At 67.2% G+C, this 56150-nt stretch carries 54 protein-coding genes, 1 tRNA gene and 3 pseudogenes (2 of these 58 running past the window's edge); 35 read left to right on the top strand and 23 right to left on the bottom strand.

Going from position 1 to position 56150, the window contains the following annotated elements:
• Positions 1-513 carry the 5' portion of a LysR family transcriptional regulator gene (locus ACFPME_RS06015; protein WP_377303121.1) on the bottom strand. It extends 369 nt beyond the left edge of the window, so only the first 513 of its 882 coding nucleotides appear in the window; the start codon lies at positions 511-513; its stop codon lies beyond the left edge, outside the window.
• Between the two features lie 156 nt (positions 514-669).
• On the opposite strand from ACFPME_RS06015, the gene ACFPME_RS06020 reads away from it, so the two are divergent.
• The gene (locus ACFPME_RS06020; protein WP_377303123.1) at positions 670-981 is read left to right on the top strand and encodes a phytanoyl-CoA dioxygenase family protein; all 312 of its coding nucleotides are present in this window, start codon (positions 670-672) and stop codon (positions 979-981) included.
• A gap of 37 nt (positions 982-1018) precedes the next feature.
• On the opposite strand, the gene ACFPME_RS06025 is transcribed toward ACFPME_RS06020, so the two are convergent.
• The 6 genes from ACFPME_RS06025 to ACFPME_RS06050 all read right to left on the bottom strand — a co-directional run bounded on the left by ACFPME_RS06025 (position 1019) and on the right by ACFPME_RS06050 (position 7744).
• Positions 1019-3472: a sodium:solute symporter family transporter gene (locus ACFPME_RS06025; RefSeq protein ID WP_377303125.1), complete on the bottom strand. Its 2454-nt coding sequence runs from the start codon at positions 3470-3472 to the stop codon at positions 1019-1021.
• A complete protein-coding gene (locus tag ACFPME_RS06030) occupies positions 3472-4329 on the bottom strand; it encodes an HpcH/HpaI aldolase/citrate lyase family protein (RefSeq protein ID WP_377303127.1) in 858 nt (285 codons plus the stop codon). The genes ACFPME_RS06025 and ACFPME_RS06030 overlap by 1 nt, the downstream gene beginning before the upstream one ends.
• 138 nt (positions 4330-4467) lie before the next feature.
• Entirely contained in the window at positions 4468-5757 is a 1290-nt protein-coding gene (locus ACFPME_RS06035; RefSeq protein WP_377303129.1) for a S8 family serine peptidase, read from the bottom strand.
• Positions 5754-6404, bottom strand: coding sequence for an anti-sigma factor family protein (locus tag ACFPME_RS06040; RefSeq protein WP_377303131.1), 651 nt, complete (start codon positions 6402-6404; stop codon positions 5754-5756). Before ACFPME_RS06040 ends, ACFPME_RS06035 begins: the two co-directional genes overlap by 4 nt.
• Positions 6401-6985, bottom strand: a complete 585-nt coding sequence (locus ACFPME_RS06045; protein WP_377303133.1) for an RNA polymerase sigma factor — start codon at positions 6983-6985, stop codon at positions 6401-6403. The genes ACFPME_RS06040 and ACFPME_RS06045 overlap by 4 nt, the downstream gene beginning before the upstream one ends.
• A gap of 72 nt (positions 6986-7057) precedes the next feature.
• Complete coding sequence (locus ACFPME_RS06050) at positions 7058-7744, bottom strand: TorF family putative porin (protein ID WP_377303135.1); 687 nt, start codon at positions 7742-7744, stop codon at positions 7058-7060.
• A 586-nt stretch (positions 7745-8330) separates the two neighbouring features.
• On the opposite strand from ACFPME_RS06050, the gene ACFPME_RS06055 reads away from it, so the two are divergent.
• The 16 genes from ACFPME_RS06055 (at position 8331) to ACFPME_RS06130 (ending at position 24284) form a co-directional block, all read left to right on the top strand.
• Positions 8331-8768, top strand: a complete 438-nt coding sequence (locus ACFPME_RS06055; protein ID WP_377303137.1) for a sugar 3,4-ketoisomerase — start codon at positions 8331-8333, stop codon at positions 8766-8768.
• On the top strand, positions 8753-9418 hold the full coding sequence (locus ACFPME_RS06060; RefSeq protein WP_377303139.1) for an acetyltransferase: 666 nt from the start codon (positions 8753-8755) through the stop codon (positions 9416-9418). The genes ACFPME_RS06055 and ACFPME_RS06060 overlap by 16 nt, the downstream gene beginning before the upstream one ends.
• 7 nt (positions 9419-9425) lie before the next feature.
• On the top strand, positions 9426-10379 hold the full coding sequence (locus tag ACFPME_RS06065; protein WP_377303141.1) for a glycoside hydrolase family protein: 954 nt from the start codon (positions 9426-9428) through the stop codon (positions 10377-10379).
• Positions 10366-11301 carry a GNAT family N-acetyltransferase gene (locus ACFPME_RS06070; RefSeq protein ID WP_377303143.1) on the top strand — a complete coding sequence of 312 codons (936 nt, stop codon included), beginning with the start codon at positions 10366-10368 and terminating at the stop codon, positions 11299-11301. Before ACFPME_RS06065 ends, ACFPME_RS06070 begins: the two co-directional genes overlap by 14 nt.
• The gene (locus ACFPME_RS06075; RefSeq protein WP_377303145.1) at positions 11298-12440 is read left to right on the top strand and encodes a DegT/DnrJ/EryC1/StrS family aminotransferase; all 1143 of its coding nucleotides are present in this window, start codon (positions 11298-11300) and stop codon (positions 12438-12440) included. Before ACFPME_RS06070 ends, ACFPME_RS06075 begins: the two co-directional genes overlap by 4 nt.
• Entirely contained in the window at positions 12437-13687 is a 1251-nt protein-coding gene (locus ACFPME_RS06080) for an O-antigen translocase (protein ID WP_377303651.1), read from the top strand. The genes ACFPME_RS06075 and ACFPME_RS06080 overlap by 4 nt, the downstream gene beginning before the upstream one ends.
• 2 nt (positions 13688-13689) lie before the next feature.
• Positions 13690-14631 carry a glycosyltransferase family 2 protein gene (locus ACFPME_RS06085; protein WP_377303147.1) on the top strand — a complete coding sequence of 314 codons (942 nt, stop codon included), beginning with the start codon at positions 13690-13692 and terminating at the stop codon, positions 14629-14631.
• Positions 14628-15800 carry a hypothetical protein gene (locus ACFPME_RS06090; RefSeq protein ID WP_377303149.1) on the top strand — a complete coding sequence of 391 codons (1173 nt, stop codon included), beginning with the start codon at positions 14628-14630 and terminating at the stop codon, positions 15798-15800. The genes ACFPME_RS06085 and ACFPME_RS06090 overlap by 4 nt, the downstream gene beginning before the upstream one ends.
• A gap of 10 nt (positions 15801-15810) precedes the next feature.
• Complete coding sequence (locus tag ACFPME_RS06095) at positions 15811-16656, top strand: Wzz/FepE/Etk N-terminal domain-containing protein (protein WP_377303151.1); 846 nt, start codon at positions 15811-15813, stop codon at positions 16654-16656.
• 175 nt (positions 16657-16831) lie between these two features.
• Complete coding sequence (locus ACFPME_RS06100) at positions 16832-17716, top strand: class I SAM-dependent methyltransferase (RefSeq protein ID WP_377303153.1); 885 nt, start codon at positions 16832-16834, stop codon at positions 17714-17716.
• Between the two features lie 25 nt (positions 17717-17741).
• Positions 17742-18944 carry an amidohydrolase family protein gene (locus ACFPME_RS06105; protein ID WP_377303653.1) on the top strand — a complete coding sequence of 401 codons (1203 nt, stop codon included), beginning with the start codon at positions 17742-17744 and terminating at the stop codon, positions 18942-18944.
• Positions 18944-19636: a class I SAM-dependent methyltransferase gene (locus tag ACFPME_RS06110; protein ID WP_377303155.1), complete on the top strand. Its 693-nt coding sequence runs from the start codon at positions 18944-18946 to the stop codon at positions 19634-19636. The genes ACFPME_RS06105 and ACFPME_RS06110 overlap by 1 nt, the downstream gene beginning before the upstream one ends.
• Positions 19637-19661: 25 nt before the next feature.
• Positions 19662-21182 (top strand): B12-binding domain-containing radical SAM protein, encoded by a 1521-nt coding sequence (locus ACFPME_RS06115; protein ID WP_377303157.1) that lies wholly within the window; start codon positions 19662-19664, stop codon positions 21180-21182.
• 11 nt (positions 21183-21193) lie between these two features.
• Positions 21194-22336, top strand: a complete 1143-nt coding sequence (locus ACFPME_RS06120) for a glycosyltransferase family 4 protein (protein ID WP_377303160.1) — start codon at positions 21194-21196, stop codon at positions 22334-22336.
• Positions 22333-23433: a glycosyltransferase family 4 protein gene (locus tag ACFPME_RS06125; RefSeq protein WP_377303162.1), complete on the top strand. Its 1101-nt coding sequence runs from the start codon at positions 22333-22335 to the stop codon at positions 23431-23433. The genes ACFPME_RS06120 and ACFPME_RS06125 overlap by 4 nt, the downstream gene beginning before the upstream one ends.
• Positions 23424-24284, top strand: a complete 861-nt coding sequence (locus ACFPME_RS06130; RefSeq protein ID WP_377303164.1) for a class I SAM-dependent methyltransferase — start codon at positions 23424-23426, stop codon at positions 24282-24284. The genes ACFPME_RS06125 and ACFPME_RS06130 overlap by 10 nt, the downstream gene beginning before the upstream one ends.
• 48 nt (positions 24285-24332) lie before the next feature.
• Here the strand turns inward: ACFPME_RS06130 and ACFPME_RS06135 are convergent, their stop codons facing one another.
• The 4 genes from ACFPME_RS06135 to ACFPME_RS06150 are packed head-to-tail and all read right to left on the bottom strand — an operon-like array spanning position 24333 to position 28662.
• A complete protein-coding gene (locus ACFPME_RS06135) occupies positions 24333-25229 on the bottom strand; it encodes a flavin reductase (protein ID WP_377303655.1) in 897 nt (298 codons plus the stop codon).
• A gap of 28 nt (positions 25230-25257) precedes the next feature.
• Positions 25258-25887, bottom strand: a complete 630-nt coding sequence (locus tag ACFPME_RS06140; RefSeq protein ID WP_377303166.1) for a class I SAM-dependent methyltransferase — start codon at positions 25885-25887, stop codon at positions 25258-25260.
• Between the two features lie 5 nt (positions 25888-25892).
• The gene (locus ACFPME_RS06145) at positions 25893-27167 is read right to left on the bottom strand and encodes a nucleotidyltransferase family protein (RefSeq protein WP_377303168.1); all 1275 of its coding nucleotides are present in this window, start codon (positions 27165-27167) and stop codon (positions 25893-25895) included.
• Positions 27168-27174: 7 nt separating this feature from the next.
• On the bottom strand, positions 27175-28662 hold the full coding sequence (locus ACFPME_RS06150; protein ID WP_377303170.1) for a B12-binding domain-containing radical SAM protein: 1488 nt from the start codon (positions 28660-28662) through the stop codon (positions 27175-27177).
• Between the two features lie 289 nt (positions 28663-28951).
• Between ACFPME_RS06150 and ACFPME_RS06155 the strand changes: the two genes are divergently transcribed.
• The 5 genes from ACFPME_RS06155 to ACFPME_RS06175 all read left to right on the top strand — a co-directional run bounded on the left by ACFPME_RS06155 (position 28952) and on the right by ACFPME_RS06175 (position 34202).
• A complete protein-coding gene (locus ACFPME_RS06155) occupies positions 28952-29968 on the top strand; it encodes a phosphoenolpyruvate carboxykinase (ATP) (protein WP_377303172.1) in 1017 nt (338 codons plus the stop codon).
• Entirely contained in the window at positions 29965-31704 is a 1740-nt protein-coding gene (locus ACFPME_RS06160; RefSeq protein WP_377303174.1) for an ATP-binding cassette domain-containing protein, read from the top strand. Before ACFPME_RS06155 ends, ACFPME_RS06160 begins: the two co-directional genes overlap by 4 nt.
• A 644-nt stretch (positions 31705-32348) precedes the next feature.
• Positions 32349-32747 (top strand): ArsR/SmtB family transcription factor, encoded by a 399-nt coding sequence (locus ACFPME_RS06165; protein ID WP_377303176.1) that lies wholly within the window; start codon positions 32349-32351, stop codon positions 32745-32747.
• A complete protein-coding gene (locus ACFPME_RS06170; RefSeq protein WP_377303178.1) occupies positions 32725-33225 on the top strand; it encodes an SRPBCC family protein in 501 nt (166 codons plus the stop codon). The genes ACFPME_RS06165 and ACFPME_RS06170 overlap by 23 nt, the downstream gene beginning before the upstream one ends.
• Before the next feature lie 122 nt (positions 33226-33347).
• Complete coding sequence (locus ACFPME_RS06175) at positions 33348-34202, top strand: alpha/beta fold hydrolase (RefSeq protein WP_377303180.1); 855 nt, start codon at positions 33348-33350, stop codon at positions 34200-34202.
• A gap of 591 nt (positions 34203-34793) precedes the next feature.
• Here ACFPME_RS06175 and ACFPME_RS06180 read toward each other — a convergent pair.
• On the bottom strand, positions 34794-35669 hold the full coding sequence (locus tag ACFPME_RS06180) for a PhzF family phenazine biosynthesis protein (RefSeq protein ID WP_377303182.1): 876 nt from the start codon (positions 35667-35669) through the stop codon (positions 34794-34796).
• A gap of 118 nt (positions 35670-35787) precedes the next feature.
• Between ACFPME_RS06180 and ACFPME_RS06185 the strand changes: the two genes are divergently transcribed.
• From ACFPME_RS06185 to ACFPME_RS06220, 8 genes and pseudogenes are all read left to right on the top strand, one after another.
• The gene (locus ACFPME_RS06185; protein ID WP_377303184.1) at positions 35788-36699 is read left to right on the top strand and encodes a LysR substrate-binding domain-containing protein; all 912 of its coding nucleotides are present in this window, start codon (positions 35788-35790) and stop codon (positions 36697-36699) included.
• A gap of 111 nt (positions 36700-36810) precedes the next feature.
• Positions 36811-36993, top strand: a pseudogene (locus ACFPME_RS06190) (transposase); the annotation flags it as partial.
• 15 nt (positions 36994-37008) lie between these two features.
• Positions 37009-37710: pseudogene (locus ACFPME_RS06195) on the top strand (c-type cytochrome); the annotation flags it as partial.
• Between the two features lie 249 nt (positions 37711-37959).
• Positions 37960-39201, top strand: a complete 1242-nt coding sequence (locus tag ACFPME_RS06200; protein ID WP_377303186.1) for a sugar phosphate isomerase/epimerase family protein — start codon at positions 37960-37962, stop codon at positions 39199-39201.
• A 28-nt stretch (positions 39202-39229) separates the two neighbouring features.
• Positions 39230-39715, top strand: coding sequence for an S-ribosylhomocysteine lyase (locus ACFPME_RS06205; protein ID WP_377303188.1), 486 nt, complete (start codon positions 39230-39232; stop codon positions 39713-39715).
• Complete coding sequence (locus ACFPME_RS06210; protein ID WP_377303190.1) at positions 39712-40863, top strand: sedoheptulose 7-phosphate cyclase; 1152 nt, start codon at positions 39712-39714, stop codon at positions 40861-40863. Before ACFPME_RS06205 ends, ACFPME_RS06210 begins: the two co-directional genes overlap by 4 nt.
• On the top strand, positions 40841-41551 hold the full coding sequence (ubiG, locus tag ACFPME_RS06215; protein WP_377303192.1) for a bifunctional 2-polyprenyl-6-hydroxyphenol methylase/3-demethylubiquinol 3-O-methyltransferase UbiG: 711 nt from the start codon (positions 40841-40843) through the stop codon (positions 41549-41551). Before ACFPME_RS06210 ends, ubiG begins: the two co-directional genes overlap by 23 nt.
• A gap of 5 nt (positions 41552-41556) precedes the next feature.
• A complete protein-coding gene (locus ACFPME_RS06220) occupies positions 41557-42450 on the top strand; it encodes a UbiA prenyltransferase family protein (RefSeq protein WP_377303194.1) in 894 nt (297 codons plus the stop codon).
• Between the two features lie 17 nt (positions 42451-42467).
• On the opposite strand, the gene ACFPME_RS06225 is transcribed toward ACFPME_RS06220, so the two are convergent.
• The 3 genes from ACFPME_RS06225 to ACFPME_RS06235 form a co-directional block, all read right to left on the bottom strand.
• On the bottom strand, positions 42468-42644 hold the full coding sequence (locus ACFPME_RS06225) for a hypothetical protein (protein ID WP_377303196.1): 177 nt from the start codon (positions 42642-42644) through the stop codon (positions 42468-42470).
• Positions 42645-42812: 168 nt separating this feature from the next.
• Positions 42813-44036 (bottom strand): ABC transporter permease, encoded by a 1224-nt coding sequence (locus ACFPME_RS06230; RefSeq protein ID WP_377303198.1) that lies wholly within the window; start codon positions 44034-44036, stop codon positions 42813-42815.
• Positions 44037-44046: 10 nt separating this feature from the next.
• The gene (locus ACFPME_RS06235) at positions 44047-45360 is read right to left on the bottom strand and encodes an ABC transporter permease (protein WP_377303201.1); all 1314 of its coding nucleotides are present in this window, start codon (positions 45358-45360) and stop codon (positions 44047-44049) included.
• A 347-nt stretch (positions 45361-45707) separates the two neighbouring features.
• Here ACFPME_RS06235 and ACFPME_RS06240 point away from each other — a divergent pair.
• A pseudogene (locus ACFPME_RS06240) lies at positions 45708-46100 on the top strand (GNAT family N-acetyltransferase); the annotation flags it as partial.
• Between the two features lie 12 nt (positions 46101-46112).
• Here ACFPME_RS06240 and ACFPME_RS06245 read toward each other — a convergent pair.
• Both ACFPME_RS06245 and ACFPME_RS06250 read right to left on the bottom strand, forming a co-directional pair.
• Complete coding sequence (locus ACFPME_RS06245; protein ID WP_377303671.1) at positions 46113-46391, bottom strand: hypothetical protein; 279 nt, start codon at positions 46389-46391, stop codon at positions 46113-46115.
• A 259-nt stretch (positions 46392-46650) separates the two neighbouring features.
• Positions 46651-46726, bottom strand: a tRNA-Ile gene (locus ACFPME_RS06250).
• A gap of 123 nt (positions 46727-46849) precedes the next feature.
• Here ACFPME_RS06250 and ACFPME_RS06255 point away from each other — a divergent pair.
• Complete coding sequence (locus ACFPME_RS06255) at positions 46850-47221, top strand: SnoaL-like domain-containing protein (RefSeq protein WP_377303203.1); 372 nt, start codon at positions 46850-46852, stop codon at positions 47219-47221.
• Between the two features lie 66 nt (positions 47222-47287).
• Here ACFPME_RS06255 and rpoD read toward each other — a convergent pair whose 3' ends face one another.
• Together rpoD and dtd are read right to left on the bottom strand one after the other, a co-directional pair.
• Positions 47288-49168 carry an RNA polymerase sigma factor RpoD gene (gene rpoD / locus ACFPME_RS06260; protein ID WP_377303205.1) on the bottom strand — a complete coding sequence of 627 codons (1881 nt, stop codon included), beginning with the start codon at positions 49166-49168 and terminating at the stop codon, positions 47288-47290.
• Positions 49169-49334: 166 nt separating this feature from the next.
• Positions 49335-49775, bottom strand: coding sequence for a D-aminoacyl-tRNA deacylase (gene dtd / locus ACFPME_RS06265; protein WP_377303207.1), 441 nt, complete (start codon positions 49773-49775; stop codon positions 49335-49337).
• Positions 49776-49876: 101 nt separating this feature from the next.
• Between dtd and ACFPME_RS06270 the strand changes: the two genes are divergently transcribed.
• Positions 49877-50761, top strand: coding sequence for an LpxL/LpxP family acyltransferase (locus ACFPME_RS06270; protein ID WP_377303209.1), 885 nt, complete (start codon positions 49877-49879; stop codon positions 50759-50761).
• A 27-nt stretch (positions 50762-50788) separates the two neighbouring features.
• Here the strand turns inward: ACFPME_RS06270 and ACFPME_RS06275 are convergent, their stop codons facing one another.
• The 4 genes from ACFPME_RS06275 to ACFPME_RS06290 all read right to left on the bottom strand — a co-directional run bounded on the left by ACFPME_RS06275 (position 50789) and on the right by ACFPME_RS06290 (position 54907).
• Positions 50789-51115 (bottom strand): tetratricopeptide repeat protein, encoded by a 327-nt coding sequence (locus ACFPME_RS06275; protein WP_377303211.1) that lies wholly within the window; start codon positions 51113-51115, stop codon positions 50789-50791.
• Entirely contained in the window at positions 51112-52839 is a 1728-nt protein-coding gene (locus ACFPME_RS06280; RefSeq protein ID WP_377303213.1) for an ArnT family glycosyltransferase, read from the bottom strand. Before ACFPME_RS06280 ends, ACFPME_RS06275 begins: the two co-directional genes overlap by 4 nt.
• A gap of 85 nt (positions 52840-52924) precedes the next feature.
• Entirely contained in the window at positions 52925-53965 is a 1041-nt protein-coding gene (locus tag ACFPME_RS06285) for a CDP-glycerol glycerophosphotransferase family protein (RefSeq protein WP_377303215.1), read from the bottom strand.
• A gap of 126 nt (positions 53966-54091) precedes the next feature.
• A complete protein-coding gene (locus tag ACFPME_RS06290; protein WP_377303217.1) occupies positions 54092-54907 on the bottom strand; it encodes a glycosyltransferase family 2 protein in 816 nt (271 codons plus the stop codon).
• A gap of 179 nt (positions 54908-55086) precedes the next feature.
• Between ACFPME_RS06290 and ACFPME_RS06295 the strand changes: the two genes are divergently transcribed.
• Together ACFPME_RS06295 and ACFPME_RS06300 are read left to right on the top strand one after the other, a co-directional pair.
• A complete protein-coding gene (locus tag ACFPME_RS06295; RefSeq protein WP_377303219.1) occupies positions 55087-56037 on the top strand; it encodes a UDP-glucuronic acid decarboxylase family protein in 951 nt (316 codons plus the stop codon).
• Positions 56034-56150 carry the start of a glycosyltransferase family 2 protein gene (locus ACFPME_RS06300; protein ID WP_377303221.1) on the top strand. Its footprint extends 822 nt past the window's final position, so only the first 117 of its 939 coding nucleotides appear in the window; it begins with the start codon at positions 56034-56036; the stop codon falls past the right edge of the window. Before ACFPME_RS06295 ends, ACFPME_RS06300 begins: the two co-directional genes overlap by 4 nt.

Raw genomic sequence — 56150 nt, forward strand, 5'->3', positions numbered from 1 at the left:
CTTCGGCGCCAGCACGATCAGCGGCTCCTCGCGCAGCAGCAGCCATTCGCAGGTCTTGGGCAGCGCGAACGGCGCCTGCAGCACCACCGCCGCATCGAGGTCGCCCGCCTCCACCGCGCGATAGAGCTCGGCCGAATAGCCCGGCTTGATGAACACGTTGATCTGCGGAAACGTCTCGACCATGCGCGCGAGCACGTCGGGCAGCAGGCCGGCCAGTGCGGTGGGGCAGGCGCCCAGGCGAAGCTCGCCGGAGACCCCGTTCTCGTTCGCGACGCTGCGCAGGTCGGCGACGTTGCGCAGCAGGTCGCGCGAACGCTGCAGGATGCGCGAACCTTCCTCGGTCACGCTCACCGTGCGGCCGACGCGGGCGATCAGGGTGGCGCCGATCTCGCGCTCCAGCGTGCGGATCTGCTGCGCCACCGCAGCCGGCGTGATGTTCAGCACGCGCGCGGCGGCCGCCATCGAACCCTGGTCGACGATGGTGATGAAGGTATGCAGGAACTGGGTGTCCACGGCGTCTCGCTAGGCAGGTGCGGCAGTTCGCATGATGGGCCAAAGCGGCATGGCAGACATCACTTTCGCAACGGTTTGAAGATTGCCGGACGCTTTGCCTGCTGCGGCTGCCGGCGAACAATGCAGCGACGCCGTGAGCAGCCCCTGGAGCCAGCCATGCACTATCCCGTCGCCAGCGAAGCGCAGCTCGCCTTCTTTCGCGAACACGGCTACCTGGTGGTGCGCGACGCGATCCCGCAGGCCGCCCTCGACGAGATCGAGGCGCACTGCGACACGCTCATCGCCGAGAAGGACCTCCTGGCCAACGACTGGGCGTGGGGCGCGAAGGAGGAGCGCGATCGGCGCTCGTTCCGCATCGTGCAGTCCTCGCCCTCGTACGTCTGGGCGGCGGACATCGCCACGCAACCGTACCGGCAATGGCTGGCCACGTTCGCCAGCCGCCTGATGCAGCGCGAGATGGCGTTCTGACGAAACCCTTCCGGGTGCGGCATCCGCCGGCCGCGCTTCATTCATCGCGACCGGCGCGGTCGGCGTAGATGGTCAGGCCCTTCAGCGAGCGCCTGGGCGCCGGGAAGAACAGGCTCGCCAGGTAGCCGATCACGATGCACAGCAGGATCGAGATCGCCAGATAGAAGTACGGATGCACCAGCTTGAACCACCACGCCACCAGGGTCAGGCAGATGCTTGAACCGATGCCGATGGCGACGCCCGGCGAGTTGGCGCGGCGGGTGAACATGCCGAGCGTGTAGGCACCGGCGAAACCGCCGCCCAGCAGCCCGGCCAGTTCGATCGACACGTCGAACAGCGAGTGCACGTCGAAGCGCGACAGCAGCAAGGCGAGGCCGATGCCGGTCAGTCCCACCGCGATCGTCATCAGCTCGGCGAAGAACACGCTCTTCTTCTGCGTCGGGTCCTTCACCAGGCGATCGTAGAAATCCACCGAGATCAGCGTCGCCACGCTGTTCATGATGCCCGACAGCGTCGCCATCGCGGCGGCGAAGATGCCGGCGATGATCAGTCCGGTCACGCCCATCGGCAGTTCCGCCGCGATGAACAGCGGGAACGTGGCATCGATCGGCAGCAGCGGATTCATCCGTTCCGGGTGCGTCTTGTAGAACACGAACATCGCGGTGCCGATCATGTAGAACACGAATCCGCCCGGGATCATGATCGCCGCGAACATCCAGATCGAACGCCCGGCCTCCTTGTCCGACTTCGTCGACAAGGTGCGCTGCATCAGCACCTGGTCCTTGGGAAACGTCAGCACCACGTCGAACAGCACCAGGAACAGGAAGCCCCACACGGTGGCCTTGGTGAGGTCGAAGCTGAAGTCGAACAGGTGCATCTTGTTCTCGGCCATCGCCGTGGACATGAATTCGCCGACGCCGCCGTGCAGGCCCCAGATGATGAAACCGATGGCGAAGATGGCGCCGCCCATCTTCACGATCACCTGCACGAAGTCGGTCCAGATCACGGCCTTCATGCCGCCCATCGCGGTGTAGATGATGGTGAAGCCGCCCATCAGGATCACGCTCCAGGTGACGCCGATGCCGGTGATGGTGGCGATCGCCAGCGCCGGCAGGAACAGGATCACGCTCATGCGGCTGCCGAGCTGGGTGAGGATGCACAGCGCGCTGGCCAGCATGCGTATGCTGGGGTGGAAACGCGTCTCCAGATACGAGAACACCGACATCAGGTCCAGCCGGCGCAGCAGCGGCACGATCCATACCGCGACGAACATCAGGCCGAACACTGCGATCAGGTTGTTGGTGAGGTACTGCCAGTTGCTTTCGAAGGCCTTGGCCGGGATCGCGATGAAGCTGATCGAACTGGTGTTGGCGGCGTACAGGCTCACCCCCGCGGCCCAGTAGGGGATGGTGCGGCCGCCGACAAAGAAATTGGACGTGGAATTGCGTTTCTCGCGCAGATAGAAGAACAGGCCGATACCGATCATTCCCGCGAGATAGACCACGATCACGATCCAGTCGAGCCACCTCAGCAACAGCGTGGTGGACTGCACGCGCGCATAACCGAAGTCGATGCGCTGGCCATCGGCATGACGCTGCGCCCAGAACAGGCCGTCGGTCCAGGCGCCGGTCGCGATCGCGCCGCTCGGCGCGGCACCCGGCAGCACGGCCCAGGCGCTGGTGATGATCTGGAAGGTCATCAGCTTGGTCGAGGCGGCATCCTCCACCAGGTACAACACATTGGCCTGTCCCAGCGCATGCCCGGAACCCGGCAGCACGCGGCCGGGCACGCGGCCGCGCTCGGTCCAGCCCTTATCGGCGGTCCAGCGCAGCAACCGCTCCGCGGCACCGGCCCCGTCGGGCACGGTGATGAACACGGCCGAGGACTGGGCGACCAGGGACGTCGGCGCTACGCCACCTGGCCATCCGCCGGTCGCGATCCACTGCGGGCGTTCCGCATTCGTCTGCAGTTGCAGCAGCCGCGCGCCGCCGTCCGCGCCGATGCCAGCGATGGACAACGTGTCGTTCGACCACGTTCCGCGCGCGTCGTGCAGCGGCTCGGGCAGGGCTGGCAAAGGCTGCAACTGCAGCGTGTCGGCGCGCAGGCGCAGCCGGGCCACGCCGGTCGTGTCGTGCGCGCCGGGGGGCGCAGTCAGCACCCAGGCCTGCGTGCCGCCTTCGACGATGGCGTCCGGCATGAGGGATGTGGCGGTTGGCCACGTCAGCCGCCGCCAGGTCTGCCGTGCATCATCGAGACGCCAGGCTTCGCCGTCGGCGATGACCAGCGGCTGGCCGTTGACGAGGGCGATGGCACGCGGCGCCGCCGTCGTTGCCAGTGGCGGCAGCTGTCCGGCGTGCACGGGCGCCAGGCTCTGCGCGTGCAGCGGCGCCACTGCCATGAAGAAGAGGGTGGCGCACAGCATCCCACGCGCATGGCGCCACGCCGATCGGGCAGCCGACAGCGCGGTGGCGCAGCGACGGCGGGCGTGCATCAACCTGCCCGGCGCGTGGCGGCGAGCAAGGCCTGCGCGCGTTTCAGGAACGGCAGATCGATCATGCGGCCGTCCACCACGAAGGCGCCGCGCGATTGGGCCTGGGCCGCCTGTGCGGCCTCGACGATCCGCCGCGCCTGCACAAGCTCGGCTTCCGAGGCGGCGAACGCCGCGTTCGCCAGCGCCACCTGGCGCGGATGGATGCAGCTCTTGCCGATGAAGCCGAGCCGTCGCGCCATGTGCGCTTCCTCGCGGTAACCCGCCTCGTCATCGACTGCGGCGAAGGCGCCGTCCATCGCAAACACGCCGGCCTGTGCCGCGGCCATGCGCAGGGCGAACATCGCCGCGTGCACGTTGCGCGGATCGGCGCGGTCGATGCCGTGGGGCTCGAACAGGTCACCCAGGCCCAGCTGCAATCCCGCCACGCGCGGATGCGCGCCGGCGATGCGGGCTGCCGCAGCCAGTGCAGCGGGCGTCTCGATGGTCACCAGCAGGCCGAGCGGGTGCCCCACCGCATTGGCCCGCTCGGCCCGTTCGATCATGGCGATGGCGCCGAGGAGAGCCTGCGCCGATTCGATCTTGGGCAGATTGAGCAGGGTGACCCCGGGGCGGACGATGGCGGCAAGGTCCGCCGCGAAATGCGGCGAATCCGCCGCGTTGGTGCGCACGATGATGAGCTTGGCCGCCTGCGCCACGGCCGCGCCGGCGACAAAGTCCGCCACCGCCTCGCGCGCTTCGGCCTTGCGCGCCTCGGCGACCGCGTCCTCCAGGTCGAACGACAGCGCATCGGCCTCGCCAGCCAGCGCCTTGGCGAACAGTTCCGGTCGCGCACCGGGCACGAACAACTTGCTACGCACGGGGTCGCCCGCCGATCGTCTTCCTCGTCATGGGCACCAGTGTGCGGCAAGCCTTTCGCCGAATCGAGCCGGCCCGACATGTTCAAAAGATAGTTTTTCTATCGAGGGCAGCCACTGCCGGCCCGTGCTCGCGGGTGATCAACGCGTGGCTTGCTGCTTTCCGCGCAGCGCTTCCACGGCCGACGCCGCGTTGACCTGCAGCATGCCGTCGGAGACTTTGCTGCTGCGCAGCAGGAGCTGGTGGATCGCATGCGCGTCCAGCCGCGGGGAGAGCGACAGCAGCAGCGCCGCGATGCCGCTCACGTGCGGCGCCGCCATGGACGAGCCGGAGGTGAAGTCGTAGCCGCCGCCCGGCTGGGTGGTCAGGATGTCGTTGCCGGGCGCGCTCACCACGCCGGGCAAGGCGGCCGCGACGTCGCTGACGCGGACCGCGATGACGCCGGGCGCATCGACGGGAAATCCGTCGACGCTGCCGTCGGGCGGCATCGCGGCGACCACGATGCGGCCGTCTTCCAGGATATGCACGAGCAGCTTGTCCAGCAGCGGATCGGCGGGGCCGCCCAGGCTCAGGTTGACGATGCGCGCATCGGTGTCGATGATCGCCGCCAGCGCCTTGGCCAGCGTGAAGGTGTTGCAGCGCGCGCCGGCCTGCGCGGCGGCCGGATACCAGCACGCTTTGTAGATGCTGAGCGTGGCCTTGGGCGCCATTCCCACGATGCCGCGGTGATTGTCGCCGTCGGCGGCGATGACGCCCGCCACTTCCGTGCCATGGCCATCGCGGTTGAACGTCGCCGCATTGCCATCGACCATGTTGTGCATGTCATGGATGCGTCCCTGCAGATCGGGATGCGCTGCGTCGACGCCGGTATCGACGATCGCCACGCGCACGCCGTCGCCCTCGCTGAACCGGTGCGCGAGCGCCGCATCGGTTTCGATGAAGCCGCGCTGGAGGGTGGTGTAGGGGTCGTTGTCCTGTGGCGCGGGCGGTCCGCTCGTGTAGACGGAGTAATCGTGCAGCGGCTGCGCGAGCTGCACCCGGTTGTCCCCGGCGAGTGCGTTGAGCAGCGCTTCCCGCGACATGCCCGGCGGCGGCTTCAGCACCACGCAGTACAGCTCCAGCGCCTTGATCGGCCAGCCGGTGACTTCGCGCATGCCGTAGCTGCGCTTGAGCGCCTCCAGGGTGGCGGCCGCGCGCTGCCCGGCGCCGTAGAATTTCGACGGGGCATAGCCGAGCAGGCTGGAGCCGGCGTGCATCGCGGGTGGATCGATCGGATTGGCGACGGCCAGCACGATGTCGCGCTGGCTGTCCATCGACGCTGCGCCGACGAGCGCCGCGCGGCCAGGGTCGGCCGACGGCGCTTTCGGCGGCGCGGTGGCGCATGCGCTCAGCGCCGCGGTGGCTGCGAGCAGGAGGAAGGCGCGCTTCATGGCGTGCCGGCGACGGGCTCCGCCAGCCGGATGCCGCGCGTGGCGCGCAACTGCCGCAAGGCGCGCGACGCTGAAGCCGAACCCGGGCCCGCGGGCACGACGGTGTAGGCACCGACGTCGTTGGGGCCACCCACCACCTTCAACTGCAGCGCATGCAGCAACGCGTTCCAGTCGGCGACGGACATGGCCGCGTCGGGTACCACGCGGATCGTCCCCGCGACCGCGGGTGCGGGTGCCTCGCTGAGGGTGCGGTACGAAGGGCTGTTGTCCGCCGACCACAGCTTCACGCCCAGCGCACCGATGCCGAGTGCCTGCAGCAGCACCACCGCGACCAGTGCCCGGTTCAGCCAGCTTCCCGAGCGTGCGCCGGAACGCAGCGGCGCGGGCTCGGCTTGCGGTTCGGGCATGTCGAGCCGCGCCAGCAGGCGGGCCAGGCCCACGTTGGCATCGACCGAGACCTCGGGCGGCAAGGTCATCGCCCGGCGCAGGCGGCTTTGCTGCGCAAACTCGGCGCGGCAGGCCGCGCACTGCGCCAGGTGCGCCTGCAGCCATTCGGCCTGCGCGGGCGTGGCGCTGTCCTGCAGCACCCAGGGCATCGCTTCCCAGGCGCGCAGGCAATCCCGGTCGGAACTTACCGGGGTCGTCATGGCTGCTGCTCCTTATGGATGGGTGCGTCTCCCGCCAGGGCGGGCAACACGTTGCGCAGCTTCACGCGCGCGTGGAACAGCCGCGCCTTCACGGTGCCCACCGGGCACTGCATGATGACCGCGACTTCGTCCAGGGTATGGCCGACGCCGTAGACCAGTTCGATCACGACACGCTGGTCCGCCGACAGGCGAGCGAGCCCCTTGCCCAGCCAGTCGCGCAATTCGCGGTCTTCGTCCAGGTCATGCGCGGGCGTGCGCCGTTCGGGCATGGCGTCGTCCTCGACCGGCTCGTCGCCGTGCTGCCGCAGCGCCTTCAGGCCGCAGCGATAGGCGATGCCCATGAGCCAGGTGGATACGCGCGAGTCGCCGTGGAAGCTGCCGGCTTTCTGCCAGGCGATCCACAGGCAGTCGTTGATGACCTCCTCGATGACGTCGGGGCGCCGCGTCAACCGCGCGAGAAAACGACAGAGCCGGCCGTGATAGCTGCGGTAGAGCACCTCCAGCGCAACGCGATCGCCCGCCGACATGCGCTGCAGCAGCTGGCGGTCGGTGACATCGGCATCGATATCGGCGTCGTTCATGGGTTCGGATGAATCCGCTTCAGGGGCCCGCTACGTGAGTACCGCATCGGCGCGGGAAGGTTGCTCTCTCCATCAAAAGGAACGCGATACCGTGGCGACCCAGGGCGAGGCGTCCTGGTAGCTCCACTGCCGGCGCGTTGCCGGGTCGGCGAAGATGCGGTCCAGCTCGATTCGCCAGGGTCCGTCGCCCCACAGCAGGCCGACGTGGCCGTAGTGGGTCAGCCCCGTGCGGGCCTGGCCGCGGGTTCTCCAGTAACCGTAGCGCCGGGGCCGGTACGACGCGCCCAGGGACTGGGCGACGCCGGTCCCGGCGGAAAACGAAAAGCGCCCCGCCAACGGCCAGTGCAGATTGACGTCGGCCGCGCCGCGCGGCCGGTGGCCGTCCGGCCCCAGCACGTAGATGGCCGACAGTCCCACGGTGAGCACGTCCCGGTAGGTTCCGCCGAGCCCGGTCTCGATGCGGTCGGAAGCGCCGTACCGGGTCGTGCCCGGATACCGGTAATAGAGCAGGCTCGCCTGCAGCTGCCAGTCGCTGGACAGCGACCAGTGACGCGATAGCTGGGCCAGCGCCTCGACCAGGCGTCCCGGGGAATGCGCGGCGGCGCCTGCCGACACCCCCAGCGACCAGCCTGTCGGAAACGTCCAAGCCGCTGCACCCTGCAGGATCGGCGTATGGCCGGTGATCGCCTGGCCCCGATCGAACAGTTGCGAGCTGAGCGCCACGGTGCTGCTGAAGGTGGTCGATTGTGCGTGCAGCACCAGCGGAAGGCCGCCGCCGATGACCCATGCGAGGGCAAGAACCGCACATCTGCAAGCGCCGCTGCCGATGGCCCGCGCAAGGCGATGGGAGCGGGCAGGACGACCGCGCGGGTCGGCCGCTGTGCAGGGGAAGCGAGAGTCCTTCATGAGCGAGGCATCGGTTCACCTTCGAGCGATCAGTGCTGCCGACCCTTGTCCACGTCGGTGCCGTTCGATCGGCACGGGCCAGGGAAGGCCATCAGCCGACCGAGCCAGGGCGGGTGGCGGGATCGCCCAGCTCCCCGGCGTTCGGCGGGGCCATCGTATTTCATTTTGGCGCCGGGGTTGGGCCTGCCTTGCCGGTTGCCGTTGAAGGCGCAGCCGCTCCGGTGTCCAGGCCCGCGCGCTGCGACCGCGCGAAGCATCCGAACAGGCGCAGCAGGCGCGGCCTCCTGCGCGCAGGCGAAGGCCGCTGGTGCGATGAGAACTTGTCCTGCGCGCTTGCGTGCCCGCGGCCATGGCGACGGCGCCGACGCAACCTTCCATCGGCCACGCGGCACTCAATGGACGGGTGGGTCGTCTTCGGAATCACAGCCTGGCCTCGAACATGGAAATCGAACGAATCCAGTTGCAGAAGCATGGCGACAACCGCGGCATGCTCATCGCGTTGGAACAGGACCGCAACGTGCCTTTCGAGATCCGTCGCGTGTATTACCTGTTCGCCACGAAGAGCGGCGTGCATCGAGGCCGGCACGCGCACCGCCGGCTCAACCAGCTGGCGGTGACGGTGCGCGGCTCGGTCACCTTCCTGCTGGACGACGGCAGTGGACCGGTGGCGGTGGTGCTCAACGACCCTTCGCAGGGGCTGCTGCTCGGCCGGATGGTGTGGCGCGAGCTGTACGACTTCAGCGAGGACTGCGTGCTGATGGTGCTGGCCGACCAGCTGTACGACCGGAACGACTACATCACCGACTACGCCGACTTCCTGCGCGAGGTCAACGGGGCCATGTACCCGCAGGACGTGGCCGCATGTCTCGGCCGCTAGTCCTCGTCGGCGCGGGCGAGTTCGCGCAGATCGCCTGCGAGTACTTCGAGCACGACAGCGAGCATGACGTGGTCGCCTTCAGCGTCGAGCGCGATTACCTCACGCAACCGTTGCTGGCGGGACGCCCCGTGGTGGCCTACGAGACACTCGCGGTGGACTACCCGCCCGCCGACGTCGACCTGTTCGTCGCTGTTCCGGCCAGCCAGCTCAATCGCGTGCGCACGCGCTTCTACCAGGATGCCAAGCGCAAGGGCTATCGCTTCGCCAGCTACGTCAGTACGCGCGCGTTCGTGTGGCGCAACGCCGAGGTGGGCGAGAACAGCTTCATCTTCGAAGGCAACGTCATCCAGCCCTTCGTGCGCATCGGCGACAACTGCATCCTGTGGAGCGGCAATCACGTGGGCCATCGCACGGTGGTGCACGACAACGTGTTCGTCGCTTCGCACGCGGTTATCTCGGGCTACTGCGAAATCGGGCAGGGCAGCTTCATCGGCGTGAACGCCACCTTCAACGACCACGTGAGGGTCGCGCCGGACAACGTGATCGGCGCGGGCGCGCTGGTCACGCGCGATACCGAACCGGGCCGGATCTACGTCGGCTCGCCGGCCAAGGCGGTACCTGGCAAATCCAGCCTCGACGTGAGGCTTTGAAGAACGCATGTTCGAATGGACCAAGAAGGGACTGGTTTTCGAGACCGCGCGCCATGGCGTGGGCGACTGGATGCTGCACTCGGCGCTGACGCCGACACCATGGCGCATCGATGACGACACCATCCGCGTCTACGCGGGTTTTCGCGATGCCGACGGCGTCAGCCGGATCGGCTACGTCGACGTACGGGCGGACGATCCGACGTCGATCGTGCGCGTCAGCGCCGAGCCGGCGCTCGACATCGGGCGGGGCGGCTGCTTCGACGACAACGGCGTGATCCTGGGCGACGTCGTCGGCGCGCCGGGTGGGCTTCACCTGTTCTACGTCGGCTTCCAGCGCGTGGCCAGGGCCAAGTTCCTGGCCTTCACCGGCCTCGCCGTGTCGACCGACGGTGGCGGGCATTTCCGCCGCGTGCAGGAAACACCGATCCTCGATCGCGCGCCCGGCCGCAGCACCATCGCCGCGGTGCATTCGGCCATCCATGAGGACGGCCGCTGGCGGCTTTGGTACGCCGTCGGCGACGACTGGGAAAGCATCGGCGGCCAGCCGTATCCGCGCTACCACATCCGCTACGCGGAGACGGACGATCTCGCGGCGATGCCGCGCGAAGATCATGTCTGCCTGCGGCCGCGCGGCAGCGAGTACCGGATCGGCCGCCCGCGCGTGTACCGCCTCGGCGGCGGATACGTCATGTACTTCACGCGCGGCAATCGCGGCAGGGAATACTTCCCCGGCGTGGCGTACAGCGATGACGGCATCCGCTGGGAACGTCATGACGAGGCGCTGGGAATGAAGCTGTCTGTCGATGGCTGGGATTCGCGGGTCATCTGCTACCCCGCGCTGATCCGCCAGCGCGACAGGCTGCTGATGTTCTACAACGGCAACGACATGGGGCTGGATGGATTCGGCGTGGCCGAGGTCGACTGCGCCCGCTTCGAGAGTGACGCGCATGTTCACGCTTAGGCCCTACGATCCGGCCGACGCGGCCGCCTGGGATGCGCTGGTCGGCCGCTCGCGCAACGGCAACCTGCTGCATCGGCGCGGCTACATGGACTACCACGCCGACCGTTTCGTCGACCGCTCGCTGGTGGTCGAGCGTGGCGGCGAGTTGGTGGCGGTCTTCCCCGCGACCATCCAGGACCGCACGGTGACCAGCCACGGCGGGCTCACCTATGCCGGCCTCATCACCAGCCACGCCCTGCGCGCCGAAGCCACGCTGGCGCTGTTCGAACAGATCGGCAGCCACTATCGCGCGCTCGGGGTCGAGCGCGTGGTCTACCGGGCGGTGCCGCACGTGTTTCATGCCTACCCTGCCGAGGAGGATCTGTACGCGCTGCACCGGGTTGGAGCGCGGCTGGCCCGGCGCGACCTCTCTTCGGCCATCGCGCTGCAGGAGCCCTTCCGTTTTACGCCCGGACGGCGGCGCGCGGTCGGCAAGGCGAAGCGGGCGGGGATCGACCTGCAGGCAGGCACCGACCTGGAAGGTTTTCACCGGCTGCTTTCGGAAGCGCTGCGCAAGCACGATGCCGTGCCCACGCACAGCCTGGCAGAGCTGCGCCTGCTGCAGGCGCGGTTTCCGCAGCAGATCGTGTTGCACGAGGCGCGCCGCGGCGGTGCCTTGCTGGCTGGCGTGCTGGTCTACGACTTCGGGCGCGTGGTGCATACGCAATACCTGGCCGTCTCGGCGGAGGGCCGGCAGCTGGATGCGCTCAGCCTGCTGCTGGCGCAACTGATCGAGGACACCTACGCCAGCCGCCGCCATTTCAGCTTCGGCATTTCCACCGAGCGGCATGGCCAGGTGCTCAACGGCGGCCTGGTCGCGCAGAAGGAATACTTCGGCGCCCGCGCGGTCGTGCACGACACCTACGAGTGGCCGCTGCAATGAACGCCGCTCCGAAGGAAGCCGCGCCGTCAGACGTGCCGTTCCTCAGCCTGCGCGAGGTCAACGCGCGCTACGCCCGCGCGCTGAAGGCCGCCGCGGCGCGCGTCATCGACTCGGGCTGGTACGTGCTCGGCGAGGAGCTGGCCGCCTTCGAGCGCGAGTTCGCCGCCTACTGCGGCGTGCGCCACGCCGTGGGCGTGGGCAACGGGCTGGATGCGCTGTCGCTGATCCTGCGCGGCTACAAGGAGCTTGGTGCCCTCACGGAAGGCGACGAGGTCATCGTGCCTGGCAACACCTTCATCGCCAGCTTCCTCGCGATCACCGAGAACCGGCTGGTGCCGGTGCCGGTGGAGCCGGACGCGGCCAGCTTCAACCTCGATCCGGCCTGCGTCGAAGCGGCCATCGGGCCGCGCACGCGCGCGGTCATCGCGGTGCATCTGTACGGCCAGCTGGCGGACATGCCGGCGCTGGCCGCGCTGGCCCGGCGGCATGGTCTGCTGTTGATCGAAGACGCGGCGCAGGCGCACGGCGCGATGCGCGAAGGCCGCAAGGCCGGTGCGTTCGGCGACGCGGCCGCCTTCAGCTTCTTTCCCACCAAGAACCTGGGCGCGCTGGGCGATGGCGGCGCGGTGGTGACCGACGACTCCGCGCTGGCGCGGCGAGTCGCGGCGCTGCGCAACTACGGCTCCGAGGTAAAGTACCGCCACCTCTACCCGGGGCTCAATTCGCGGCTCGACGAACTGCAGGCCGCGATGCTGCGGGTGAAGCTGCACTACCTGGACGATGACATCGCCCGGCGGCGCCGCGTGGCGCGCCGCTATTGCGACGCCATCCACCATCCGCAGATCCGGTTGCCGCTGGTGGCGCGGGAAGCGCAGCACGCCTGGCATCTGTTCGTGGTCCGCTGCAGCCGGCGCGATGCGTTGCAGCGGCATCTGCAGTCGCAGGGCATCCAGACCCAGGTGCACTATCCGGTGCCGCCGCATCGGCAACCGGCGTACGCGTTCCTGCGGCATGTCCGGTTGCCGTTGACGGAACGGCTGCATGATGAGGTGCTGAGCCTGCCGATGGGGCCGACCCTGGGCGATGACGCCGTGGATCGGGTGATCGAAGCCTGCCGGACGTTCGCGTGCTCGCCATGAACATCGTGCGCACCGGCTTCTACACCGGCATGGGCACGGCGGCGCGGCTGCTCGCCGGCCTGGTCGCGATCAAGCTGGTGGCCTGGTTCGCCGGCCCCGAAGGCGTGGGCAGGCTCGGCCAGTTCATGAGCCTGATGTCGCTGCTGGCGGTGCTGGCCGGCGGCGGCATCAGCGCCGCCGTCGTGAAGTACGTGGCCGAGTATCGCGACGACCCGCAACGGCTGTCGCGCCTGCTCTCGGCCGCGCTGTGGTACGCGTTCTGCGCATCCTGCCTGATGGGCGGCGTCGCGCTGCTGCTCAGCCGATGGATCGCGCTGTGGCTGCTGGGCGATCCGCAGTACGCCGGCCTGATCCGCGTGCTTGCGATCGCGCAGCTCGGCATTGCGTTGGTCAACTACATTCTCGCGGTGGTCAACGGCTTCATGGACGTGCGCCGGCTGGCGTTCATCCAGGTGACCGGGTCGGTGGTCGGCATCGTGATGATGGTGTGGCTGGCGCGCTGGCTGCATCTGTACGGCGCGCTGCTGGCGCTGGTGCTGAGCCAGGTGCTGTGGCTGGCCGTCGCCCTGCCGGCCTGGTGGCGCAGCTCGTATTTCCACCGCAGCATGCTGCGGCTGCGCCACGACCGCGAGATGACGCTGCGGCTGGCGACGTTCTCGGTGATGACGATCAGCTCGGCGCTGCTGCCTCCGCTGGTGAACATCGCCGTGCGCGACCACCTCGCGCTGCGCTTCGGCTGGGAGCAGGTCGGTTACTGGCAGGCGGTGAGCAAGGTATCCGACGCCTACCTGCTGTTTCTCACCACTGCCATCAACATCCATTACCTGCCCAGGCTCGCCGCGACCCACGACCGCACGGCGCTGCTGCAGGAACTGCGGCAAGCCTATCGCTACCTGCTGCCCGCGGTGGCGGTGCTGGCAGCTGCCGTGTACGCGTGCAGGGGCTGGCTGACGCGCCTGCTGTTCACGCCGGACTTCGCGTCGGCCAACGCCCTGTATGGCCCGCAGCTGGTCGGCGACGTGCTCAAGATCGCCTCCTTCATCCTGTCCTATCTCATGCTGGCCAAGGCGATGACGCGGCTGTTCGTGGTTTCCGAATGCCTGTTCGCGGCCAGCTATCTCGCGCTGGTCTACGGGTTCACCGCGCACTTCGGCCTGGTCGGCGCGATGTACGCGTTCGCGGTCAACTACCTGCTGTATCTGGCCTTCACCGTACTGGTCGCCCGACGCTACCTGGGAGGCCTGTGACGATGGCCGACGATGCTGCCACCCAGGCGCCGCCGCTGGTCTCGGTGCTGATCCCCGCATTCAACCACGAGCGTTTCGTGCAGCGTTGCCTGGACAGCGTGCTGGAGGATGCGTATCCGACCAAGGAGCTGATCATCATCGATGACGGCTCGACCGATGCGACCGGCGAGCGGATCGCCGACTGGGTGGCGACGCATTGCATGGAACTGCCGATCGAATACGTGCGGCGGCAGAACCGGGGCATCGCCGCGACCTTGAACGAACTGGTGGCACGCGCGAGCGGCGAGTTCCTGCGGCCGGGCGCCAGCGACGACTACCTGTTGCCCGGCGGTCTCGACGCGCAGGTCCGCTACCTGCTGGCGCATCCGTGCAAGGGCGCGGTGATCGGCGATTCCGTGGTCGTCGATCGGGACGGAAACAAGCTGCACGACAGCGGCATGTGCGGGCTCCACGGCGCCAACAAGGAGCTCTACCGATCCGACGACGGCATCCGCCGCGCCATCATCAGCCAGTGGGCGATCGGCGGGCCGGTCGCCCTGATCCGGAAAAGCGCGCTGGATACCGTCGACCGCTGGAGCGAAGGCCTGCGCATCGAAGACTGGGATCTGTTCCTGCGGCTGGCGGCGCGTGATGCGCTCGGCTTCATCGACGTCGGCGTCTGCGCGTACCGTCTGCACGACAGCAACCTCAGCAAGACGCGGCATGCCGCGACCCGGATGGTCAACCTGGATGAGTCGCGGCATGTCGCCCTGCGCCGGGCCGGCCTGTTCGGCGAACCCTACCGGACGCTGCTGCGCGCGCAGTCGCATTACATCGGCGCCAAGATCTCGTTCCTGCAGCGGCGGCTGTGCCCACTGTTGCTGCATCTGGCGGCGTATCTGTGGCTGGTCGTCGTGTCGAAAGCGCGGCCGACCACCACGCATCCCGATGGTGGCGCGCCATGAAGGCCTTGCTGCGGCTTCCTTCGTGCTGGCTCGCCCTGCCGATCCTGCTGGCCTGCGCGCTCACGCTGCTCACCTATGAGCTGCCGGTCGATTACCTGCCGGGCCTGCTGCTGCTCGCGGTGATGGCAGCGGCGATCATGCTGTTCGACGTGCAGGCCGGCGTCCGGCTCCCGCCCCCCGCCCGGTTCCGCGCGCGCCACTACGCGGGCAGCCGCGATGCCTTCGTCGCGCTGGCGTTCGCCGGCGTGGTCGCGTTGTTCTGCCTGCTCGACCTCACGCTGTTCCCCGTTCCCCTGTTCGACACGCCCTCCGCCTATGCATCGATGGCGGGCGGCCGCGAGCATGTCCGGCACATCTCCGACATGTGCTGGGCGCTTCCGCCGATCGGGCTGCTCTGCGCCAGGAGCCGGCGGCTGCGCATCGCCCTCATGCTCGTGGGCTTCGTGTTTCCCGTGCTGGTGATCGATCGGAACCGGCTGTTCGCCACCGTGTTCTCGTTTGCGCTGGTCATCCTGCTGCGGCGCGACGACGACCGGCCGTTGCCATGGAAGAGCGTGGGCCTGCTGGCGTTCGCGGGCATCAGCATCTTCTCGATCCTCGGCATGCTGCGCTCCGGCCCGCTCGACCACGTCACGCTGCCCTTCAGCGCCATCTACCGCGCGGCGCCGCAAGGCATCAAGTGGCTGCTGCTGTATGGCAGCGCCGGGCCCTACAACTTCAGCGCCATGCTGGCCAAGCATTACGCCAACAGCAGTTTTCTCATCAACCAGCTGGTGCCGATGAGCGGCTCGGTCGCCACGGCAGGCACGGATATCCCGCTGGACGCGCCGAACATCAACGTGGGCACGGAGTTCTTTCCCTTCCTGCTGGCGTTGGGCCCGTTCGGCGCCGTGGCCGCGATGTGCGTGCTGTACGGCATGTTGCTGTGGAGCGTGCAGCGGCTGCGCCCGACGGTGCCGCTGTTCTCGCTGCTGATTTTCCTGCGCGTGTCCTACGTGTGCGTGATGTCGCCCTTCGCCCCACAGGCCTTCACCTGGACCAACGCCGGCTTCCTCGGCCTGTGCCTCTGCATGCAGGTCTTCGCCGCCTGGCTGCCGACCCGAACGCCGCGGACCGGATCGCCGCCCGAGCCGGCCATGCAAACCCCGTCCGCACCCTTCAATCCGTGAGCATCGAACCATGGAACAAGACGAAATCTATCTGATCGATCTGTGGCGGATCTTCATCCGCGAGTGGAAATGGTTCGCCGGCGTGCTGGTGCTGACCCTGGTCTGCACCTATGCCTTTGCGCACCTGGTGAAACGCCAGTGGGAGGCGAGCGCCTGGATCCAGATCGCGCAGGTCGGCCAGGTGCCGTCGGGCCAGGACCCCAAGGTCGAACCGCTGGCGCGCGTGCTCGAGCGGCTGCAGCTGGTGCCGTTCCAGAACGAGGTCATGGCGGGCGCGGGTTTTTCGCCGGAGTCGGCGCAGGCCAAGCTCTACCGCAAGAGCCTGAAGCTGGAGCCGTTGCCGTACGCCGGACCGCTGATCCGGTTGAACGTGCGGGCCTATTCGAGACAGCAGGCCAGGCAGTTCGCCGCGGCGACAGTGGCGCAGCTGCATGCGCTGCACCGGCGCCTCGAAGCCTTGCCGCTGAACTCGGCGCGCGCGCGCCTGGCCCGCGTCGAGGCCGACCTGCAAACCACCCTGGCGGACCAGGCGCGACTGCAGCAGGCCGCCACGATCGAAAACGGGCGCGCCGGGAACAGCAGGGGGGCGGCGAGCCCGGTGCTGGCCAGCCTGCTGCTGGCAGACAAGAACGAGGAGGTCCGCGCCCTGCAGCAGGCCCGCAGCGACCTCATCGATCGGCTCGGCCCTGCCTATACCTACGAGACATCGCTGATGTGGCCGGTCTACGTGCCCGACCGGCAGGCGTTTCCCAACCCGGAGCTGACCTACGGCATCGGCATGCTGCTGAGCCTTTTCCTGGGCGCCTCGGCGGCCATCGCCCGCAACGTGGCGCGCCGGCGGTCGCCCGGCAGGTGACCGGCGTCGCGCGGGTGCGCAGTCCGCGCCGGCCGCACATTCAACCAAAGCGGCGTCTGCCGGCACTCACCGATCAGGCCGGCAAGCAAAGCCGGGGCGGGCGCAGCGGATCCACGGCAGCTGGACGCCGTCGCCTTCCCAAGGAGGCCTGCACCGGGTGAACGGAGATGAAGAAATGAATGGGCCACACCAGTCGAAAAGCGAGCGCCCGGCCGCATCCGTCACCCGTCTTCGTCCGCGTCGGCGCGGTGCGCTGCTCGACGACGCGCAGCTGCTCGACACGCAGCACGCCTTCGACAGCGTGGCTGCCGATTACGACGGGCCGCGCGGCAACAACGAACTGATCCAGCGCATGCGATTGACCATGTGGGACGCCGTGCACGCAGCGATGCCCGCCGGTGCCCGCCTGCTCGACCTGGGCTGCGGCACCGGTATCGACGCGATCGAATTCGTGCGGCGCGGCTTCCGTGTGGTCGCCACCGACTGGTCGCCGCAGATGGTCGAACGCACCCGCGCGCGCGCCGTCGCCGCGGGCCTGCAGTCGCGCGTGACGGCGCTGCATCTGGGCGTGCAGCAGCTCGACCGGCTCGAGGGCGAGTTCGACGGCATTTATTCGAACTTCGGTCCACTGAACTGCGCGCCGGATCTCCGCGCGGTCGCGGCCGAGTGCGCGCGCCTGCTGCACCCCGGCGGGCGCCTGGTTTTTTCCGTGATGGGACGGATCTGCCCGTGGGAACTTGGCCACTACGCGCTGCGCGGCCGGTTCGGGCGCGCCCGCGTGCGCGCGGCACGAGGCGCGATCGCGGTGGGCATGAACCACCACACGATCTGGACGTCCTACTACCTGCCGCGCGAGTTCTATCGCGCGTTCGCCGAACACTTTTCACTGGACAGCTATCGCGCGCTGAGCCTGTTCATGCCGCCGCCGTACCTGGTGGACTACTACCGCCGCCGCCGCCACTGGTGCGAACGCCTGGGCCGGCTCGACGACCGCCTGGGCGGCCTGCCGCTGCTGCGCGACATGGGCGATCATTTTCTGATCGCGATGCGGAAGCGGTGACGCCGTGGACATCCTGCAGGCAGCGATGGACGTCAGCTTGTGCCGCGCGGTTTCGATCACGCCCGAAGCGAGCTCACGCGCACCGCTCCCGATCCGGGGCGGGCGGATCGGTGCCTCGCTGGCCGCGCGGGCGTACCGGGTCGATCTGCGCGACCACCTGATTTTCCCCGGGCTGATCAACGCGCACGAGCACCTGCACCTCAACACCGTGCCGCCGCTGAACGCCGGTGCGCCATTTCCCAACAGCTACGCCTGGATCGCGGCCTTCCAGGCGCATTTCGACGACCCCGCCGTGATCGCCGCGCTGCGGGTGCCGAAGGCGCTGCGGCTGCGTCACGGGGCGCTGAAGAATCTGCTGGCCGGCGCCACCTGCGTGGCCCATCACGATCCCTGGCATGCGGCGCTCGACGCCACGAATTTTCCGGTTGCCCTGCTGCGCGATTTCGGCTGGAGCTACGCGCTGGGCTGGCCCGGTTACGGGCCCCCGGCCGCGCAAAGTTTTGCCGCCACGCCCGCCGACCGGCCGTGGCTGATCCACCTGGCCGAGGGTACCGATGCGATCGCGCAGGCCGAGCTGGCCGAGCTCGACCACCTGGGCTGCCTGGCACCGAACAGCGTGCTGGTGCACGGCGTGGGGCTGCGTGAGCGCGATGTCGACCGGGTGATCGCCAGCGGCGCGGCGGTGGTCTGGTGCCCGGGCAGCAATCGCGCACTGCTCGGGCGGTCGCTGGATCCGCGCCGCCTGTGCGCGGCCGGCCGGCTGGCGCTGGGCAGCGATTCGCGACTCAGCGGCGCGCGTGATCTGCTGGACGAGATGCGCGGCGTCGCCGAACGCGGCGAGCTCGCCCCGGCACACCTGCTGGGGCTGGTCACCACGCAGGCCGCGCGCATCTTGCGGCTGTTGTCGCGCGGCAGCCTCGCGCCGGGCGCGCCGGCCGACCTGGTGATCGTCGAGGACCGCGGCGGTGAGGCGCGCAGCTTGGTGGAGATCGAGCGCAGCCGGATCCGTGCCGTGGTGCGCGACGGCGTTCCGCGCATCGCCGACCCCGATTTCGCCGAGTGGTTTGCAGCCACCGGCACGGCCGCCGTCCCGGTGATGCTGGACGGGAAGCCGAAGCTGCTGGCGGCGCCGCTGGCCGAGCCCGCGCTGATCGCCCTCGAACCGGGACTGGAGCGGGTTGCCGATCGGAGCGAGCGCGATGTCGGCCGTCAGGCCAGGAGCCACTGATGACCAGCCCGCCGATCCTGCTGCCTGCCGAGGCGTACGCGCTGTGGGCGCCAAGCTATCCGGCGCACGCCCACAACCCGCTCATGCAAGCCGAGCAGCGCGCCATGCTCGGGCTGTTGCCGGAAAGTCTGCTGGAGCAGACCGTGCTTGACGCCGGGTGCGGCAGCGGACGCTACATCAAGCATGCGTTGCAGCGCGGCGCGGCCCGCGTGGCCGGCGTGGACCTTGCGCCGGCGATGCTCGATCGCGCGCGCGCGGAGCTGGGCGCGGTGCGAGCCCACGTCGAGCTGCGGCAAGGCAGCTTGATGGCGCTGCCCGTAGCCGACGGTTGGGCCGATCTCACGATCTGCGGCCTGGTCCTCGGCCATCTGGAAAACCTGCCCGCGGCGCTGGCCGAGCTGCACCGCGCGACCCGGCCTGGCGGCGCGGTGCTGTGCAGCGACGTGCATCCGATCGGCCATGCGCTGGGCTGGCTGCGCGATTTCAAGGCCGGCGGCCAGCATTACGCCGTACGGCATACGCCGCACCTGTACAGCGACTGGCACGTCGCCTGCGCGGCTGCCGGCCTGCGCATCGAACGGGTGCTGGAGCCGATGCTCGATCCCTCCGACATCCCCGCCGGCGCGCACTTCGACCGCCGCGCGCTGGAGGTCCCCGTGGCGCTGGTGCTGCAGTTGCGGTGCCAGCCATGACCATCCCGACTTTGCAGGCCCTGCGATGAACGACGCGCCGCATATCCTGTTGATCAATCCGACCATCACTTCGCGTCGCAGCGCACGGTTTCCGCTGTCCCTGCTGCACCTGGCCGCGGCACTGGAGCGCACCGGCAGCAGCAGCCGGATCATCGACGGCAACGTCGATCGCCAGTTCGTCGACGATGCGTTGCGCGCCATGGAGCAGCGCCGCTTCGACGCAGTCGGCATCAGCGTCATGGGCGGACCGCAACTGGCGCCGGCGATCGCCGTTTCCACGGCGATCCGTGCGCGCTTTCCGGCCGTGCCGATCATCTGGGGCGGCTACTTCCCCACGCTCAATCCGGAGGCGGCGCTGGCCGCGCCCTACGTCGACTACGCGGTGCGCGGGCAGGCCGGGGACACCCTGCCGGAGCTGGTCGCCGCGCTGGCCAGCGCGGCAGACGAGGCGAAGCTGGCGCTGATCGGCGGGCTGTCGTGGAAGCGCGGCGGCGCGGCCGTGCACAATCCGAACCGCCGTTTCACGCTGGCGGACAACGGGCTGGTGCTGCCCTACGACAAGCTCGGCGACCCGCGGCGCTACCTCGCGCGCACGTACCTCGGCCGCCGCACCGTGGCGCATCAGGCGGCGATCGGCTGCCGCTTCCGCTGCACCTTCTGCGGCGTGGCCGCGATGTTCGGCGGCACCACCGTGCTGCCGGCGGCGGAACGGCTGGAACGCGACCTGAGTTATCTCAAGCACGAGCTCGGCGCGGACTCGGTGCAGTACTTCGACAACAACTTCTTCGATCGCGAACAGGACATGGTTCCGCTGCTGGAAGTGATGGCCCGGTTCGAGATGCCGTGGTGGTGCTTCGCCCGCTCGGACGCGCTGCTGAACCTGTCCGAGAGTGCGTGGAAGCTGGTGCGCAAGAGCCGGCTGCGGATGGCGTACATCGGCGCGGAATCGCCCAACGGCCAGATGCTCAAGGAGATCCGCAAGGGCACGCGGCCGGACCAGACCATGGCGGTGGTCGAGCTGTGCCGGCGTCACGGCGTGATTCCCGAACTGTCCTTCATGGTCGCGCCGCCGCACAACACGGCGGAGGAAACCGAGCACACGTTCGACTTCATCCGGGCGCTGAAGCGGGTGAACCCGCAATCCGAGATCGTCATCTACGTCTACACGCCGCTGCCGGAAAACAGCCGGCACGAGAAGGACCGCGCGAAGCGGCCGGCGCCGCCGCTGTTCGACCTCAACGGCGAGCCGGTGGTGTTTCCGGCCACGCCGGAGGAATGGGCGCTGCCGCGCTGGGTCGACTACGCCTGCCACGCCGACGCGCCATGGCTCGACGACAGACTGCGCCGGCGCATCCAGGATTTCGTCACCGTGCTGCGCTGTCGCTATCCCACCGTGCAGGATCTGCGCTCGCCGTCGTGGGCCAAGCGCAGCCTGAGCGCGATGGCCGGCTGGCGCTATCACTTCGGCAAGTACGACCGGCCGTGGGAACTGGAGCTGGCCAACCGGCTGGTGCGCCTGCGCATGCCGCAGGTTTCGGGCCTATAGCGGTGCCGGCCTTGCACGTCGCGCAGATCAATTTCCTGCCGGTGCCGAAGGATCTCGCGCATGCCGCGGTGCTGGAGCAGTGGCACTCGCTGGTGGATATCGCCGAAGTGGCGGCCCATGGCGGAAGCCGGGTGTCGGTGGTCCAGGCGGCCGCGCGCGACGAACTGGTCACGCGCAACGGCATCGACTACCACTTCGTCGCCGTCGATGCCGCGGGCACGCCGGCACGCCGGCGGCGCCGATCGTTTGCCGGCCCGCTCGCCGGCCGGCTCGCCGAGATCAGGCCCGACGTGATGCATGCGCACGGCCTGGGCTTCGCCGGTGACGCGTTTGCGGTATCGCGATGCCTGCCGCGGCTGCCCATCCTCGTGCAGGATCATGCAGACCGCCCGCCGCGCTGGTGGCGGCGCCCACAGTGGCGGCGCTGGTACGCGGCCGTCGCCGGCGTCGCCTTCACGGCATCGGACCTGGCGCAACCGTTCATCCGCGACGGCCTGTTCGGGCCGCACCCACGCGTGTTCGCCATACCCGAATCGAGCACGCGCTTCACGCCCGGGGACCGCGAGTGCGCCCGTGCCGGCACCGGTCTGCATGGGGATCCCTGCGTGCTGTGGGTCGGACATCTGAGCCGGCACAAAGACCCGCTGAGCGTGCTTGAAGGCGTGGCGCAGGCAAGCTCGCGGTTGCCTCGCCTGCAGCTGTGGTGCGCGTTCGGCGACGCGCCGCTGCTCGAGACCATGCAAGTGCGCATCGAACGCGATGCGCGGCTCGCCGGGCGCGTGCACCTGCTGGGCAAGATCGCGCACCCCCATGTGCAGTCCATGATGCGCGCCGCGGATCTGTTCGTGAGCGGCAGCCACGCCGAAAGCTGCGGTTATGCCGTGCTGGAGGCGTTGGCCTGCGGCCTGCTGCCGGTGGTCACCGACATTCCCTCGTTCCGCGCGTTGACCGGCAACGGGCGCGTCGGCCACCTGTGGCCGTGCGGCGATGCGGCGCGGCTGGCCGCGGCGCTGGTCGAGGCCGCGGCCGGACCGCCGTCGGCGGCGCAGGTGCGCGCGCACTTCGAGGCCACCTTGTCGTTCGCCGCCGTGGGCCGCCAATGGGCCGCCGCGTACGCTCAAGTGCGCGACGCGCATCCGCGGAGCAGGCCGTGAAACTCGCGCTGGTCGTGCCCGGTGGCGTGGACCGCAGCGGCGAACAGCGCGTGATCCCCGCCTTGCTGGCCCTGATCGAGCGGCTGGCGCACGCACACGACGTGCACGTGTTCGCGCTGCACCAGGAAGCGGCCGCTGGCCGCTGGCAACTGGCCGGCGCCAGCGTGCACAACATCGGCAACCGCTCGACGCGGTGGCGTGCGATCGCGGCGATCCGAGCCGAGCATCGCCGCGCGCCGTTCGACCTGGTGCATGCCATCTTCTCCGGGTCCTGCAGCCTGGTTGCCGTGGTCGCGGCAAAGCTGCTGCGACTGCCGAGCCTGGTGCACGTCGCCGGCGGCGAGCTGGTCGCGCTGCACGGGATCGGCTACGGCGGGCGCAGGAAATGGAAAGGACGGCTGCGTGAGGCATGCGTGCTGCGCGGCGCCGACGCCATCACGGCGGCCAGCGCGCCGATCATCGACGCGCTGCATGCGCTGGGCCTCCAGGCCTGCCGCGTGCCGCTCGGCGTCGACCTCGGCAAGTGGCCGCCGCTCGCACCGCGCGAACGCACCGCGCGGCCGCGGCTGATCCACGTCGCCAGCCTCAACCGGGTCAAGGATCAGCCCACCCTGCTGCACGCACTGGCGGCGCTGCGCGAGGCCGGAGTGGCGTTCCAGGTGGACATCGTTGGCGTGGACACGCTGCAGGGCGAGATGCAGCGGTTGACCGCCGGGCTCGGACTGGAACACTGCGTCAGCTTCGCCGGCTTCAAGACGCAACGCGAGCTGCGCCCGCTGATGGCAGCGGCCGACCTGCTGGTGATGTCGTCGCTGCACGAGGCCGGGCCACTGGTGATGCTCGAGGCTGCCGTGGCCGGCGTGCCCACCGTGGGCACGGCGGTCGGACACATCGCGGAGTGGGCGCCCTCGGCCGCGCTGGCCGTCCCCGTCGCGGATGCGCCGGCGCTCGCAGGGGCCATCCGTCGCATGCTGGACGACGAGGCGCTCCGCCTGCGAGTGGCCGCGGCAGCGCAGCGCCGGGCGATCCACGAGGATGCCAACCACACCGCGGCCGTGTTTGGCGCGATCTATCGCCGGTTGCTCGCATGCGAATGAAGCGCGCCAGCGGTTCGCCGGACCTCCGGGCCGGCATGCTCGGCGATACGCCGCAGCGGAACTACGCGCAGAAGTTGAGGATGTTCAACGCCTTCGCGCGACCGGAACTGTGCGAGGCGATCGACGCGCTGGCCTTGCCCGCCGGTTCGCGCGTGCTCGATGCCGGGTGCGGCACGGGCGAGGCGATCGGCTGGTTCCACGCATCGATGCGCGGCCAGGGCACGGTGATCGGGATGGACCTGGCCACCGCGCATTGCGGCATCGCCCGCCGCACCGCGCCGTCGCCTGGGCTGATCGTGCAAGGCGACATGACGAATCCGCCCTTCGCCGGTGGCGCGTTCGATCTCGTCTGGGCCGTCAATGCCATCAATCACCTGCCCGATCCCGTCGCCGGCGTGCGGGTGCTGTCGGACCTGCTGCGCCCGGGGGGACGCCTCGTGGTGGGGCAGAGCTCGTTGCTGCCGGACATGTACTTCGCCTGGGACGCGCGTCTGGAGAAGAACGTCAACGAGGCGGTCCGCGCGTACTACCGCGAACGCTACGGCCGCAGCGAGCGCGACTTCGCTGCGGTGCGCTCGCTGGTCGGGTGGTTGCAGCAGGCGGGGCTGCGGGGGGTGGGCGTGCGCACGCGCCTGATCGAGCGCAGCCATCCGCTCGCCGAAGCGGACGAACGCTATCTGCTGGAGTGCATCTTCCGAGGATCATGGGGAGAACGCCTGCGCAGGTACATGGACGCGGACGATTTCGACGAGCTGGCACATCTGTGCGCGCCCGACGACGAACGCTACGCGTTGCGACGCCGCGATTTCCATTTCCTGCAAAGTCTCACGATCGCGGTAGCGGCGACATAGAAGGCGCGAGGCGACCGGGCGTTCGCCATCGCTCCTTGCATCCGCCGGCTAGATCTCCGTGAAAGGCATGCCCTGCCGGCGGCGGTACGCCTGATGAAAACCGGCCGTGTGGTGCAGCTGCACACCGTCCGCCAGGCCTTCGTCGGAGACGATGCGGCAAAGGAACAACCTGTGCGAGCCGACCTCCTGGCTGTGCACGACGGCCAGCTCGCGGATGCGCAATGCCGCCGCCGCGACCGGGATGCCGAACTCGCGCGACAACCGAGCGGGGAACGGGAGCTCGTCCCAGTCCAGCAGTGGCTGCTTGTGGTGCTCGCTGAGCTTGTAGACCACCTCCTTCATCGTGGCAGGCATGCTGGACAGCGCGACGCGTCGCACGTCGCACATGACCTGCACGGAAACATTGGTGCTGCGTAGCGCGAGCGAGAAAAGGCCGCTGCGTTCGAGCGGGCCGATCAGGTCCATCGGGAAGATGTTGCGGTGGCCGGGCGCGTCGACCGAGACGAGCACGACCGGGCGCGGGCACAGGTAGGCGATCATGAGCTGCTGTACCGCGGAGGGTGCCAGCGCCGAGTGCGGCGACGACTGGTTCTTCGACATGAGCCGGTTCTGCAGCCACGCGTTCCATGGGCGCCGCGGCCAGCGCAGGCAGCGGTGTTCGCCCGCTTCGACGTGATAGAGGACCACCGATGGGTCTTCGGTGGTGGCCGGCGCCGCCCGCGCCAGCTGCAGCACACCGAGCAGTCTTGCAGTAGCGCTGTCGCGGTATTCGAGCAGCGGTCGCTGGCCGGCGTCGAGATCGGTCGCGATCGCCAGCGGCTTGAGTGAAGCCACGGTATGGCCTGCCGTGACATCCGCCGACTTGCCAGCCCACCGCAAGGTGGCGGTGACCACCGCCTGCGGGGGCGCGACGGCCACGGTCGACCATTGCGGCAGCGGACGCACCAACGGCCTTAGCCAATCCTTCCACATGTCAGACCCGCCGAAAGAGCAAGAACATGTACAGCTGGGTCGCTCGTCCGAAGCCACGCGGCGTGAGGCGTTCCAGCCGGAAATACGGGGTTGCCGATTGCGCCACCACGCGCGGTGCAAAGCGATGGATGCGGCTTTCGCTATCGATGGCGTAGCGGCCGCGTCGCACGAGATTCAGGATGTTCGCCCGCCACCAGCGATGACGCGCGTCGCCGAGGTAGAAGGGATTGAGCATGCTGGCCAGGACAAAGCCGCCCCGGCCGACCACGCGCGACAGCACTTCAAACAGCGCGGCGTGATCCGCGAAATGATTGAGCACCGCGAAGTTCGCCGTGACGGCCTGCACCTTGCAGGCGAGGGGCGACGTGATCGGGACGATGGTCTTGCCGGCGATCTCGTCGCGGCAATGGTGCGCCAGGTAGTCGCGCATCGCCTGCGAAGGTTCGTGCACGAAGGTCCGGTGTCCGCGCGCGGCATAGGCCTTGGCATCGATACCGGTGCCCGCGCCGAGATCGAGCACGTCCGCTCCTGCAGGCAGCAGATCCAGCGCCATCTTCTGGAACCTGTCGCGCACCGCCCGGTCTCGCCGCGAGGCCAGCATGACGTGGTGGTACTGCTCTCCCGTGTGCACGTCGGCTACCTTCGGGTTGCCTGAAAAATCGTGCGCCAGCGCGTCGCCGCGTCGCGCGAGGAGGTTTGCGGCCGCGCTTCGGCTTGCAGCGCGGCGCGCACCACGTACAGCGTGTCCATCCGCGGCACCGGCCGGGTGAGCCAGGTCAGCACGCGGCGGACGTGCTTCGACGTGACCCAGTCCTGGCCCTGCAGCCATAGCTGGGTGCGGACCATGTCGGCGCGTTCCCGCACGGCTTCGTCCGACGGCCTGACGCGATTCCTGAGGTACCGCGCAACATCGCCGGCGGAACGGCTCCATTCGATGCCGGCGAACGCGTGCAGCCACAGTTCCGAACACGAAGCCCGGGTCAGGGTCTGGCGGCGCGACATCGTCCGCAACAGGAGCGGGCACTCGCGTTCGACCCGCGCGATCACGGCGTCGGGGATCGCGTCGAGGTAGTAGCGCTCAACCAGCCGCAGCGGCGGCAGTGCCCACCACGGCGCGTCGGCAGCGTGCTCGCCCCACAAGGCGTCCCAGTCGCTGGCGAGCATGCGCCTGGCCAGCAGCGAGATGTCGTGCAGGTGCAGCATGCGCAGGCTGCGTCCGCACAGGTTGCCGGCCGCATGCAGCAACAGGTGGCTCATCAGCGCGCCGATCGAAGGGTAGGGATTCAGGCCCGGTCGCGCTGACCGCGGATAAATTCGTGCGGTGATGTCGACAGGGGATATCGGCAGCCGCTCCTGGATGCGCGTGTGCAGCTCGATGTTGACCGGGCTGTCGCGGTGCTCGCCCAGTCCATCGAACGGCTGGCCGGTGGCCGGCTTGAACACCCGGTGCTTCCACTGCACGAACGACTCCACGTAACCGAGTTCCAGCAACAGCCGGATCGTGGCCGCGGCGTCGTCCTCGCGCACCAGCAGGTCGATATCGGCCATCGGCCGTTCGCCCGGTGCATAGACTCCCATGGCGTGCAGCGCGGAACCCTTCAGCGGCACCAGGGCCAGGCTTGCGGCGCGGGCGTCGGTGTCGATCCGCTGCAGTAGTGCCGCGATGCGTCGATGGCGCAGCTCGACGTGGTCGCGCTGGCTCTCCAGGAACCGTCGCCACGGCGCATGCTGCCACGTCGAGCACTGGCACAGCAGCGGCGACACGCCGTGCGCCACGGCCATGGCCGTGGCCAGCTGCCATTCGAGCTCGCTCCATGCCGGTGCCGCGCCGTCCGGCTGCGCCAGCTCCGCCGCGAGTGCCTCGGTGGTGCGGCGCAAGCCGTTCCTGACGATGCCGAGCGGCGGCAGCATGGCGCGATCAGCGCAACTGCAGGGCGATGCGTCGCGAGGACGCGAGCGCGGTTGCGGGTGAGGGCGTGGCGTCCTGGTTGCGGTGCGCACTCTCGCGGGCGATCAACGCATTCCATTGCGCATCGAGCGCGGCGTGGCGCTCCGTGCACCCGGCAGGCTCCGCTTGCTGGATGGTGACCTGCTCGTGCAGCAGGTCGCGCACGCGGCGATAGAACTCCGAGTCGTAGGCGCCGCGGAACATCATGGCCAGGTCGCCGCTGTCCTGCCAATGCGTCTTCGGGCCCAGCTGGGCCTTCACCTGTTCGTAGAACTTCGTGCCCGGCAGCGGGTAGGCGACGCTCACGCCGATGTCGTCCGGCGCGGCCTGCGCGAGCAGCTCGCGGGTGGCCAGCAGGTCCGCCAGTTGCTCGCCGAGATAACCGAGCTGGATGAAGAAGCCCACGCGGATGCCGTGCTCGCCGAGCCGCGCGCGCGCGGTGATGAGGTCGGCGACCGTGGTGCCCTTGTTCATCGCGTCGAGCACGTGCTGGCTGCCGCTTTCCGCGCCTAGCCACGCCTCCGCGCAGCCGGCCTGCCCGAGCGCGGCGGCCATGCGCTCGCTGATCAGGTCGGCGCGGGTCTGGATGGTGAACGGCACCGGCCCGTCGGCGGCGTGCAGGTGCGCGGCGAACTCCGTCACCCAGTCGACGCGGAAACCGAAGATGTCGTCCGCCAGCCAGATATGGTCCGGCCTGAAGGCCTGCTTCAGGTAGCTCATCTCCGCCGCCACGTCGTGCGCGCTGCGCTGGTTGTAGTGGTTGCCCCAGATCGGCTTGGCGCACCAGTGGCAGCGGAACGGACAACCGCGCGAAGCGGCCATGTTGAGGCTGAAGTAGCCGTGCCGTTCGTGCCACATCGCGCGATAGGCCTCGATGTCGACCAGATCCCATGCCGGGTGGCCGACCACGCGCGGATCGGGCGGCACCGCGCCGATCCGGGTCAGTCGCGTCTGGCCGTTTTCCCATGTCGCCACGCCGGCCATCCCGGATACCCAGGCATGGACGCCGATGGTCGGATCGCACTGCAGCCGTCCGATCAATCCGGCCAGCGCCGCAATGCCTTCACCGATCAGCACGGCGTGCGCGCCCGCCTCCAGAAAGGCGTCCGGATGATCGGAAGCATCGGAGCCCGCAACGATCACGCGGGCGCCATTGGCCCGCGCTTCGCCGATCATCTGGCAGGCCGCCTCGCGCATGCGGCCGAGGCACATCTTGGTGAGGTAGTTGAAGTTGTCTTCGTAGATGACCACCACGTCCGGCCGCGCGGCGCGCAGCGATGCTTCGTAATCCTCGACGCCAGCGGCCAGCATGGCGTCGAACAGCGTGACCTCATGGCCCATCTGCCGCAGCAGCGCAGCGACCTGGATCGTGGCCAGCGGCGGGTAGGGCTTGCCACGCTCCCATTGCTTGCGGTCGTACCGCAGGAAGTAGGAGTGGCCGACCTGGATCCTCAGCATCTCGAAGCGCCTCAATCGTCGCCGCAGGGAGCCCGGCCGCGCCACGCATCCGCGCCGGGCAGGCGAGCCGGCTTCATCGTTCCGTCCGGTGTCGGGAGGTGAGTGCCCCGGCGCGAATCTTCGGTTGCCTCGGGCGACAAAATAATCGGGCAACGCCGATCGCGGCGCCCGCCGGGCGGGCAACCTTTTCATACTGAAGTTGCACACACCGGGCAAACCTCTGCGGACGCATAGCCGTGCTGCGCCATGCCATCGAAACCACCGACGCGTTTGACCGACCGCGATGGCCGTGAACGTGCGCCAGGACGTTCGCGACGCCAGCGCCGACCCGTTCGGCGAGCGATCCGGCCAGCAGCTGTGCGTGCACCGGCAGATACTGGGCGCGCGTTTCCGCTTCGAGAGCACCAGCGAGGCGCTGATGCAGCTGGTCGAGACCGCCTACGCCGGCTTGCCGCCGCAGCAACTGCCGATGGCCGGCCCGGAGTTCCGCATCGACCTGCGTCTGCTGCCGCGGCAGTCGCGGGCGGACCACGCCGAGCCGCCGCCGGTACAGGCGCAGTCGGGCGCCGGCCTGCTCAGCGGCGTGATGGATGCGTCGAACTATGTGGTGCTGTCGCCCGCACAGCGCCGGGGCCTGGTGGTGGCTTCGCAGGACATGTTGAGCCGCCCCTACCATCTGCGCTATGAGCTCATCGAGTTCGCCGTGTTCACGCTGGCGGCGCGCGGCATCGGCCTGGTGCCGTTGCACGGCGCCTGTGTCGGCAGGCAGGGGCGCGGCATCCTGCTGCTGGGCGCGAGCGGTTCGGGCAAATCGACGCTCGCCCTGCACTGTCTGCTGCAGGGGCTGGACTTCCTCGCCGAGGATGCGGTCTTCGTGCAGCCGGAAAGCCTGCTCGCCACCGGCGTCGCCAACTATCTGCACGTGCAGGGCGATGTGCTGCGCCTCGTGGAGGATGGTCCGGCCCGGCACTGGATCGGCGGCTCTCCCGTGATCCGCCGGCGCAGCGGCGTCGACAAGTTCGAGGCCGATCTGCGGGCAGGCCATGGCCGGCTCGCCAAGGCGCCGCTGGAACTGGTAGGTGCCGTGTTCGTCTGCAGCCAGCCGGCCGAGGACCCGGCGATCCTGTTGAGCCCGGTTTCGGCCGGGGACATTGCCGCGCGGCTGCACGTCGATCAGCCCTACGCCGCCACGCAGCCGGGCTGGCATCGTTTCGGGCAGCGGTTGACGCATATCGGGGTTCACGAGCTGCGCCGCGGGCGCCACCCGCGAGACTCCGTCAACGCGCTGCTATCGCTACTCCAATGACACCGCCGGACCCACCGTCGCCGAGCCGCGAGCGATCGCGCGACCTGCTGCGTTCGCTGCTGCGCACGCTCACCGCTGCCGAACGGATGGAGACGGCAGCTTACGTCGCGCTCTCGCTGGGCGCGGCGCTCGCCGGCAGCGTGGCCGCCGTGTTGCTGGTGCCGCTGGTGCAGCCTCGGCACGCACTGGCGTTTGGCGGCGCTCTGTTCGATGCGCGGCGCGGCGTCGACGCGCAGGCGGCGATCTTTGCTGCGGCGATGACCTCCTTTGCCTTGCTGCGCTGGCAGGCGGCGCGGCTGGGCGCACGCCTGGTCGGCCGCTACGGCATGAGCCTGCGGCGGCGGGTGCACGCACGCCTGATCGAGGCGCCCCTGACCTCGCTGGCCGACGCGACCTCCGCGGAAATCGCCAACGTCCTCACCCACAACGTCGAACTCATCGTGCAGGGTTTCAGCGCGCTGCAGCAGTTGCTGGTCGCCGGCGTCACCGCGGCCGTCAGCCTCGCCTTCGCGTTCTGGGTATCGCCGCCGCTGATGCTGGCGGCACCGCTGTTCGCCGCCCTCGGCCTGCTGGCCGCGCGTGCCTGCGGCCGCGAACAATCGCGGGTCAGCCGCCAGTACGTCGTCGACATGACGCAGCTGTTCTGGCACAGCGAGGATTTTCCGCGGCGCCTGCGCCACGTCCGTTCGTTCGAGAAGGAGGCCATCGAAAAGGCAAGCTACAGCGCCATATCCGCCCGGCTCGGCCACGGCTATCGACGCCAACTGGAACTGGTGGCTTCCGGGCGGTTGCTGCTCGAACTGCTGGCGGCGGCGGGCATTGCGGCGATGTTCGTGCTCGCCCATCGGTGGCGCGGGATCGACCAGGGATCGCTCGTCGCCGTCTGCCTGCTGCTCGGGCGGCTGCTGCCCTATCTGGTATCGACGCGGCAGAGCTTCCAGCAGCTGCGCTCGGCGGCCCCGGCATTCGCGCTGTGGCAGCGGTACATGCGTCTGGATGCCGACCGCTCGCCGATTGCACCATCGCGCAGGATGGCGTATCGCGGTGATGCGCTGCATGTCGAACGGATGCGATGGACGCCGCCGTCGAGCGGCCTGACCGTCACCGACCTGACGCTGGCGCCCGGCGAGCTGACCCTGGTTTGCGGGGACTCCGGCATCGGCAAGAGCAGCCTGGTCGACGTGCTGGCCGGCATGACGCGGCCGGAGACGTTCATCGCACGCGTCGGCGGAACGCCCATCGGTTTCGACGAGTATCGCGAGCTGGTACGGCGCGGCGCCTATGTCGGCCAGAGCGTGCGGCCGTGGCAGCATTCCGTGCGCGAATGCCTGCGGTGGGCCGCGCCCGATGCCACCGACGAGGCGTTGCGAAGCGCATTGCGCGACGTCGGTCTCGACCGTCGCCTGGCCGATTCGCAACAGGGGCTCGACACCGCGCTGCACTCTGCGTCCAGCCGTCTTTCCGGCGGCGAGCTGCAGCGCCTGCTGCTGGCCCAGGTCATCCTGCGCCAGCCGTTCCTGGCCCTGCTGGACGAGGCCACCAGCGCGCTCGACGCCGCCTCCGAAAACGCGGTTCTCTGCGCATTGAAGCGCCGCCTGCCGCAGACGATCCTGATCGTCGTATCGCACCGCCCCGGCGTGTCCGCGATCGCAGACCAATGCCTGACGATCAGTGGCGATCCCGTTACGACGGTGGCGGCGAAAGCGCTCTTGCGAAGCACGGCCCTGCAGCCGTGACGGCCCGGTTCTCGCCCAGCCATGTGATGCGCATCAGGTGCGCGGTCAGCCATACATTGGCCGATCAGATAAACCATAGTCTGGCCACCTGATCATCCAAGTGTCGCAGCCAGCATAGAGAACCGAATCATTGCTCAACTGCAAGACGCATCTCGCTATGAGCAGATCAACGGTGTCCTTTCCGTACTTGGCTATCTCATCAATCGCAACATAGAGTTGTTTCTTTGTTCCTGCGTGCACTTTGAATAGCTATGGGCGAGCTTCTCCGGTTTGCGCCAGAAGTGGCATAGCTGCTGACAATGTTGACCATGAGAGATGGCGCTCTGCCTCGGAGGGCGATCAACTGCGCAGCAGCGCCAAGGCGCGCATTGCACGAGCCATTGATCAACTCCGCTGTGTGGCGGGAAACCCTTGGCCGTCGTCCCCATGTGGCCATCACCCTTCGACTGGAAGGACAAAGGGTCGCGAACTTCGATCATGGCCGGTAGCGGCCGCTGTCGGCTTCCGACCCTGACGATTCATCCGACGTCTTGATCCGGCGGCCACGAAGCCGCGGTCGGACCTTTGCCCACGCTCGGCATGCGCAGTTTGGGTTCGGAGTGGCGGAGGAGCTGCGTGCGATTTGCGCCCGTGGGGCCATCTGCTTGCAAATCACCCAGGTGCGCTCTACAGTGAACCATATGGTTCACTATCAAACCCGCCTCGACACAACATTCGCCGCGCTCTCCGATGTCACCCGACGCGGCGTACTGGAGCAGCTCGTGGGTTCGGACGCCTCGATCACGGACCTTGCCCAAAAATTCCGCATGACCCTCACGGGCATGAAGAAGCACGTCAGCGTCCTGGAGCAGGCGGGGCTCGTGACCACGGAGAAAGTGGGGCGCGTGCGAACCTGCAAGCTCGGACTGCGCCGGCTGGAAGAAGAAGCCGCCTGGATCGAGCGGCACCGCCAACTCTGGAGCGCACGCTTCGACGCACTGGACGAGCTTGTCGCACACTTGAAATGCAAGGAGAAGACAGATGCCCAAAGCAAAAGAAGGTAGTCCCGCCGCCATGAACCGCACCGCGGTGGAACGCAAGGCCGACCGCGAACTCGTCGTGACGCGAACATTCAATGCCCCCGCGCACATCGTCTTCGAGGCGTGGAGCAAACCCGAACTGTTCGAGCGTTGGTGGGTCCCGAAGTCGGCGGGCCTGTCGCTGCTCTCGTGCGACATGGATGTGCGCACCGGGGGGACGTATCGCCTCGTCTTCCGTCATCCGGCTTCCGATCAACCGATGGCGTTCTTCGGCAAGTACAGGGAAGTGACGCCGCACAAGCGCATCGTATGGACGAACGAAGAAAGCGATCAGGGCGCCGTGACCACGGTGACGTTCGAAGAAGATGCCGGCAGGACGCTGGTTACCCTGCACGAGCTCTACCCCACGAAAGCGGCCCTCGACGAAGCCCTCGCCGGCTCGGCGGAAGCCCTGCCCGAGCAGTTCGCGCAGCTGGATGAGTTGCTCGCAGGCAGATCGTGACCGTTACCGCGGCTACCGGCGAATAGAAGGGATGCCGAGGAAAAAACACGATCGCCGCCGCGCTGGCCAGTTCGGCGGCCTGTGAGGACGATATGCTCAGACGCGATTTCCTGAAAACTGCCATGGCGACCGCAGTGCTGGCTGCGATCCTTCCTCTTCAAGCCAAGGAGGCTCCAGCCACGTCGAATGCCAATTTTGCCGACGTCAACGGCCAGCATCTCTTCTACAGCGTGCGCGGCGCCGGCAAGCCGCTCATTCTTCTCCACGGTGGCATCAACCCAGACAGCTTCGGGAGCAATCTGGCCGAACTGGCCAAGGGGCGGCAGGTGATCGCCATCCATCTCCAGGCACATGGGCGCACACCAGACACCGACAGGCCACTGCGCAGTGAAACGATGGGCGACGACGTTGCCGCCCTGATCGGCCATCTGAACCTCGGCAAGGCCGACGTCATGGGCTACTCGCTGGGCGCCGGCGTCGCGCTGCAGACTGCCATCCGCCATCCGGACGTGGTCGACCGGCTCGTGCTCGTGTCCGCGGCGATGAGGCAGGATGGCTTTTATCCGGAGGGGGTGGCGGCCTTCAAACAGCTGGAGGCCAACGCTGCCACGTTCGGCCCTGGCGTCAAGGCATCACCGTTGGGGCAGGCCTATCCCGATGTCGATTGGACCAACCTCTTCAGGAAGGTCGGCGACCTGACCAAACGTCCCTTCGACTGGAGCGCCGACGTCGCCAGGCTTCAGGCACGCACACTGCTGGTCTTTGCCGATGCCGACGCCATCCGGCCCGAACACATGGTCGAGTTCTGGAAGGCGCTGGGCGGCGGCCAGCGCGATGCCGGGATCGACGGCTCCCTGCGGCCCGCAAACCAGCTCGCCATCGTGCCGAACACCACCCACTACACGCTCGCTGTCGAGCCGGTGCTGCCGGAGATCGTCGCGCGCTTCCTTGGAGCTGCATTGAAGGCAGCAGGTTAGGAGCCTGCGAAGCGCTCACGGAGCTATCAGGGCGCGGGAGAGTTGCGTTTGTCCTTCGATGTTTTGAACATCGGGCATGCCACCGCGGACACATGATGGTCCATGGGTGAGCATGGTCGTGATGTGCGGTGCCTAGCTCGCGGCAGGCACCAGCCTTCATAGTTGCCGGCTTCGAGCAATTCTTCTCGACGGGCTTGGGGTTGGCTTTGTAGTTCGGCAATGTCAGGTCTTGGCCGACGGCAGACCTTTCCGTACTTCCATAAAGACGAAACGAAGCTTCTTGGCGGCAGTGGCCAAACTATGCTTGGCCCCGCAATCGGTGTTCTTTAAACCATAAATTGGCCGGCCGCCTAAACCATAAGTTGGCCATGGCCGGAAGGGAAGCTTTCGGATGGCGGATTGGACTCAAAACCTATGTGCTACTCAAAACAGGGGGGCGCCGCTGCTTTCAAACGACTAATTTCGTAGTGGCGTCTTGATGACACGACTCCTAGGTTGACTCGACTGGTGCACGAACACGACGCTTGACCGTCGCCTGTTTGAAGTCTTCAAGAAATTAGTGAGACATCAGCGCATTGGAGTAATGACAGGCTAGAGCGTAAGTGTTCCGCGCAACGCAACGATGCCGGTCCCCGACAATTCCGGGTTGGGCGTCAGACACACCTGCAGCAAGCTCCGCCGCCCCATCTTTACTCCCTGCTCAATGACGAGAGTTTTCTCGGTATTCAATAGACTTTCGGCACCCAGATAAGCGCACAAGGGGCCAGCAGCAGTACCCGTCGCGGCGTCCTCCCACAGCCCTACGGTCGGGTTGAAGAAGCGCGCATAGGCCGTGTTCGGCGAGGCTGGATCAAAGGCATAGACGTAGCAGCCTTCGGCTCCTGCGGTCCCGAGGACAGCCAGGAGCGCCTGCGCAACTGGCGCCGCGCGGTCAACGGCCTGGGCATTGCTCAAGCGGACCATGAGATGCGCAGCCCCGGTATCGGCAGCGCGCGCAGCAGGTAGTGGCACAACATCATCCGGATTGAGCCCTAGTGCTTCAGCCAGACGGTCCGTCGTGGCCAAAGGTGGCGACAAACGCAAAGCTGCTTGTCGCATGCGACCGTGGACACGGTCGTCCGCTTTCACCAGTGTGATAGGCAGCACCTCGTCGCCGATTTCCTGCCGAAACGTCCTTGGAGCGGCGAGCGACCCCAGCTGACCATGTTCACCCATCCACAACCACGCGCCGAGCGCGTTGTGGCCCGCACCGAATACTTCCGCGCCGCTGGCTGTAAACGAGCGCAGCTTGCAGTCGGCCCGTTTGCTTGTCATCAGGAACGTGGTTTCGGCCTGGTTGAACTCGCCGGCAATGCGTCGCATCTGAGCGTCCGAAAGCCCATCGGCATGCTCGACCACGGCCAAGGGATTTCCGCCCAAGGGACTCTCGGCGAAGACATCAATTAAACCGGCAGTTAATTGCGCCATGTTCCACCCTTCCTAAAAGTGAATTCAGATCATCATTGATGACTGTTGATCAATTTATGTTGCTTGACTACCTAGTTCAATTTCGTAATCTTCAACTTTTAGATGAAATGGATTCATCATGGCCATTCACAGCCTTCCACCTCTGAGCTCCTTGCGCGCCTTCGAAGCAGTCGCTCGGCGATCCAGCTTCAAGGCAGCGGCGGAAGAGCTGTTCGTCACACCCACCGCGATCAGCCATCAGATTCGACAGCTCGAAGCGCATTTGGGACTTCGTATGCTTGAGCGCTCTCCTCGTGCGGTCAGGCTGACGGCGGAGGGTAGTGTGCTCTATGAAGCAACCACGTCCGGCTTTGCAGAAATCGCTAAGGCGGTGGCGCATCTGCGCTTGCGGCAGGAATCGGCGATCCTGACGTTGAGCTCCACCACAGCGTTCTTGAGCCACTGGTTGGTGCCGAGACTGACCGAATTGAGTCGGCTTCTCCCTGATGTCGACCTGCGCCTGCACGCATCGGACGCAATCGTTGAGTTGCGATCGGGAGGAGTAGACGCTGCCGTACGTTATGGAAAAGGGCCGTTCGCTCGAGTCGCAACCGTTCCGCTTCGGGATGACGTCTTTGGCCCGGTCTGCAGTCCCATGCTGGGATTGTCGAAGCTAGACGATCTGCGACAGGCCACGTTGATTCATATCGACGGCCGTCAGGTGCCCACGCCAACTCCCGATTGGACGCGCTGGTGTGCCGAAGCAGGTCTCCTCAATGTGGATACGCAGACAGGGGTGCGATTTCCCGACAGCGCGCTGGCCGTGCAGGCTGCCATCGCAGGTCACGGCATCGCAATTGTCAGTCTGGTCCTCGTCTCGGATGCGTTGGTCGCTGGCCTGCTCGTAGCGCCGTTCGCGCCAGTTCTCCGCGGCGAAACCTATCACTTCGCCTGCGCGTCGGATTTGGAGACGCGCCCCGATATTGTTGCTTTGAGGGCCTGGCTTCTGAGCGTCATGGCGAAGACCGCCGCAACGTGTAACGGGTTCTAGCCCCACAGCTCGGACGCTCCCAACTAAGCCCCTGACGAGCAGAAAGGAATGGACTGCTGCCGGTTTCACAGACACCGAGTTTAGGTGTGATGATGAAACCGGAGGTGGTGCATGGCAACGAGAAGAACATTCAGCAGCGAGTTCAAGCGTGAAGCGGTGCGGCTGGTCAAGGAGCGCGGCGTAGCGATCAGTCAGGCGGCGCGTGATCTGGATCTACACGAGAACGTACTGCGCAAATGGGTGCGGGAGCTTGCGGCCGATCCGCAGCATGCGTTTCCCAATGGCATAGGTCAGTAGTAGCAGGGCCCCGGCGGCCGCTCGCTGGGCACGCCGTTCGGCGACGTGCCGGCGCAGAACATCACGCCCGATCCGGACACCGGTATCGGCGCGTGGACCTTCGACGATTTCTGGCTGCACGAAGGCAGGGGCCGCCAGGGCGAGTTGCTGTACACCTCGTTCACCCGGGTGACCCGCAGCGACGCGCTGGCGATCTTCGCCTACCTGAAGTCGCTGCCGCCGGTGCGGCGCCCGGATGTGGCATTGGGGCTGGAGTTTCCCTACAACGTGCGCAGCAGCCTGGTGGCGTGGCGCGCGCTGTACTTCAAGCCGGGCGAGTTCAAGCCCGACCCGGCGAAGTCGCCCGCATGGAACCGCGGCGCCTACCTGGTGCAGGGCCTGGGCCATTGCAACGAATGCCACACCACGCGCGACTCGCTCGGCGGCATCGAGCAGGACCGCCACCTCACCGGCGGGCAGATCCCGCCGCTGGACGGCTATACCTCGGTCACCGAACCGACCGGCATCAACGCGATCCGCAGCGTGCTGCTCGGCGGCTTCGCCCCGACCACCGCCGGCAACCCGCAGCCGTACTCGATGCCGCCGTTCGCGCAACGGCTCAGCGACGAGGACGTCGCCGCGGTGGTCGGCTACATCCGCCAGTCGTGGTCGAACCAGGCCGGCGCGGTGCAGCCTGCCGACGTCGGCAACTACCGCAATACGCCGGTCGACTGAGCGGCCGCCGGAGTTTCCCTTCGCGTTGCGTGCAGCGCCATCTCCTGCTTGCAGGGGAGGGCGAGGTGGGGTGCGCTGCTGATCCTTCTGCCCTGTCCGCGTGGGGCATTTGATCGTCGGCATCCGGAGTTTTCGTGCGCCTGCGGCGGCGCCACGGGCGCAATTTGACGTGGGTCATGGCGGGCGTATCGGTGCGCCAGCACGCTGCGCGGGATAGCCATCCACCGCTTGCTCACCACGGTCCCCGGCATGATCCAGCTCAGCTACAGCACCTTCGGTCTCACCCAGCTGCCGTTCCTGCAGGCCATCGACGCGGTGGCCAGGGCCGGTTACGCGGGGATCGAGCTGTCCTTCCACCGCGAGCAGTTCAACCCCTTCAACCTCGACGAGACCGACCTCGACGCCGTGCGCGCGCGGCTGGACGCGGCGCGCATCGTGCCGGCCTGCGTGGCCACCGCCTCGCACTTCTTCACCCCGTCGCGGCCGCACGAACCGTCGCTGCTGACGCTGGACGCGGCCGGGCGCAAGCGCCGCATCGACCTCGTCAAGCGCGGCATCCGCGTGGCACGGCGGCTGGGCGTGAAGCTGGTCACCTTCGGCAGTGGTTTCCTGCGCGATGAGCATGTGCGCCAGCCGCAGCCCGATCCGGGCGAGCTGCTGGCGGAAAGCATCCGCGAATGCCTGCGCGAGATCCGCGACGGCGAGGACATCACGCTGCTGATCGAGCCCGAGCCGGGCATGTACGTCGAGACGCTGGAGCAGGGGCTGGCGCTGATCCGCGCGGTCGGCTCGCCGCGCTTCGCGCTGCACATCGACATCTGCCACGCCTACTGCTCCGAACCGGACTACATCGGCGCGCTGGCGCAGGCGGCGCCGTTCGCCCGCTACCTGCACATCTCCGACGCGCGCGAGGGGCGCAACCTGCGCATCGTGCGCGACGATGCGTTGCCGGAACTCGACCTCGATGCCGCCAGCGTGCTGGTCTATTTTCCCGGCACGGCGGACTACCTGCTGCTGGACCGCCGCCATCCGCTGTACTTCGCCGACTGCGCACCCGACCCGGCGCGGCGCCGGCGCATCGATGCCCTGCTGGCGCAGGCCGGCATCGCGCGGGCGGCGGGCGTGGTCGACTACGGCAGCCTGTACGCCGGCGCCTCGCCGCTGGACGACGAGATCTTCACCTACCTGATCTCGGTGCCGGGGCTGAGCTTCGACGTGCTCGAACGGGCCTGGCCGATCGTCGCCCACCTGCGCGGCGTGCGCGGTCCCGCGCTGTTCGAGCGGATGGTCGCCAACACCCGCACCGGCATCGTGCATTTCCACGAGATTCCCGGCGAAGGCACGCTGGACCTGGCCGCCAGTTTCCGCGCGCTGAACGCGCACGGCTTCGACGGCTTCGGCTCGGTCGAGCTCTACCACCACGTCGAGGGCTGGCAGCAGGCCCTCGACGACAGCTATCGCCACCTGGCCGCGATCGCGCAGCCGGCGTGAGCGCCCGAGGCCGTTCCACCGAGCACGCATGATGATCGACTTCGAGGCACTGGGCTGGCGCAGCGACACCGTCGGCGAACTGGACCACCGCCGGCTGAAGGCGCCCAGCGTCAAGCTGCGCGGCGCCCATGCGGCGGCTGCGGGCGACATCGTCTACGCCGTCGACCTGCGCCTGCGCCGGCCGAACGCCGACGCCTGCCTGTCCAACACCGAGCTGCATTCGATCGAGCACTTCCTGCTCGAAGGCTACGGCTGCCTGCTGCCGCGGCATTTCATCGGCGTCGGCGTGATGGGCTGCCAGACCGGCTTCTACCTCACCCTGCTCGGCGAAGGCCGCCGCGCGGTCATCGAGGACGCACTCGAAACCATTCTGGAAGGCGTGCTCGTCGCCGACGCCGTGCCGTATGCGCGCATCGACCAGTGCGGCCACTGGCGCAACCACGACCTGGCCCGCGCCCAGACCGTCGCACGCGAGGTGCTGGCGCAGCGCGCGGCGTGGGGTGACGTCGCATGAGCGCCGCGCCGGGCGCGCGCTGGCAGGTCAGCGCCACGCGCCGGATCGAGTACGACCTGCTCAACGTGGCGGACGTATTCGATCCGCGCAACGACGCGCTGCTGTCGATGGGGCGCGTGCTGGACGGGCGCCGCTTCGTGGTGGTCGACGAGTGCGTGCACGCCCATCACGGCGCACGCATCCGCGCCTACTTCGCGCAGCACCGGGTCGATGCCCGCATCATCACCCTGCCGGGCGGCGAGGGCGGCAAGACGCTGGAGGCCTGGCTCTCGGTGCTGCGCGAGCTGGACGGCTTCCCGATCCATCGCCGCGACGAGCCGGTCATCGCCATCGGCGGCGGCGTGCTGACCGATGTGGTCGGCTACGCGGCGGCCAGCTACCGCCGCGGCGTGCCGCACATCAAGGTGCCGACCACGCTGATGGGTTACGTCGACGCCGCGGTGGGGATCAAGACCGGGATCAATTTCAACGACCGCAAGAACCGCCTGGGCAACTTCGAGCCGCCCCGCCGGGTGCTGCTGGACCGCGGCCTGCTGCGCAGCCTGCCGCCGCGCCACCTGCGCAACGGCCTGTGCGAGATCGTCAAGTTGGCGGTAATCCGCGACGCTGCGCTGTTCGGTCTGCTGGAGCGCCACGGCGCCGCCTCGCTGGCCAGCGCCTTCCAGGAGGCGCACGGCGGCGACATCCTCGACTGCGCCATCGGCGGCATGCTGGAAGAGCTGATGCCGAACCTGCACGAGGAAGAGCTGGCGCGCAAGGTCGACTTCGGCCACACCTTCAGCTACGGCCTGGAAACCCGGCACGGGGACGACCTGCTGCACGGCGAGGCGGTGCTGCTGGACATCCTGGTGTCGACCGCGATCGCGCGGCGGCGCGGCCTGCTCGGCGCGGCCGCGGCCGAACGGATCTTCGCCCTGATCGAACACCTGCAACTCGCCCCCGACCTCGGCCTGCTCGACGCCGAACTCATGTGGCAATCGCTGCTCGACCGCGTCGAACACCGCAACGGCCTGCAGCGCGTGCCGCTGCCCGCGGCGGTCGGCGAATGCGTGTTCGTCAACGACATCGCGCGAGCGGAAATCGAAGCTTCCATCCAGACGTTGCATGACCGGACCACGACAGACCATGACCGAATCGCCGAATGTTGATGCCGCGGAAATCGCCCACTTCAACCGCATTGCCCAACTGTGGTGGGACCCGCACGGCAAGATGGGACAGCTGCACGCGATCAACGAGCTGCGCCTGCGCTTCATCACCGACCGCATCGGCGTGCCCGCGCCGCGCGTCGTGGACGTGGGCTGCGGCGGCGGCATCCTGGCCGAGGCGCTGGCCCGGACCGGCGCGCGGGTGACCGGCATCGACCTGTCGCAGCTGTCGCTGGACATCGCCCGCCAGCATGCCGAGCGCGGCGGGCTCGCCATCGATTACCGCTACCTCGACGCGGAAACCCTCGCGCGCGAGGAAGCCGGCAGCTTCGACGCCGTCACCTGCATGGAAATGCTCGAGCACGTGCCGCGGCCGGAACGAGTCATCGCCGCCTGCGCCGCCTTGCTCAAGCCCGGCGGTGTGGCGTTCTTCTCCACCATCAACCGCACGTTCAAGGCGTTCGCCTTCGCCATCGTGGCCGGCGAATACATCCTCGGCCTGCTGCCGCGCGGCACCCACAGCTACCGCAAGCTGATCCGGCCGGTGGAGATGCGCGCGTGGGCCGCTGCCGCGGGGCTCGAGTTCAAGGCGGTGGGCAGCCTCATGTACAACCCGCTCACGCGCCGGTTCCGGGTCGCGCCGAACCGCGAAGACATCAACTACATGGCCTGCTTCGCCAGGAAGGGCTGACCTCCATGCGACGTTTTCTCGCCTTGTCGCGTTCCGTCCACGGCGTGCTCGACATCGCCATGCCCGGTTTCGTCGCACTGCTGTGGCTGGGGCACTTCCCGTCGTGGCAGGTACTGGCGCTGTGCCTGGCGACGGCGCTGGCCGGCTATACGGCCATCTACGCGCTGAACGACCTGATCGGGGTGAAGGACGACCAGGAAAAGGTCGCCGGCGGGATCACCCCTGGCTACGCGGTCGAGGCGTCCGCCATGCGCTACCCGCTGGCGCAGAACCTGATCAGCATGAAGGGCGCGCTGGCGTGGTTCGGCTTCTGGTTCGCGCTGGCCGTGCTCGGCACCTGGCTGCTGAACCCGAAGATCCTGCTCATCGTGTTCGCCGCGGCGGCGCTGGAGGTGGTCTACGTCAAGCTGCTGAAGGTCAGCTGGTGGCGCACCGTGGTCAGCGGCCTGGTCAAGTCGGCCGGCCCGGTCGCCGCCGTGTTCGCGGTGATCCCCGCGCCGCCGTGGTCGGGGCTGCTGGGGATGCTGGTCTGGCTGATGCTGTGGGAAATCGGCGGGCAGAACATCCCGGCGGACTGGAACGACATCGAGGAAGACCGTCGCATCGGCGCGCGCACCATTCCGCTGGTCCTTGGCCTGCGCACCGCCAGCGTGCTGGTGGTGATCAGCCTGGGCCTGACCGTGCTGGCCAGCGCGCTGCTGCCGCGCCTGTCGCCGCTGGCGGGCGGCTGGCCGTTTCAGCTCGCCATCCTCGCCGCCGGCGCCGGCCTGCTGCTGCCGCCGGCGATCCGGCTCGCACGCACGCTGGACGGCCGCCAGGCCGCGCGCCTGTTCGACCGCGCCAGCCTGTATCCGCTGGCGCTGCTGACGATCGTCACGGTGTTCGTGCTGATCCGCTGAGGTGGAGGAGACGGCGCTTACTGCGGTGGCGAGTAGCTCGGCGGATCGCTATCGCCTTTTTCAGCATTGGTCAGGTCGTGCTGCAGTGCTCCGCGTTTTTCTGGGTCGGTCGCCTTGGCGAGCAGCGTTTTCAGAATGGCGACATAGGCGGTTTGCTGGGCCTTCGCCGCGGGGACCGCGATGTCCGGTTTCACGCCCACGTGTTCCCAGTTCGTGTGGGTCACGCAAGCCTACGACAGGCAGAGATCGACCCGAAGCTGCCGGTGGCGAGTGTCCGTTTTCTGGAAAGTCACTCTCCGCGTAGAGCGATGAATTTGACTAGAAAGACCAAACTCTGCTGATCAAGGATTCAATGTCCAAACCTATCGTGTCGCCACGACCGGCGGCACGTTGGAAGCACGGCGCGCCGGTACCAGCACCGCAGCCTGGCCGAGCACGAGCATGGCAAGTACGCCTGCTGCCACGTAGGACAGCGGAAGATGAATCATCTCGTAATGCTTCATCAGCCATGCGTTGAGGCCGAAGGCACACAGCGCGCCGATGACCGCGCCGCTGCCGGCGATCAGCAGGTTCTCGATCTGGAAGTAACGCAGTATGTCGACCTTTCTGGCGCCCAGTGCCCGCCGCACGCCGATCTGCCGATGCCGCTGGCCCACCCAGAAACTGGTCAGGCCGACGATGCCTGCGGCGGTGACACTCAGCAGGATGAGGCAAATCACGCTCATCAGCAGCGCGACGCCGCGTTCGTCGTCATAGTACGAGGCACGCATCTCGTTGACCGGATGGATGCCGGCACCCCGGGGCATGTGGCGCATCGGGTTCAGGTCATAAAGCGCCTTGTGGATATCGCGTATCGCCGCCGTCGTGCGGCCACCGCGAGCGCGGATCACATAACCCGTCCAGAAGACATCTTCCCGCAACGGCTCGATTGCCGAGTTGTCGGCCCAGTTGCTGTCGTCCGTGGTCGGTGTCCGCAGATGCTCCACGATGCCCACGATCGTCGCCAGCTTGCCATCCTGGTATACCGTCCGACCGAGTGCATTGCCGCTCGGGAAAAGTTGGTCGGCCAGCGCCTTGCTCACAATGATGACCGGTGAGCCCGGCAGTCCTTGTCCGTGTCGGATCTCGCTGGCGTAGAAGTCACGGCCGGCGATCAGGCGCGCGCCGAAGGTCGCCCGCAAGTGCTCGTCGCCGTAATAGTAGGCCGCGTGCACGAACCCGCCTTTGTGCTCCGCATCGAGGGAAATATCACCTTCGCCATCGCCCTGGAGCAGAGGGAAACTTGCGGTTGCCGTGGCATCCTGCACATCCGGCAGATTCCGTATCGCCTGCAGATCCGCGCGCTGCATGGCATCGATCTTTTCGATGATGGTGGCCGCATCGCCGGTTACGACGGGCAACTTCTGCCAAACGAAAATCAGGCCATTTTCATCCAGCCCAGACGTCCGAGTCATGCGTTCGATGGTATGGCCGACAATGAAAAAGGCATTGGCGACGATCGCCAAGGTCAGCGCGATCTGCAACACGATGAGGAGCACGGCGGCCTTGTGCCGCCGTAATGCCACGAGGATGGGGTAGACGTTCACGGCGCGATCCTCACGATGCTTTGAGCTGCAGCGCAGGCGGTACACGCGATACCCGATGCACAGGGTAGACCGCGGCGAGCAATGTCGCAGCCACGGCAAGCAGGAGCGTGAGCACCAGCAAGGCAGGGTCGATTCGCGCCAGCGCGGCGAGCCGTATCGGCATCACCATGCCAACGCTGAACACGCCGATGGCCGTGAACAGCAGCCCGAGGAGGCCGCCCGCGACGCCGATCACTCCGGCCTCGGTGAGAAACTGCGCATAGATCGACGCCCGCGACGCGCCGAGAGCACGCCGCACGGCGATCTCACCACTGCGCCGTAGGAACTTTGCCAGAAGCAGTCCTACCGTGTTGAGCAGGCATACGACCAGCAGGCCTTGCGCCACCAATAGCGACACCCGGGTACTGCTGGGCACTACATGCCGGTAGTCGAGAAATGCCGGTATGTCGCGCAGGCGATTGTTCGGCTTCCACGCGAAGCGGCCCCGTTGTTGCTGTTCGCTCGCGTATCCATCGAGGTATTGCCGATATGCCTGCACGGTGGCTGGGCTATCCAGTTCCACCATGTAGGACAGCCATACACAGTCCGAACGCAGAAGCGCAGCGAAGTCGGTGCGCAACGATTGGCCGTTCGCACAATCAGAGGCGATGTCGCTAAGGACGTTGTTTGCAACTGCGAATGAAAGCGGTAGAAAAAAGTCCGGCTCGTCTGCCTGGAACCGGAAAAGTGCGAAGAATTCCGGCTGCGGGTTCCAGTACCTGGTAATACCCACGACTCGATAATCGTGATTGGCGATGTTGATGGTCTTGCCGACGTTGTTGCTGCCACCGAACATCTCCTGATTGAAGTGGTCGCTGATCACCATCACCGCGGCTCGATGCTCGTCATCGGCCGCACTCCAGCCACTACCGTAGTGAAACGACAGATCCAGCATCGGGAAAAATTCGCTGTAGACCGCGTAGCCCCTGGTCTCGATCAGGTCGGTGCCGGGACTGGAGCGCGGCCGCGTGATCGACCGCCATATCGGCGCGATTGCCGACTGACGGAACGCCCGATGGTCACGCATCAGCGCCATGGCATCGATGTAGGGCATTATCGCGGGCGGCTCGCCATTTTCACGATGGCCCGGTCCAAAGGCATCGATTTGCGGCACGAACAGCTGTGACGACTTCCACGGAATCGGATCGGCGGACACGCCGCGGAATACCGAATACATCGTCATTGACGCCGCCACGCCAAAGCCGATCGCCAGGATCATCAGTGCAGTAAGGCCAGGGCTGCGCCGCAAGCTGCGCACAGCCAGTTCGAGATAGTAGGCGAACACTCCGTTTTTCCCCTTGTACCATCGACGCCATTCTGATCGGATCTGACTTCGACCGAATGGCTTCACCAGATACTATCCGAAAGCTTTCCGGGCTCAGAATTTGGGGATCGTGCCCGAAGTTTTAGCAAGCCTCCAACGACCGCTATTCGGCAGCCTTGTGGAGATCATGACCGGCAGCTCGTGGCCGATGCCAGCCCTTGCACGCTCGACAACGGCTGGGCGAGCTGTCATTGGGACACACGAGCAGCCATGAGCAACCACATAAGAAGCAGTTCCAGCCACCGTCCACGCTTCCGCTTGCGTTCCCGCGCATCCGCGGCTAAACCGCGGCTCTAGGCGCTGGAGCCATGCAGGACTCTTGCGCGATCACTGTCCGAAAATTCGAAGTGGATGAATTTTCTTCCTATCGGAGTCTACGTTTGTCTGCGCTCGGGGAATCGCCTGATGCTTTTGGAAGCACTCTTGGCGCCGAGCAGCCGCGGACAATCGAAGAGTGGGCTTCGCGGCTTCAGGACGGATGCAACTCTGGGCTGGACCTGCCGCTAATCGCGCAAGTTGGCACCACAGCAGCTGGTTTGGCTTGGGGCAAGGTCGACAGGTCTGACAGGGCCATCGTCCACTTGTACCAAATGTGGGTGGTGCCTGAGTTCCGACGCTGCGGTATAGCGCGCCTTCTGTTGCGGACGATCGTGGCATGGACAGCATCGCTGGAAGCCCGTGCAGTGCACCTTGGGGTAGCCAGCGCGGGATCGTCAGCCATGCGCCTGTATGTCAGCGAGGGCTTCGTCCCTTTCGGACAGGTCGAGCCGTTGCGCTCCGGTTCCGCGCTGTTGTCCCAAAGAATGCGGTTCCAAATTCCCGATGCCGCGGTCTGACTCGTCGTTCCACCGGATTGCCTCAGGCAGCCAGTGAACTTGAATGCTGACCGTCCGTTCGTGGCCCAGGCTGTGTGAAAACTCAAGATCGGTTCTGACGAGCACAAATTTCGACCTTTTTTTGCCGTCTATGGTGAGATCCGAGTGTCTGGACATCTGCTCACTGCTCAGAATGCGACTCTCGCGAGCAACGCAAATAGTTTTCACACAGCCTGGGCCGGTAGCTGACATCATTAAGACCGGCGTGTGGCCACTTTCTTCGGCAAAGCCATCGATGCACTGGGCGAACGTATCAGCTATTGGAGATGTGGATGGGACGATTGACGCGGTCAACATATGCTTTAGTTAAACCATAAAATGTCCGAAATGGCCAAGTTATGCTTTAAAGAACACGGGGCAAAAGCATCGGTGCGGTTGGTGGGCCCACCAGGACTCGAACCTGGAACCAAAGGATTATGAGTCCTCTGCTCTAACCATTGAGCTATAGGCCCGCGCAAGCACGGAAGTCTACCGTAGGGCGCCCATCTCGCACGAGGAGGCGTCGCCGCCAATCACTTCAGGTGGGCGGCATCGAGGCGTACGCTTGCCATTCCCCCCAAAGCAGGAGAGTGCAGATGGAGACCAAGGAGATCGCCCGGCGGCTGGTTGAGTTGTGTCGCGAGGGAAGATACGAGGACGCGCAGCGCGAGCTGTATGCGGAGGATGCGGTGAGCATCGAGCCGGACGGGCTGCCGCCGGGAGCGCTGGGCAACGCGCAGGGGCTGGCGGCGATCTACGAGAAGGGGCGCCAGTTCAGCGCCATGGTCGAGGCCGTGCATGGCGGCAGCGTGAGCGAGCCGGTGATCGCGGACAACTGGTTCAGCATCGCGCTGGCGATGGACGTGACCATGAAGGGGCGCGGCCGGATGGACATGAGCGAGATCTGCGTCTATCGCGTGCATGGCGGCAAGATCGTGCGCGAGCAGTTCTTCTACGACGTGGGCTGAGATGGGTTGCCTGGAACGAAAAAGCCCCGCCTGAGCGGGGCTTTTTCGTTGTGGCGATGTTGCCGGCTACTCGACGTCGAGGAACGAGCGCAACTGTTCCGAACGGCTCGGGTGGCGCAGCTTGCGCAGCGCCTTGGCTTCGATCTGCCGGATCCGCTCGCGGGTGACGTCGAACTGCTTGCCGACTTCCTCCAGCGTGTGGTCGGTGTTCATGTCGATGCCGAAGCGCATGCGCAGCACCTTGGCTTCGCGCGGGGTGAGGCCGGCGAGCACGTCGCGCACAGTTTCCATCAGGCCGGTTTCCGTCGCCGAGTCGATCGGCGAGCTGGCGTTGCCGTCCTCGATGAAGTCGCCCAGGTGGGAATCCTCGTCGTCGCCGATCGGGGTTTCCATGGAGATCGGCTCCTTGGCGATCTTCAGGACCTTGCGGATCTTGTCCTCCGGCATCTCCATTTCCTTGGCCAGTTCTTCCGGCGTGGCCTCGCGGCCGAACTGCTGCAGCATCTGGCGGGAAATGCGGTTCAACTTGTTGATCGTCTCGATCATGTGCACCGGAATGCGGATGGTGCGCGCCTGGTCGGCGATCGAGCGGGTGATCGCCTGGCGGATCCACCAGGTGGCGTAGGTCGAGAACTTGTAGCCGCGGCGGTATTCGAACTTGTCGACTGCCTTCATCAGGCCGATGTTGCCTTCCTGGATCAGGTCGAGGAATTGCAGGCCGCGGTTGGTGTACTTCTTGGCGATCGAGATCACCAGGCGCAGGTTCGCCTCGACCATTTCCTTCTTGGCGCGGCGTGCCTTGGCCTCACCGCTGGCCATGGCGCGGTTGATGTCCTTGATGTCGATCAGCGGCAGGAACAGCTTGCGCTCGATGGTGGCGAGCTTCTCCTGCTCGGCGTCGATCGCCTCGCGGTGGGTCTTGATGTTCGGCGACCACTTCTGGCGCTTGCGGCTGAGCTCGGCCACCCACTCGAGGTTGCCCTCGTTGCTGGGGAAGGCCTTGATGAACTCGGCCTTGGGCATCTTCACCTGCTTGACGAAGATGTCCATCAGCACGCGCTCGTGGTGGCGGATGTCGTTGACCACCTCGCGCAGCTTGCGCACGAAGCCGTCGATCAGCGCGGACGGCAGCTTGAGCTTGAGGAACTCCTCGGCCATCTGGTCGCGCAGCTTGACGATCTTCTTGTCGGTGATGCTGGCGGCCTTCGGCGCGGCCTTCTGGAACTTGCCGTAGTAGTCGCGCAGCAATTCCATGCGGCGCTTGACCTCTTCCGGGTCGGGACCGGTCGGGCCGGCCTCTTCCTCGTCCTCGGTGGCGTCGTCGTCGTCGGCTTCGGTTTCGTCGTTCGGGTCGGGTTCCGGCAGCAGCAGCGCGGCCGCTTCCTTCTCCTTGCGGGCGAGGTCGGCGGCTTCTTCCAGGTCGAGGAAGCCGGCGAGGATCTCGCTGAGGCGGCGCTTGCCGTCCAGGTGCTGGTCGTACTCCTCCAGCAGCAGTTCGATCGTCAGCGGAAAGCTGGCCAACGCGGTCTGTACCTGGCCGAGGCCTTCCTCGATGCGCTTGGCGATGGCGATCTCGCCCTCGCGGGTGAGCAGCTCGACCGTGCCCATCTCGCGCATGTACATGCGCACGGGATCCGTGGTGCGGCCCACTTCAGCGTCCACCGCGGACAGCAGGGCAACGGCTTCTTCCGCCGCCGCTTCGTCGTCGCCGGAGGTGTTGCCGGGGGCGGCGCCGTCGGCGATGGTATCGGTGTCGGGGGCGGCGTCGTGCACTTCGATGCCGACGCCCTTGAGCACCGCCATGATGTCTTCGATCTGCTCCGGGTCGACGACGTCGTCGGGCAGGTGATCGTTGATCTCGGCGTACGTCAAATAGCCCTGCTCCAAACCTTTGGAGATGAGCGCCTTGATTTCAGACTGTTGCTCGTGGGGAGCTTTGCTATTCATTAACCGACCGCCGCGGGGTTCAAGAACCGGACATTATAGCGATATGCTGCTTTTTTGACCAGTTTTCAAGTGGAAAGATTTGAAGTGTGGCAGCAAAAACCGCGCCAGATCGCGGTGCCGCCGCGCCGGCCGATGTCGGCCCGCGCATGGCATGTGGCGCAGCGATTCAACCGGTATCCAGCCAGAAGGTCACCGGGCCATCGTTCGCCAGCTGCACCACCATATGGGCGCCGAAGCGCCCGGTTTCCACCCCGGGATGCGCGGCGCGTGCAAGCTCCAGCAGCCGCTCGAACCAGCGCCGGCCGTGTTCAGGCGGCGCTGCGGTCGTGAAACTCGGCCGCATGCCGGAGCGGGTATCGGCGGCCAGGGTGAACTGGCTCACCAGCAGCAGGCCGCCGCCGGTATCGGTGAGCGAGCGGTTCATCCTGCCGTCGCCGTCGGCGAACACGCGGTAACCGAGCAGCCGTTGCAGCATCCGCTGCGCCTGTACTTCGCTGTCGTGCGGCTGCACCGCCAGCAGCGCCAGCAGGCCGGGGCCGATCGCGCCGACAATTTCATCATCCACAGTGACGCTGGCGGACAGGACACGCTGAATCAGGGCAATCATGGGCGCAGCTTAAAACTGCCGCGTGGTTGACGGAAGCGCCCGCGAGCGGCATGAGGGGGATTCGGACCGTGCTTCCAGCGGCGCTCCCGTAAACTGCGCGGATGCGTGCCGACATGTACCTCCTCTATCTCCTGCTGCGCCTGCTGGCGCTGTTGCCGCTGCGCGTCTTGCACGGCATCGGCGGTGGCTTGGGCCATCTGCTGCTATGGCGGCGCGGCCGCATGGTGCACAACACGGCGGTGAACCTGCGGATCGCCCGACCCGAACTCGATGCCGCCGCCCACGCCGCCCTGCTGCGCGAGGTGCTGGTCGAGAGCGGCAAGTCGGCCAGCGAGATCGTCAAGGTCTGGGGCGCCGGCGCGCATCGCGCGTTGGCGCTGGTGCGCGAAGTGCGTGGCGAGGCCTTGCTCGATGCCGCGCTGGCGGCAGGCAAGGGCGTGATCATCGCCGCGCCACATCTGGGTTGCTGGGAGCTGCTGAACTATTGGCTGTGCCGACGGACGCCGATGGCGATCCTGTACCGGCCGCCGCGGATCGCCGCGATCGAGGGGCTGCTGCGCAAGGTGCGCGGCGCGCTGGCGCCCGAGCAGGTGCGTGCCGATGGCGCCGGCGTGCGCACGTTGTACAAGCGGCTGGCCGCGGGCGGCACCGTGGGCATCCTGCCGGATCAGAAGCCACGGGCGGGCGAGGGCCAGTTCGCGCCTTTCTTCGGCCGCGAGGCATTGACGATGGTGTTGTTGCCGCGGCTGGCCGCGCGCACCGGGGCGACCGTGCTGTTTGCCTTTGCCGAGCGATTGCCGCGTGGTGCCGGTTACCGGATCCATCTGCGGCCGGCACCGCCAGAGCTTGCCGACCCCGACCCCGGTCGTGCCTGCGCTGCGCTCAATCGCGGCGTGCAGGACTGCGTGGAGCTGGCGTTCGCGCAGTACCAGTGGCAATACAAGCGGTATTCGGCCGATGGCCTGGTCAGCCCGTACGATCGCTAGCCAGGCCTGGCCAGCGATCGCATGACGCTACGGCTGGGTTTTCTCCAGCCGGCGCAGGAATACGGTCATCTCCTTCTCGGCCTGTTTGTCGCCGCGCCGGGCGGCGATGGCGATGCCGCTTCGCCAGGCTTCGGCGGCAGCCAGCGGCTGGCCTGCGGCGAGGCAGGCCTTGCCCAGCAGATTCCAGGCGGCGGAATAGGCCGGATCGAAATCGAGGGCGCGGCGCAGTTCGGCGATCGCCCCCGGCAGTTCGCCGTCGGCGAGCAGCGCGTTGCCGAGCGAAAAGCGCAGCAGGGCACCATCGCGCGGCCCGCCGCACTGCTGGCGCAGACTGGTGATCAGCGCGGCGTTCATGGCTGGGGGCGGTAGCGCCCGTCGTTCGCCGGGTAGACCATGGTGGGCACGGGGGGCTCCGGTGGCGTGTGGCCGGCGTGCAGATCGGCCAGCGAGGCGGCGGTCCAAACCACCAGCCAGGACGAGCGGAACGGCTGCACCAGCAACGCATAACGCATGTCGTTGGCGTCCAGTTTTTCCGGGTGCGTCACGATGACTGCGTCGGGATGTGCGCGCGCGTAGGCCTGCAGCGCCGGTTCGCCGAACAGTTCGTCGATCGGTCGGGTCAGCCGGCCCTCGAAATGGAACTGGCCTTCGTAGTTGCCCAGGTAGGCGATCGGGCGATTCGCCTGTTCGACCGCGCCGAGCAGGTGGGCGGTGGGGCGCAAATCCCAGCGCGTCCACAAGGTCAGCGTGAACAGCGTATTGAGGGCGAGCGCACCGACCAGTCCGGCCACCGCCAGGCGGCGCAGCTCGCCGCGGCCACGCAACAACAGCAAGCCGCCCAGCAACAGGAACACCACGGCGAAATAGCGGCTGTACGGCGCGGCGGCATCTGGCCATTCGCCATGCAGATGGTTGCCGCCGACCAGCAGCGGCAACGCGAAAAGCACCAGCGCGAACGCGATGCCGCCCACGCCCAGCGGCCAGGTACCGAGCCAGCTGTTGCTGGCCAGGACGGGCCGGCGCTCACGCAGCACGGCGATGGCGCCGGCCATCAGCAGGGCGATGCCGCCCATTTCCGGCAGCGGGTAATACAGCTGCTTGCCGCTGATCAGCGAAAACACGATGAAGCCCGGCACCAGCCAGCACAGTGCAAAGCGCAGGCCCGGTTCCAGCGGACGCCGCAAGCCGGCGACGGCCACCCACGCGCGCGGCCAGCCGCTGAACGGAAACAGCAACAGCGGCAGCCACAACAGGTAGAACCAGATCGGTTCGGCGTGGTTCTGCAGGTCCTTGCCTTCGGACAATCGGTCGACCACGCGCCCGGCCGTCTGGGTGAAGAACAGCCGTTGCCGATAGGCGTCGCCGCCGGAGAACCCGGCCGGCAGCGCCCACGCCAGCAGCATCGCGCCGCCGAGCAGCAGCGACAGCATGCCGCGCCCGTACCAGCGCGCGCGATGCTGGCCGGCCCAGTCGTTCCACAGCGGGCCGAGCAGCCACGGGAAGATCACATGCAGCAGCATCACCGGGCCCTTGGTCAACAGGCCCAGGCCGATGCATAGCCCGAACAGCAGCCAGCGCGGTTCGGGCCGTTGTGCCTTGGGCGTCAGGCACAGCAGGGCGGCCAGCGTCCACAGCGCCAGCAGCGCGTCGTACATGATCTGCAGGCCGAACAAAAACGCATAGCCGAAGGCGAGCAGCATCCACGGCGCGGCCTTGGCCATCCACGGCCGGCTCGGAAACAGCCTGCGTGCCAGCATCGACACGAGCACCAACTGGATGCCGCCGATCGACACTTCCAGCACCCGCGGCCAGACGTCGTTGACGCCGAAAGCGAACCAGCCCGCCTGGATCAGCCAGAACAGCAGCGGCGCCTTTTCGCTGTACGGCTGGCCGTTGATGTGCGGCACCAGCCAGTGGCCCTGGTTCCACATCTCCCATGCCACCGCCAGCGTGCGCGTGGAATACAGCGGCATCGGCCCGTGCGAAAAGATCGCCAGCAACGCCACCGCGGTCCACAGCGGCAGCCAGGGCCATACGGCGCGCAAGTGTTCGGTACGGCGATAGGGGCTCAATGACACGGGCGCACTCTTGGCAGGCGGATGCGTGATTCTAGCTTGCGGCATGAGCGCGCAAGGTGGCCGCAGATCACTTGCGCCCAGCCGCTCAGGCGCGGCCCCAGTAGCCGATGCGGCGGCGGATCTTCAGCTTGCGCCACAGGTTCAGGGGTTTGCGGCGGGGATTGCGCGCACCCGCGGCGACGAAGGCGTCGATCGCGTCGAGCACGCGTTCGCTGGAGCGACCGTCCCGATACGGGTGGATCGCGTCGGCATAATCGCGGATCGCCTGCAGCAACTCCGGGGGCCGCGCCAGCGCGCGTTCGATCGCGCCCTCGAACTGCGCCGGGTCGTCGATGTCGATCAGTTGCGGGCCGGGTCGGCGGTTCTTGAACGTCACCACGGGTTTGCCGGTGAGCAGGAATTCGTTCAAGGCAGACGACGTGTCCGAGCACATCAGGTCGACCTGCGGGAACAGTTCCAGGATGTTGTCGTTCTCGGCGAACGTGAGGTGGTCGTTCTGCAACGCCTTGAACTTCGCCGTGGTCTGCGGGTTCATCTTCGGATGGAAGGTGACGATCCAGCGCCAGCGCCCATCGCGCGAGAGGCGCTTCACTTCCTCGTACAACGTCTCCGCGGCGCTCCACGAGGGCGAGAACGTGGAGTGGTACAGGATCACCGGCGGCTGGCGCACCGGCGCCAGCGGGCCGGCGATTTCCTTCATGAAGGGATCGAGCTTGGGAAAGCCGGTCTCGATCACGGCGAAGTGGCCGACGCGGTCCGCGATTTCCCTGAACTTGGCGGTGTCGCGTGGCCCGGTCGTGCAGTACAGGTCGAAGAAGCCGCGAACGTAGATGTGCCGAGGCTTGCCGGCGTCGAAGCCGTGGAAGGTCTCCACTTTCACGCCGGGAAAGAAATGTGGCACCGCGTTGCTGGAGGTGATGACCGCGATCGGCCGCCAGGCGCGTACCTCGGCCACGCTGAGCAGGCGCTCGCCATCGGCCAGATCCTCGGCGCCGGGGCCGTCGAAGAACCATGCGGCTTCGTCGCCGCGCGCGCGGATGGCTTCCTGCAGCGGGCGCAAGATGGCCAGCGCATAGCGCTCGGAGCCGTACAGGAGGTAGTGCTTTCTAGGCGCAGGCTGGGGCATGGAAGGCTCGAATGTCGGAGGTCGGCAAGATAACTTCTATGGTTGGCATCGGCTCATCTCGGCCTCTTTCCGTCCGGACGCAGCTGCCTGCCGATTCGCCACATCGTGCTTCGCCCGATGCAGCGGTCAGCGGTCGAGTCCATGTGCTTGCAGCTGCGCCCCGGCGCGCGCCACGGACTCCGGATTGTTGACCATCTCGTAATAGCGCATGCGCTTGTAGACCGCGTAGCTGGCGGCGGTGTGCGCGATCATGAATCCGCGCCAGCCGTCCAGAAACGCCAGCCGGAACAGGTAATCCTTGAGGAAGGCCAGCGCGAACACCCACGGCGTCTGCCACATCCGCACCGGTTTGCCCTTGTCCAGCCAGTCGCGGCACTTCAGTTCGGCGTAGCGCAATACCTTGAGTTGCTTGTGCACCAGGGTCGGGTTGTTGGTGTGGTTGAACGGTGCATCCAGCGTGGGTGCGATGCCGTCGAAACGCAGCGATTCATGCACCCTCGCATCGCTCCAGCGGGCGCGGCCGCGGTGATACAGGCGGGCCAGCTGCTCGCCGACGGCGGGGCGATACCAGCGCATCGGCGCGCCCATGTAGATCGTGCTGCGGCGCAGATACGCCGCCGGCGTGGCGCTGGCCATCAGCTCGGGCAGCCGCTGTTGCAACTCCGCAGCCAGTTCCGCAGTGAGATATTCGTCGGCATCCAGCACCAGGATCCAGTCGTGGCGGCACTGGCTGGTGGCGAAGTTGCGCTGCGCGCCAAAGCCCAGCCAGGCCTGCGGCACGACGCGGGCGCCATGCGCCTGGGCGATCGCCACCGTGTCGTCATCGCTGCCGCTGTCGACCACCAGTTTCTCGGCCGCGAACGGCACGCTGTCGAGGCAGCGCGCGATGGTGTCGGCCTCGTTGTGGGTGATGACGGCGAGTGTCAGCGGAAGCGTGGGCATGCGCGGATTCTAGCCGAAGCCGCCGTAGCGTCCGCGCAGACCGGGCGCGAACCGAAGGGGAAACCGCGTTGCGTCAGGCGGCTCGCATCTTTGCCCGCCAATCCATGACAAAATCCGCGTGTACGGACAGGGTGGTCCAGCGTGTTGCACTTTCCAGCAACGGTATCGAACGGCAACCCATGAAACGAATTCTCGTTACCGGCGGCGCCGGCTTTCTCGGCTCGCACCTGTGTGACCGCCTGCTTCACGATGGCCACGACGTATTGTGCGTGGACAACTTCTTCACCGGCAGCAAGCGCAACGTCGCGCATCTGCTCACGCACCCCTATTTCGAACTGATGCGGCATGACGTGACCTTTCCGCTGTACGTGGAAGTGGAGCGGATCTTCAACCTCGCCTGCCCGGCCTCGCCGGTGCATTACCAGCACGATCCGGTGCAGACCACCAAGACCAGCGTGCATGGCGCGATCAACATGCTGGGCCTGGCCAAACGGGTCAAGGCGCGCATCCTGCAGGCGTCCACCAGCGAGGTATACGGCGATCCGGAAGTGCACCCGCAGGTCGAGGGCTACTGGGGCAAGGTAAACCCGATCGGCATCCGCAGCTGCTATGACGAAGGCAAGCGCTGCGCCGAGACGCTGTTTTTCGATTACCACCGCCAACACGATCTGGATATCAAGGTGGTGCGCATCTTCAACACCTATGGCCCGCGCATGCATCCGCACGACGGCCGCGTGGTGAGCAATTTCATCGTGCAGGCGCTCAGGGGCGGCGACATCACCATCTATGGCGACGGCAGCCAGACCCGCAGCTTCTGCTATGTCGACGACCTGATCGAGGTCATCGTGCGGATGATGGAATCGGAGCGTGGCTTTACCGGGCCGGTGAACGTCGGCAACCCGGTCGAGTACACCATGCTGGAGCTGGCCGAGAAGGTGATCGCGCTGGTGGGCGGGCGCTCGAAGCTGGTGTTCCAGCCGCTGCCGACGGACGACCCGCGGCAACGCCAGCCGGACATCCGCCTGGCGCGCGACAAGCTCGGCTGGCAGCCGAAGGTGGCGCTGGAAGATGGCCTCAGGGAAACCATCGCGTATTTCCGTCACCTCCTGCAGAGCGACCCGGCCGCATGACCAGCTTTGCGGTCGTCATCACCAGCTACAACTACCGCGGCTTCGTCGCCGCGGCGGTGGACGGCGCGCTGGCGCAGACCCGCGCGGCCGCGCAGATCATCGTGGTGGACGAT

Source organism: Rhodanobacter umsongensis, assembly GCF_042654965.1.
Classification (GTDB): Bacteria; Pseudomonadota; Gammaproteobacteria; order Xanthomonadales; family Rhodanobacteraceae; genus Rhodanobacter; species Rhodanobacter umsongensis.

Coding starts and splice junctions, on each gene's coding strand:
- ACFPME_RS06170 (WP_377303178.1), top strand. CDS start 32,725: ATGCCCAAAGCAAAAGAAGGTAGTCCCGCCGCCATGAACCGCACCGCG.
- ACFPME_RS06285 (WP_377303215.1), bottom strand. CDS start 53,965: ATGCCCCAGCCTGCGCCTAGAAAGCACTACCTCCTGTACGGCTCCGAG.
- ACFPME_RS06150 (WP_377303170.1), bottom strand. CDS start 28,662: ATGCTGAGGATCCAGGTCGGCCACTCCTACTTCCTGCGGTACGACCGC.
- ACFPME_RS06020 (WP_377303123.1), top strand. CDS start 670: ATGCACTATCCCGTCGCCAGCGAAGCGCAGCTCGCCTTCTTTCGCGAA.
- ACFPME_RS06180 (WP_377303182.1), bottom strand. CDS start 35,669: ATGGCGCAATTAACTGCCGGTTTAATTGATGTCTTCGCCGAGAGTCCC.
- ACFPME_RS06055 (WP_377303137.1), top strand. CDS start 8,331: ATGGAAATCGAACGAATCCAGTTGCAGAAGCATGGCGACAACCGCGGC.
- ACFPME_RS06100 (WP_377303153.1), top strand. CDS start 16,832: ATGAATGGGCCACACCAGTCGAAAAGCGAGCGCCCGGCCGCATCCGTC.
- ACFPME_RS06185 (WP_377303184.1), top strand. CDS start 35,788: ATGGCCATTCACAGCCTTCCACCTCTGAGCTCCTTGCGCGCCTTCGAA.
- ACFPME_RS06160 (WP_377303174.1), top strand. CDS start 29,965: ATGACACCGCCGGACCCACCGTCGCCGAGCCGCGAGCGATCGCGCGAC.
- ACFPME_RS06075 (WP_377303145.1), top strand. CDS start 11,298: ATGAACGCCGCTCCGAAGGAAGCCGCGCCGTCAGACGTGCCGTTCCTC.
- ACFPME_RS06115 (WP_377303157.1), top strand. CDS start 19,662: ATGAACGACGCGCCGCATATCCTGTTGATCAATCCGACCATCACTTCG.
- ACFPME_RS06105 (WP_377303653.1), top strand. CDS start 17,742: ATGGACGTCAGCTTGTGCCGCGCGGTTTCGATCACGCCCGAAGCGAGC.
- ACFPME_RS06220 (WP_377303194.1), top strand. CDS start 41,557: ATGCGACGTTTTCTCGCCTTGTCGCGTTCCGTCCACGGCGTGCTCGAC.
- ACFPME_RS06025 (WP_377303125.1), bottom strand. CDS start 3,472: ATGCACGCCCGCCGTCGCTGCGCCACCGCGCTGTCGGCTGCCCGATCG.
- ACFPME_RS06290 (WP_377303217.1), bottom strand. CDS start 54,907: ATGCCCACGCTTCCGCTGACACTCGCCGTCATCACCCACAACGAGGCC.
- ACFPME_RS06095 (WP_377303151.1), top strand. CDS start 15,811: ATGGAACAAGACGAAATCTATCTGATCGATCTGTGGCGGATCTTCATC.
- ACFPME_RS06270 (WP_377303209.1), top strand. CDS start 49,877: ATGCGTGCCGACATGTACCTCCTCTATCTCCTGCTGCGCCTGCTGGCG.
- ACFPME_RS06130 (WP_377303164.1), top strand. CDS start 23,424: ATGCGAATGAAGCGCGCCAGCGGTTCGCCGGACCTCCGGGCCGGCATG.
- ACFPME_RS06200 (WP_377303186.1), top strand. CDS start 37,960: ATGATCCAGCTCAGCTACAGCACCTTCGGTCTCACCCAGCTGCCGTTC.
- rpoD (WP_377303205.1), bottom strand. CDS start 49,168: ATGAATAGCAAAGCTCCCCACGAGCAACAGTCTGAAATCAAGGCGCTC.
- ubiG (WP_377303192.1), top strand. CDS start 40,841: ATGACCGAATCGCCGAATGTTGATGCCGCGGAAATCGCCCACTTCAAC.
- ACFPME_RS06295 (WP_377303219.1), top strand. CDS start 55,087: ATGAAACGAATTCTCGTTACCGGCGGCGCCGGCTTTCTCGGCTCGCAC.
- ACFPME_RS06275 (WP_377303211.1), bottom strand. CDS start 51,115: ATGAACGCCGCGCTGATCACCAGTCTGCGCCAGCAGTGCGGCGGGCCG.
- ACFPME_RS06255 (WP_377303203.1), top strand. CDS start 46,850: ATGGAGACCAAGGAGATCGCCCGGCGGCTGGTTGAGTTGTGTCGCGAG.
- ACFPME_RS06175 (WP_377303180.1), top strand. CDS start 33,348: ATGGCGACCGCAGTGCTGGCTGCGATCCTTCCTCTTCAAGCCAAGGAG.
- ACFPME_RS06040 (WP_377303131.1), bottom strand. CDS start 6,404: ATGACGACCCCGGTAAGTTCCGACCGGGATTGCCTGCGCGCCTGGGAA.
- ACFPME_RS06210 (WP_377303190.1), top strand. CDS start 39,712: ATGAGCGCCGCGCCGGGCGCGCGCTGGCAGGTCAGCGCCACGCGCCGG.
- ACFPME_RS06065 (WP_377303141.1), top strand. CDS start 9,426: ATGTTCGAATGGACCAAGAAGGGACTGGTTTTCGAGACCGCGCGCCAT.
- ACFPME_RS06110 (WP_377303155.1), top strand. CDS start 18,944: ATGACCAGCCCGCCGATCCTGCTGCCTGCCGAGGCGTACGCGCTGTGG.
- ACFPME_RS06045 (WP_377303133.1), bottom strand. CDS start 6,985: ATGAACGACGCCGATATCGATGCCGATGTCACCGACCGCCAGCTGCTG.
- ACFPME_RS06080 (WP_377303651.1), top strand. CDS start 12,437: ATGAACATCGTGCGCACCGGCTTCTACACCGGCATGGGCACGGCGGCG.
- ACFPME_RS06205 (WP_377303188.1), top strand. CDS start 39,230: ATGATGATCGACTTCGAGGCACTGGGCTGGCGCAGCGACACCGTCGGC.
- ACFPME_RS06085 (WP_377303147.1), top strand. CDS start 13,690: ATGGCCGACGATGCTGCCACCCAGGCGCCGCCGCTGGTCTCGGTGCTG.
- ACFPME_RS06145 (WP_377303168.1), bottom strand. CDS start 27,167: ATGCTGCCGCCGCTCGGCATCGTCAGGAACGGCTTGCGCCGCACCACC.
- ACFPME_RS06070 (WP_377303143.1), top strand. CDS start 10,366: ATGTTCACGCTTAGGCCCTACGATCCGGCCGACGCGGCCGCCTGGGAT.
- ACFPME_RS06090 (WP_377303149.1), top strand. CDS start 14,628: ATGAAGGCCTTGCTGCGGCTTCCTTCGTGCTGGCTCGCCCTGCCGATC.
- ACFPME_RS06035 (WP_377303129.1), bottom strand. CDS start 5,757: ATGAAGCGCGCCTTCCTCCTGCTCGCAGCCACCGCGGCGCTGAGCGCA.
- dtd (WP_377303207.1), bottom strand. CDS start 49,775: ATGATTGCCCTGATTCAGCGTGTCCTGTCCGCCAGCGTCACTGTGGAT.
- ACFPME_RS06245 (WP_377303671.1), bottom strand. CDS start 46,391: ATGTCCAGACACTCGGATCTCACCATAGACGGCAAAAAAAGGTCGAAA.
- ACFPME_RS06060 (WP_377303139.1), top strand. CDS start 8,753: ATGTCTCGGCCGCTAGTCCTCGTCGGCGCGGGCGAGTTCGCGCAGATC.